Origin of the sequence: Pseudoalteromonas sp. APC 3355 (assembly GCF_030407615.1) — a bacterium.
GTDB classification, from domain to species: domain Bacteria; phylum Pseudomonadota; class Gammaproteobacteria; order Enterobacterales; family Alteromonadaceae; genus Pseudoalteromonas; species Pseudoalteromonas distincta.
In genome coordinates this window covers 386,900-444,570 of the sequence record NZ_JASDDB010000001.1, presented here as the reverse complement: position 1 = coordinate 444,570, position 57,671 = coordinate 386,900, and the positions used below count along the sequence as shown (strand labels likewise).

Here is a 57,671-nt window from a genome sequence, read left to right as displayed (position 1 = left end):
GTAAGGCATTAACAAACAGCCATTTACACGCTTATATTATTGATATTCTTGGAGGAACGTACTATTAGAGGCGGCAAGAAAGGGCAACAAACAGCTCAAAAAAATCGTATTAACGAAGAAATTACAGCGCAAGAAGTTCGTTTAATTGACATTGAAGGCGAACAAGCTGGAATTCAGTCATTACAAGACGCGCAAACTATGGCCGATGCAGCGGGTGTTGATCTTGTTGAGATCAGTCCAAACGCTGAGCCGCCTGTTTGTAGAATCATGGACTACGGTAAGTTCATCTTTGAAAAAAGCAAAGAACTAAAAGAGCAGAAGAAGAAGCAAAAGCAAATCCAGATAAAAGAAATCAAATTCCGTCCTGGTACGGATGAAGGTGATTATCAGGTTAAGCTTCGCAACTTACGTAAGTTCTTAGAAGCTGGTGATAAAGCTAAGATTACTATCCGCTTCCGTGGTCGTGAAATGGCTCACCAAGAAATTGGTATAGAATTATTAAACCGTATCAAAGCCGATTTAGAAGAGCTTGCAGTAGTTGAGTCTTTCCCAAATCGTGTTGAAGGCCGCCAAATGGTTATGATGATGGCGCCTGTTGCTAAAAAATAATTTTTAAGCGATAATACGCACCGAAATTAGCTCAGGTCTGCAAGCAATATGCGAATATTCACCTGAGTTAACCGGTCTTAAAGCAAGATTGCGGCATTTATGTTGGGTCTTCACCGGAACATGGCAGTAAGTTAGGCCTAAAAGTGGAGCTATAGAAATATATCTCACGCCTGCTTACTAATTTAAAAGCAATACAATTGGAGTTATTGCAATGGCTTATAAGCTAAAAAGTCACAGTGGCGCTGCTAAGCGTTTCAAAAAGACTGCTTCTGGCGGTTTCAAGCGTAAACAAGCGCATCTTCGTCATATTCTGACTAAGAAAACTTCTAAGCGTAAGTTACACCTACGTCCTAAGATGATGGTTCATAAAAATGACCATGGTCTAGTTTCACGTATGTTACCGTTCGCTTAATAGGGGTTTTTAGAAATGGCAAGAGTTAAACGCGGCGTTGTCGCACGTGCACGTCACAAAAAAGTTTTAAAACAAGCAAAAGGTTACTACGGAGCACGTTCACGTGTTTACCGCGTAGCTTTCCAGGCTGTTACTAAAGCGGGTCAATACGCTTACCGTGACCGTCGTGCGAAGAAACGTACTTTCCGTCAATTATGGATTGCACGTATCAATGCTGCTTCACGTCAAAATGGTCTGTCTTACAGCCGTTTTATCAATGGTCTTAAAAAGACTTCTGTAGAAATCGATCGTAAGATCCTTGCAGATATCGCTGTTTATGACCAAGTTGCATTCGCAGCGCTTGTAGAAAAAGCAAAAGAAGGCCTAGCCGCTTAAGCTTTTTTATATAAGTATTAAAAAGGAGCCTATGGCTCCTTTTTTTGTGCCTGTAATTTAGTAACTTAAACCAATGAGTAATACCAATTCGCTTAATTAAATGATCTATTTTGAGGGCGGAAAAACGTGTTGATAGCTAGGCAAAAATTCGCTATTTAGTTGTTCTCGGCAATTGCTCCTGCATCCATGCAGTCGTAAATGAGAGTTTTTTAACGCAGGTAGCGACATGGTTAGCCCCGCAAAATGATTAAGTATTATTGCGCATTGGTATAATACTTAATAAGGTTATAAAGCCTAAAAACACAGGTGTGAATGAGTGAAATGTATTTGGCTGCATTTTTTTGTTGAATCACCGCAGTTTCCTCATTATAAAAAATTTAGTTGATATAATTTATATAATTAAGGCGTTTGTTAGAGAATTTTATGTTTGCAAGTTTACTAATTTTATCTGCAAGTGTGGCGTATGACGCACACTTACCTCCACTCATTGAGTGGCAGGGGAAAAGCGTAGAGCTTTTACAAAAACAAGGGCCGTTAACTACTGACTTTGAGTTATCTGCAGGTGAAGCGTCGCCCGATTATGCAAATACAATGGCATTTGTAGATAGGTTAGTTGCTGCAAACCCTACTCAGTTTCAATCTCAAACCATTGGCTATAGTAATAGTAAACGCGCAATAAAAATGTTGATTGCCAGTGAGCAAGGTTTTTTTGAAGCAAGGCAAATGGCTAATAGCACTAAGCCAACTATTTTTATCCAGGCAGGAATACATTCTGGTGAGATAGACGGTAAAGATGCCATGTTCATGTTACTCAGAGATATAGCGACGGGTAAGCGCCGTGACATTTTAAAAAAGGTAAACATATTATTTATTCCTATTTTAAATGTAGATGGTCACGAACGTAGCAGTGCATTCAATCGCATTAATCAACGGGGCCCTGCAAAAATGGGCTTTAGAACAAATGCTAATAACCTTAATTTAAATCGTGATTTTACTAAATTAGATACCCCAGAAGTTAGAAGTGTTTTAAAGGTTATTAACGACTACAACCCAAATTTATACATTGATGTACACGTTACCGACGGCGCAGATTACCAATACGATGTGACTTATGGTTACAATCCGGTATTTTCGAGCGAATCGCCTGCGGTATCGGATACATTAAACCAGTTTTTTAAACCTCTCATTGACGATACGCTAGCGAAGCAAGGACACATCCCAGGACCACTTGTTTTTGTTATGGATAAACGCGACTTTAAAAAAGGGTTAGCGGGCTGGGTTGCTACGCCACGCTTTTCAAATGGTTGGGGGGATTTAAAGTCATTGCCGACTATTTTAGTCGAAAATCATTCATTGAAGCCCTACAAGCAACGTGTATTGGGAACTTATGTATTTTTAGATGGTGCTATTACTGCGCTATCAAAGCACAGTCATGAATTAGCTAATGCAGTAAAAAAAGAACAAGAATTTGTTCCTAAACAGTTAATAGTAAAGCGTGGCTATGCCAAACAAGCTGATACTATTGCACAGTTTAAAGGCATTGAATATTCATCAAGCATGAATTCACTTTCGGGTCAAAATGAAGTGAAGTATTTGGGTAAAGCACATACATATACTGACTTACCTATTTATTGGCAAAAAGATGTACAACATACAGTTGAAGTACCTAAAGCTTTTTTTATTCCGCCTGTATATAGCAACATTATTGAGAAACTAAAGTTACATGGTGTATCTATTAATAAACTTGAAGGGGCAAACACACAGCCTTTGAAAGTTGCAAAGGTGGCAGACTACACGTTTGATAAAGCACCATTTGAAGGGCGTTTTAGAGTATCAGCAACTTTTGATTACGTCCCTGCTATAAATGTAGATTTAGATGGTTGGTACCAAGTAAATACCCAACAAAAAGCAGGCGAATTAGCGGTTCATTTATTGCACCCGGAAGCCCCTGATTCATTTTTTGCGTGGGGTGAGTTTAATACTATTTTTCAGCGTACTGAATATATGGAAAACTATGCGCTAATTCCGTATGCACGCCAAATGCTAAAAGATAACCCAAAACTTGCGCTTAAGTTTGATAAAAAACTTAAAGATAAATCGTTCGCAAGCGACGCTGATGCGAGATTAAACTGGTTATATGAGCAAAGTCCATTTTATGATCAAGCGTACTTAAAGTACCCAATACTTATGTCATTCGAAGAAGAAGTTGTTATTCCAGATCAAAAAAGTAAAGAAATCTAATATGCAAATTATAACCATACCCGTCACTGCATTTGCACAAAATAGTCGTATTATTTGGTGTAGTGAAACTAAACAAGCCGTAGTCATAGACCCAGGTGGCGCCCCTGATAAAATAGTAGCAGCCCTTAATGAGCATAAACTAGAATTAAGTGCTATTTGGTTAACGCACGGGCATTTAGATCATGTGGGTGGGGCTGATATTTTACGTAATCAATTTAACGTACAAATTATTGGCCCACAAAAAGATGAGTACTTCTGGTTTGAAAACTTACCTATGCAAGCACAAATGTTCGGGTTTAAATCCATTGAGCCTTTTTATCCGGATATTTGGCTAAACCATAACGATACCGTGAGCGTAGGTAAACTTAGCTTTTTAGTGAAGCATTGCCCAGGGCATACACCCGGTCATATTGTGTTTTATCAACAAGAGAATGAATGCGTTATTGTAGGTGATGTTATTTTTAAAGGCTCAGTAGGGCGCACTGACTTCCCTAAGGGGAACAGTGAACAACTTATAGAGTCGATTAAGACGCATATTTTAACCTTACCTGATAATACTAAAATACTGGCAGGACATGGTAGCGACACTACGGTGGGATTTGAAAAGAAAACAAATCCTTTTGTGAGTGGTAAGTTTGGTTAAGTTACTTATTTTAAGTTTACAAACTGCATAAACATTAAAAATAAGCAGACTGAGTTTTAAAATGGTTGTATAATTTAACCAGTTTATTTGATAAATAAGAAATAAAATGTCTCTAAATCACGTAGATCGCCAAATATTGGCACTTTTACAACAAGATGCTAGTTTATCAACCGCAGAAATTGCAGATAAAGTAGGCTTGTCTCAATCTCCATGCTGGCGTCGAATCGCTAAGCTAGAGCAAGATGGTTATATAAAAAGCAAAGTGGCTCTTTTAGATGAGAAAAAACTTGGCTTTGATATGCTTGTATATGCACATGTGCGTTTATCAAATCACGGTAAAAAGAATCTTGCTGAGTTTGAAAAGCTGATCATGAGCTACGACGAGGTAACAGAGTGTTACACTATGGCTGGTACCATGGACTTTATGCTACGCATAATTTCACAAGGCATAGAAGGGTATGAGCATTTTGTGCGCGATAATTTACTAAGCTTAGAATACGTCCAAGAAGTACATTCTAATGTAACAATGACATGTGTAAAACGCAGTACTTCCCTTCCTTTGTAAAAGCACTTCTTTTAAAAGCTAAACCATTTTTAGTTTAGCTTAACCACATAATGACAATTGTTAACTGAGCGCTAATTTGGTAGAATTTAGCGCTTTTTTTGATACCCATTACACCATTTGAGGACCTCAATGTTTAACTTACTCAGTAGGGCGCCTAGCTCTGCTAAAAACGATATTCTATCTGGATTAACTGTGGCGTTAGCCTTAGTGCCAGAAGCAGTTGCGTTTGCCTTTGTTGCAAATGTAGAACCTTTGGTTGGTCTATATGCCGCGTTTATCGTTGGTTTAATTACGGCTATTTTTGGCGGTCGCCCTGGTATGATTTCAGGTGCAACCGGTGCACTAGCAGTTGTTATGGTAAGTTTAGTGCTTGATCACGGTGTTGAGTATCTATTTGCAACTGTGTTGCTGATGGGAATACTGCAAATTCTCGCGGGTGTATTTAAACTCGGTAAGTTTATCCGTATGGTTCCTCATCCGGTAATGCTTGGTTTTGTAAACGGGTTAGCAATTGTTATATTTTTAGCTCAGCTAGGGCAGTTTAAAGTGCCAGACGGTATGGGCGGACAAGAATGGATGACAGGTAATCCATTATTTATCATGCTTGGCTTAGTTGCATTAACCATGGCAATAATCCACTTTTTGCCAAAATTGACTACAGCAGTGCCTTCATCTCTAGTTGCTATTGTAACTGTAACTGGATTAGTGATTGGGTTTGATTTAGAGGCGCATACAGTATTAGATTTCTTAAAAGGAATGACAGGCGACGAAGCTGCAACAATCGCTGGCGGCTTACCTGAATTTCATATTCCTATGGTGCCTTTTAATGTAGAAACACTGAAAATTATTTTCCCATATGCACTTATTTTAGCGGCTATTGGTTTAATTGAATCATTATTAACGCTTAGCTTAATTGATGAGATCACAGAAACTCGTGGTCATAGTAATAAAGAATGTATTGGTCAAGGCGCTGCAAATATTACCTGCGGTATGTTTGGTGCAATGGGTGGTTGTGCAATGATTGGTCAATCAATGATCAATATAAATTCAGGTGGCCGCTCTCGTTTATCAGGTATAAGCGCTGCACTTATGCTACTTGGTTTTATTATTTTTGCCTCTAGCTTAATTGAAATGATCCCATTAGCTGCACTTGTTGGTGTTATGTTTATGGTAGTACTTGGTACATTTGAATGGGCAAGCTTTAAAATGATGAAGCGCGTACCATTATCTGATGCATTTGTAATTGTTCTTGTGTCGGGCGTGACGGTTATTACTGATTTAGCGATTGCTGTATGTGTGGGCGTTATTGTATCGGCTCTAGTATTTGCTTGGCAGCATGCGAAGCAGATATATACAACTAACTACATTGATCAGGAAGGCGCTAAGGTGTACGAACTACATGGTCCGTTATTCTTTGGCTCTGTTAAAAACTTTTCTGAGTTATTCGATGTGAAAAATGATCCTAAAAATGTGATTGTTGAATTTAAACACAGCCGCGTATCTGACCACAGTGCAATAGAAGCAATTGATACACTTGCTGACAAATACACAAAAGCAGGTAAACAACTTCATTTACGTCACTTAAGTAAAGACTGTACGCAGTTGCTTCATAAAGCACGTGATTTAGTTGAAGTGAATGTGATTGAAGATCCAACCTACAAGGTAGCATCAGATAAACTAGCTTAATTTACACAAAGCTATTGATATTTAAAAAGCGGAAGGTGGATAACCTTTCGCTTTTTTAGTGTCTCGACTATTTGTTTGCGGTAAGACTCTTAAAAAGCAAGGCAAGCTGTAGTGCTATGCAAACTCATAAATCTATATAATAAGACTACCTAATTTTGTGAAAATTAGCCCTACATAGGTAAAAATAATAAAAATAACAAACGCCTATTTTATGGAATTAGTTTTAACCATACGGAGTAAACATCTATTTTGAACTGGCAATCTTTAGTCGATAACAGGCAACGTTTTTTTTGGCTTTTGCAAATCGCGGGCTGGATTGGTTACGCGTTAGTAAATTATATCGGCTCTAAAGTATTTGAAATGCGTGATATATACGTATTTGTTATTTTATTGAATGCTTACGCTGGTTGTTTGATGACAGTGCCGCTTAGGTATATTTACCGTAAAATTTGGAATGCCTCGCCTTGGGTATTAATGATTGTAGTATTTGGTGCCTCTTATATAACGGGGACTCTATGGGCTGTCGTTCAAAAATTCAATCTATGGGAAATATACCGCCATGGTTATAGACCAGAGGAGTGGTTTTATTACCTGCAGCAAGGTTTAGATTCGGTTTATATTATTTTATGTTGGAGTGGTTTGTACTTTGGCGTTAAATATTATCAGTTATTACAAAGTGAGCGACAAAAAGCGTTAAAGGCCACAACGATGGCACACGAAGCGCAACTAAAAATGCTCAGGTATCAGTTAAATCCCCATTTTTTATTCAATACACTTAACGCTATTTCTACTTTAATTTTGGTTAAAGAAAACAAAGATGCTAACTTAATGGTAGCAAGGTTAAGTGACTTTTTACGTTACACACTTAATACCGATCCAATTAAAAAAGTACCGCTTGAGCAAGAGCTTCATGCGCTCATGCTTTACTTAGAAATAGAGCGCGTCCGTTTTGATGAGCGATTGAAAGTAAATGTAGATATTAGCGAGCAAGCAAAAGAGGCTTTAGTACCGAGCTTAATTTTGCAACCAATTATAGAAAACGCGATTAAATATGCCATTGCCCATCTGACAGAAGGTGGTGTAATTGATATTAAAGCACAAGTATTTGCGAATGAATTATTACTAGAAGTGGGTGACAACGGCCCTGGCACTGAAATACTTGATGGCCAATTAGTTAACGCTCAAGGTGTAGGTGTTGCTAACACCAAAGATAGATTAAAAACGTTGTATGAAAATAATTATTCGTTTGTATTATCACATAATACGCCAAGTGGATTAAAAGTTAATCTGCGAGTACCTTTTGAGAAGGCTGTGAAAAATGACTAAAATAAAAACACTCATTGTTGATGATGAACCGTTAGCGCGAAAAGGTTTAGCGGTAAGACTTGAAGAATATTCTGATATTGAAGTAATTAAATTATGTAGTTCAGGCGCTGATGCAATTGAAATGTGCCAAAGAGAGAAAATCGATTTGGTTTTTTTAGATATTCAGATGCCAGGTATGAATGGCTTTGAGGTGGCAAGAGCGCTTAGCGAAAGTACAAAAGTATTACCTGCAATTGTATTTGTAACTGCTTTTGATCAGTTTGCTGTAAAAGCATTTGAAATTCATGCTCTCGATTACATTTTAAAACCCGTTGATGATAACAGATTAAAACAGGCGGTAGAAAAAGTGCATACTTATTTAAAAACGCAGCAAGACAACGCCCATAAGAAAAAACTAGCGAGTTTTGTAGCCGGTATTACTGGTAATAATTGCGAAGAAATATTAAAAAAATTAGCGACTGGCGATACCTTAACAGATAGACGTTACCCAGAATCGCTTGCAGTAAAAGAGCAGGGTGAAATTATACGGGTACCTGTAGCGACTATCCAATGGGTTGATGCTGCAGGTGACTATATGTGTTTACACTGTGAAGATGGACAAACGCATATACTTCGTAAAACAATGAAAGAGCTTGAGCAAGAGCTAGACCCTCAGTTATTTGTGCGTGTACACCGCAGTGCAATAGTAAATACAAAACAAATTAGTAAGCTGGTTACACAAGTAAGTGGCGAGTATTTATTAGTACTTGAAAACGGACAAGAATTAAAAGTGAGCCGTAGCTACCGAGATAAGGTTAAAGCGGCATTAGCAAGTTAAAGCCAACGCTTTTATTACAGGCAAAAAAAATGCGAGCTAAGCTCGCATTTTTTATATTTAGTAATTATGCAACAGTTACAATTTTCATAGTGTTAGTTGCGCCCACAGTTTCCATTGAGTCACCGTGAGTAATAATTACTGTATCACCAGACTGTAAAGAACCTTGAGAAACCAAAGTATCAAGTGCCGCTTTTACCATACCGTCTTTTTCAGTTTTTGTAGAATCAAAAAATACTGGGTAAACACCACGATAAAGTGCTGTTTGACCTAATGTACTCGCATGGCGTGAAAGCGAGTAGATTGGTAAGCCAGAGCTGATACGTGACATTAATTTAGCCGTGCTACCAGATTCAGTAAGCGTGATGATAGCTTTAACAGAATCTAAGTGATTAGCTGCATACATAGCAGAAAGTGCGATAGATTCTGCATTGTTAGAAAAACGACTATCTAAACGATGCTTAGAAACATGCGTTTCTTTTTGAGATTCAGCACCTAAACAAACACGTGCCATAGTTGCAACAGTTTCTTCAGGGTAATCACCTGCAGCTGTTTCAGCTGAAAGCATTACAGCATCTGTTCCATCAAGAACAGCATTTGCAACATCCATAACTTCTGCACGTGTAGGCATAGGGTTATCGATCATCGATTCCATCATTTGCGTTGCTGTAACTACAGTACGGTTTAATGAACGAGCACGACGAATAATTAGTTTTTGCTTGCCCATAAGAGCTGCATCACCAATTTCAACACCTAAATCACCACGAGCAACCATTACAGCGTCAGACGCTAGAATGATGTCATCAACAGCTTCTTGTGTTTCAACGGCTTCAGCACGTTCAATTTTTGCAAGTAGTTGTGCTTTTGAACCAGCAGCTTCAGCAAGTGAGCGTACGTAGCGCATATCGTCGCCACTACGTGGGAATGATACGGCAATGTAATCTACGTCAATTTCAGCGGCAGTTATTAAATCTTCTTTATCTTTTTCAGTAAATGCTGGAGCAGTTAAGCCACCACCTAAACGGTTAATACCTTTATTGTTAGATAAAACACCGCCAACAGTTACAGTACAATGTACTAAGTGCCCAGCTACTTCATCAACAGTTAGTTGAATAAGGCCGTCGTTTAGGAGTAGTAAGTCGTTAGGGCTAACATCGTTAGGTAGTTCTTTATAATCAATACCTACAGAGTTAACATCGCCTTCGCCTTTTTCCATTTTTGCATCAAGAGTGAACTTTGCACCCACAGCAAGCGTTACTTTACCTTCTTTAAAAGTAGAAACGCGGATTTTAGGGCCTTGAAGGTCAGCAAGGATAGCAATATGCTTGCCTAATTTTTTTACAATATCGCGTACAGCTTGCGCACGGTCTTTATGATCTTGGGCAACACCATGTGAGAAGTTTAAACGTACTACATTAGCCCCAGCGATAATAATTTTTTCTAAGTTGTTATCTCTATCGGTAGCAGGTCCAAGGGTAGCGACTATTTTCGTGCGTCTTAGCATCAATTTCTCCTGTTTGCTTGGTGAAAGCATGTTGACGTTATTTTGTTGAATTAAAATATCTATATTAGATTAAAATATTTTAATTATGTGCAAACTTCAAAGGTTTGCCACTATTTTATACAAAACTATTGTGTCATCATTATGACACCGGTGTCAGAATGCGTCAATGATCTTAATTTCAATTAGCGTTGCTTTTAGTCACCCCGAGAGCATTGATGTTTGATATAATTACGTAGCTTATTTATCTGTAATAAAAAAGCATGTTGTATGGGCTCATAGTTAGTATTTTATGACTGTATGAGTATAATGCACGCGGTATTATTTAATTTATACACTGAATTTTCTAACCAAATAGTTGTTACCGAGGAGGACACTAGATGCAAGTTGCATTAGTAGGGTTAGGCGTTATGGGAAAAAATCTTGCCCTAAACTTGATTGAAAAAGGGATAACGCTAGTCGCTTATGATAAAAACCCACATGCGGGTGAAGAGTTACTAAGTTGTGCCAAATCACAAGGCATGGCTGATAGGCTTCACATTGTCTCTGATTTAAGTGACATGGTAAGGCGTTTAGAGGCACCTCGTTCTATTTTATTACTTGTACCTGCTGGTGAGTTAGTTGATACAGTTTGTAATGAACTTGTAGAGGCCGGCGTTAATTGTGACGATATGATAGTCGATTGCGGTAATAGTAATTATAAAGACGGTATAACGCGTAAACTCAAATACCAAAATAAATTTGAATTTGCCACTATGGGAATTTCTGGCGGTGCAGAAGGCGCTCGTCATGGTCCTGCAATGATGGCAAGTGGTTCTGAAGGTGGTTGGGAACGTATTGAGCCATGGTTTGAAAAAGTAGCTGCTAGCTATAATGGCGACTCATGTTTTGCACGTGTTGGCCAATCAGCAAGTGGTCATTTTGTAAAAATGGTTCACAACGGTATTGAATACGCACTGATGCAACTTATTGCAGAAGTGTACCAATTACTTCGTTTAGGTACTGATCGTTCTCCAAAAGAAGTAGCTGAGATATTTAATGACTGGTCAGAAGGTCAATTAAATAGTTACTTACTGTCTATTTCTAGCCATATATTGTCACTTGAAAATCATAATAATGTACCGCTTGCGGACTTAATTGATAATAAAGTTGGCGCTAAAGGTACTGGTCTTTGGACTGCGCAAAATGCACTCGAACTTGGTATTGCTGTCCCTTCACTTGTTGCTGCTGTTCAAGCTCGTCATTTAACTAATGCATGTAATACAACGGCTGCACAAGAGATGACATATGCATCTAAATCAACGAACAATGTTGAAATTGATTTAGAAGAGCTAAAAGACGCGTTCTTACTTGCAAGCTTACTTGCGTATCGTCAAGGTCTAGCGCTAATCAAAGGTGCATCACGTACTCATCAGTGGAAAGTAGATTTATCTAAAACGCTTCAAACGTGGCGCGCTGGTTGTATAATTCGTGCTGACTACCTTGATAGCGTTGCACAAGGCGTTGAATTTATTGACACTCTTGAAAAAGAGTCTAACTCTTTGCGAAAAATTACCGGTCAAGCAATAATGACTGGTTTAGCATTCCCTGTATTGGGAGCTACACAAACGTATTTAGCAACATTAACTACACCGAGTAATGGGCATTTAGTTCAAGCCCAGCGTGATTACTTTGGTGAGCACGGCATAAAAACCCACAGTGGTGAAATGTGTCATTTAACTGATTTAGTAGATATAGACGCTAAAGTTAGATAAAAAACAGTTGTTTAAAACGATAAAGGCACGCTATTTAGCGTGCCTTTTGTATTTTTAGCCCGTAAAAATTAACGGCTTAACTCACCACGTAAGTTATCTTGCATTAAATGACGAATCGTTTCGACTTCAAGATTTTGGCTAAATAAATAATGTAACTTAGTTAAACATGCTTCAAGGGTCATATCATACCCACTTATTACACCAATATTTAATAGCGCATTACCTGTTGCATAGCCACCCATGTTTACATGACCTTTTAAACACTGAGTTAAGTTAACAATTACGACGCCACGTTTACTTGCTTCTTCGAGTATTGACAAAAAGCTCGGATCTTGTGGTGCATTACCTACACCAAAGCTCAGTAGCACCAGTGATTTAATATTGCCATTGACCAAGCTTTTAACTACCTCTTGGCTAATGCCAGGATACAAATAAAGCACCCCGATAGGTTGAGGTGTAATTGGTGTAACTTGCAGCTCATTTTCAACATATGGGCTAAGCTGACCCTTAATAAGTTGAATATTAATACCTGATAACGCTAAGGGGTCTAGATTAGGCGAGGCAAAAGCATTAAACCCATCCGCGTGTGCTTTAGTTGCTCTATTACCTCTAAACAGTTGGTTATTAAAGAAGAGACTTACTTCAGCAATAGGATAATTTGCAGCTAAATACATGGCATTAAGTAAGTTTACTTGGCCATCAGAACGTAATTGTGAGAGCGGAATTTGTGAGCCGGTTACAATCACAGGTTTAGTCAAATTTTCGAACATAAATGACAGCGCTGAGGCTGTATACGCCATAGTATCAGTGCCATGGAGCACCACAAAACCATCATAATCTTGGTATTTATCTTTGATATCATTAGCAATAAGTTGCCAATGCTCTGGAGACATGTCTGAAGAATCTATAAGAGGGCAGTATTCGTGAATATCAAACAAAGGCATTTCATCACGATTAAATTCTGCGTTATTCACTACGGTTTCTGTTAAAAAACCTTCAGCCGGAATATAGCCTCGACTCGATTTTTTCATACCTATAGTACCGCCAGTATAAGCGATATAAATGCGTTTACGTTTCATAAAAAAAGCCCAGTAAAAAAACTGGGCTTAGTATAACGTTAAGTAACTTTAAATACAGCTGATTAGGTAAAGCTATGCACTTTTATTGTGCAACGTTACACACTAAACAGCGTGCATATACACCTTGTGGATCGTTGTAATCTTTAAGGTTTTCAACTTCAGTACTTAATTGGTTAATAACGCTTTGCAAGTTAGCTTGCGTTGCTAACACAGATGATTTTTGTGTTTGTAAACCAAGCATCGATTTAATAGACGCATTACCAAAAATGTTTTGAATCATTTTTTCTTGCGAGCTTAAATCTTGTTTAATAGTTTTAACTTCATAATGATTAAGCTTGGCAAGTGCAGCCGCGGCTTCAATCGCACCTTGTTTGTCGCCTAGCTTATCAACCAAACCTAGTTCAAGTGCTTGAGATGCAATCCATACACGGCCTTGGGCAATTTTGTCAACCTGCTCAGGCGTCATATTACGCGCATCAGCAACAACATTTAAAAAGCGACCGTATGCTTCTTCAACGTTCATTTGAATTACTTGACCCATCTTTTCATTTAGTGGACGAGTGATAGAAAAGCCAGCCATTTCGGTTGTTGCAACGCCATCAGAATAAACACCAATTTTCGATAAGGTTTTCTCAAATGTCATAAACGTACCAAATACACCAATTGAGCCTGTAATTGTACTTGGTGCAGCCCAAATTTCGTTTGCAGCAGAGGCAATCCAATAACCACCTGATGCAGCCACAGAACTCATTGAAGCAATAACAGGTTTACCAGCAGCCTTAAGGGCTAATACTTCAGCACGAATAACTTCAGAGGCAAACATACTACCGCCACCAGAGTCGATACGTAGTACAACCGCTTTAACTTTATCATCAAGGCGTGCTTTACGAAGTAGGGCAGCTGTAGAGTCACCCCCAATTTCGCCAGCTTTACGCTCACCATCAACAATTGTACCTTTAGCAACTACGACGGCGACTTTTTCGGTAATAGGGTTATCAAATTCAATAGGTGGTTTAACCAAGCTTAAGTATTCACGAAATGAAACTTGCTTAAATGTCTTACCATCTTCTTGTGTGCCTACTAAATCAATTAATTGTTTGCGAACTTGCTGATTTGTTTTTAAAGAGTCAACCCACTGGTGATCAAGTGCATATTTACCTGCATCGCCATCGGCAGCTTTCATTTTTTCTAGATATACGTCCATTGTTTCGTCAAAATTTGACTCATCAAACGGGCGAACAGCGGCAACATCTTGTTTGTACTCGCTCCAAAGAGCGCCTAACCAAACGCGGTTTGCTTCTTTGGCTGCATCGGACATGTCGTTACGAATAAAAGGTTCTACTGCTGACTTAAATGTACCAACACGGAAAATATGCTGCGTTACTTCAAGCTTTTCAAGTGCATCTTTAAAGTAAAGCGGGTACATGCCATAACCTTCAATACCTACGCTGCCGTATGGGTGCATAGCTATTTCGTCAGCATGCGATGCAATATAGTATTGTGCTTGAGTATAGTAATAACCCGATGCAATTACTTTTTTGCCAGCTTGCTTGAAGGCATCAATAGCCTTTGTAATTTGCTTAAGTTTATTTAAATGTGCTTTAGGCATCTCTTGTAAATCAAGCAATATCACCGTGATACGATCGTCTTTAGTCGCTTCGTTTATTACTTCAACAATATCGTCGAGTAATATTTCGCTTGGTGCTTCAGAACCAGAAGTTGCATCACTAATTGCGGCTTCAACTGGGTCTATATATGTTTTCTCTTCAACAATAGGGCCATTTAAGTTAAGCCTGAGTACAGAGCCATTTTCAACTATTATTTGATCATCGTCACTTGAGAGTGACACAAAGAAAACAATTACCAGTAATAAAAACAAAATGTTTAGTATTAAGCGACGGGAAAAATTAATTCCAGCCCAAATACCTTTAAATACCTTTGCTATCAAAATAGCTCCTTAATTTGGTACAGTTAATACATTAGTTCCATCTTAGCCTAGAATAAAAATAAATTTAACTGCTAAATCGTAACGAAGTGTTTATGAGCCTATATAAACGTAAGTTTTTACTGCTATTTTTAATTAAATGCATGCACATATTGCTTATTACTTGCCATTAAAGCAGAATTAGCTAATGTATACAGGTTAGACCAGTTAACGGGGCACAAGATGTTAGAACAACAATTACAACTAAAACACACACAATTACGTAACCGCTTAGTTATGGGCTCAATGCATACAGGTCTTGAAGAGGGCTGGCATAACCGCAAACGCTTACGCGCATTTTATGAAGCACGTGCAAAAGGTGGCACCGCAATGTTAATTACAGGCGGATACAGCCCTAATTTACGTGGCAAGCTAACACCTATTTCTTCCTCATTTAATAGTTATTACGATGTGTTTAAGCATCGCGCCTACACAGATGCTGTGCATAAACACGGTGGAAAAATTTGTTTGCAATTATTACATGCTGGACGTTACGCATACCATCCTTTCAATCAAGCACCAAGTGCAATAAAAGCACCTATTAATCCTTATAAACCTAAAGCGATGTCGCTTGGCTCGATTAAAAAAACAATTAAAGACTTTGCGCATTCTGCCTATATGGCTGAAAAAGCCGGCTACGATGGCGTAGAAGTCATGGGTTCTGAAGGGTATTTGATTAATGAGTTTATGGCGCCGCACACCAATAAACGCGATGATGAGTTTGGTGGCAGCTTAGAAAATAGAATGCGACTTGCACTTGAAATAGTTAAAGCTGTAAGAGCAAAAGTATCTGAAAAATTCTTAATTATTTTTAGATTGTCGGTCATTGATTTAATTCCAAACGGTTCAACACCAGAGGAAGTTGTTATTCAGGCTACTGAACTTGAAAAAGCGGGTGTTGATATATTTAACACTGGCATTGGTTGGCACGAAGCGCGCGTACCGACTATTGCGAGTATGGTGCCACCGGGTGCATTTAAAGAAGCATCAAAGCGTTTAAAAGACGTAGTTAATGTCCCTGTGATTGCTGTTAACCGAATTAATACTCCAGAAATTGCTAACGATATTTTAAATGCAGGCGAGGCTGATTTAATTTCGATGGCACGTCCGTTATTGGCTGATCCTGAGTTTTTTAATAAGTATGTAAACAATCAATCTAAACAAATTAATATTTGTATTGGCTGTAACCAAGGTTGTCTAGATCACGTATTTAAAAATAAACGTGCTACGTGTTTAGTTAATCCACAAGCTGCATTTGAGCTAGATTACCCGCTAGAGCAAGCAGCTAAAGCTAAAAATGTATTAGTTGTCGGTGCAGGTCCTGCTGGTTTATCAGCAAGTTGTTACTTGGCTCAAAAAGGGCATAACGTCACGTTAATTGATCAAAAATCGCAAATGGGCGGTCAATTTAATTTAGCCATGCAGATACCGGGTAAAGAAGACTTTAACCATACACTTACTTACTTCACTAATGAGCTCGAGCGATTAAAAGTAACTGTGGAGCTTAGTAAAGCTTACGACGATTCAATGCTTAAAGATTATGATGATATTGTTTTTGCAACAGGCGTTAGGCCGCGTGAAGCCTCTATTAAATGTAGTGATGATAAGCGTGTGTTTGCCTATGACGAAGTCATACGCGGCGAAGTCGAACTGGGCAAATCAATCGCTATTTTAGGTGCTGGCGGTATTGGTTTTGATATGGTTGCGTTTTTAAGCGAACATAAATCACAATCTATTAGCGAGTTTAAAACGCAATGGGGGATTGAGTGTGATGCACAGCCTCATAAAGACGAGCGCCAATTGTATATGTTAAAACGCAGTTCGGGTCGTTTTGGAAGTGAGCTTGGTAAAACCACTGGTTGGATACATCGCCAAGTTGCTAAACAGCATGGCGTTAAACAAATTGCTGATTGCCAATATCAAAGTTTTGATAAAAATGGGTTAACAATTAATGTTGCTGGAGAAGTACAAGTGCTGCCGGTAGATACTGTTATTGCCTGTATTGGTCAGGTTTCTAATAGCGAAGTGCTAGAAGGTTACACAGATAACGCAAAAGTGCATGTGATAGGCGGAGCTAAACTGGCTGCTGCAATTGATGCTAAACGCGCTATTTTTGAAGCCCTACAAGTTGCGAGAAGTATTTAACCTTTGTAAATAAATTGAAATAGTTTATCAATTTATACGGTCTTTGTTGTTTATAGTCTATAACTTAATAAACATTGAACACACAGGATACGCATGAATAAACTAATCAGTTTTTATAACACAATATTGGGTAAGCTATCGTTTTTAGATGGTTTACCTGCTTTACTATTTCGCTTAATCTTAGCTCCCGTTATGATCATCGCAGGTTATAACAAACTTGCTATAAGCACTGAAACAGAAGGCTTTCTAAATAACTTTTTAGCGTCGCCTGATGTCGTTCAATGGTTTGGTAATAGTGAATGGGGTTTAGGCTTACCGTTTCCTGACTTACTAGCTTTTTTAGCTGGATGGAGTGAATTTTTAGGTGGTTGGTTGTTATTATTTGGCCTTTTAACTCGCTTAGTCAGTATCCCGCTTATGTTCACAATGGTTGTAGCGGCTACTTCAGTACATTGGCATAACGGGTGGTTTGCAATAGCGCCGACTAATCCAGAAACAAGTGCTGCGCAAGTACTTGATTGGTTATCTATCCCTGGTGCAAAAGAAAGCCTCGAAAACTCACTAGAAGTACAAGGCAGGATAGGAAAAATTCGAGGCTTAGTTGAAGAGCATGGCTTTCCTGATTACCTATACGAAAAAGGTAAACCATCTATTTTAAATAATGGCATAGAATTTTCGGCAATTTATTTTGCTATGCTCTTAAGTTTATTTTTTATGGGCGGTGGGCGTTTTGTTAGTTTTGATTACTGGTTAAAGCGAAACGTTATAAAAAAATAACGCATTAAATGTATTTTATTAACGGCTGCATAGTTGACCCTTTGCGGCCGTTTTGCATTTTAATTTCTCGGCATTTATTATTTAAGGTTTTAAATGTTACTCTATCGTTTTGAATTTTGAGGAATCGTTATGAACGCTATCGAGCTTTTACTTACCCGCCAATCAGACTCTAAACTAACAGAGCCGGGCCCTACGCCTGAGCAGCTCGACATAATTAAGCAAGCAGCATTACGTGTTCCTGATCATGGCTGTATAGCACCGTGGCAGTTCATCATTGCTCAAGGTGATGCACGCAATAAACTGGGTGAAATTTACCATCAAAGTGCAGTGGCAGAGCAACAGACAGAAAAAGTAATTAACCGTGCTAAAGAGCTTCCCCTTCGTTCGCCGATGATTGTAATAGCAATTGCTAAATATCAAGAACACCCAAAAGTTCCTCGTATCGAGCAAGTACAAAGTGCAGGCTGTAGTGTATTAGCAATGCAACAAGCTGCATTTGCTCAAGGTTTAGGTGGTGTTTGGCGCACAGGTTACTTTGCACAAAGTAGAGCAGTCAAAAAAGCGCTTAACTTACATGAGCAAGATGAAATTGTAGGGTACTTATACATAGGTACTCCTCAAGTCGAGTGTAAAAAGTCGCCTCGCCATAAACCAGAACATTATTTTAGTAATTTGTGAAATAGTATGAACTTTATGCAATTTGCATAGTCATAATTCATTAAGGTTACCAAGAGTAGTATAAAAGAGTTAGTGGTTTGGCTGTGAGAAGCGCTTGGAAGCACAAAAGTTAATAATTCTTCTTCAGTTTGTTTTTTAATCGGTTGTTTTTTGATACATTATGGAAAGTCTTAATAAAAATAACGATAAAGAAGACGAAAACAATGGGAAATTTATTTTTACAGGAAAAAGAAAACTGGCTTGCGTGGTCAATTTGGGGAATTGTTGGTGCTTTTGTAACCTTGTATGTTGCAATGAGTACAAATGCAGCGCATTTTATAGCAGGCTCTGCAATAGGTATGCTAATACTGTTAACTTTGTGGATGCAACAGTCTAAACGTTTTGACTTTGGACGGGCATTTAAAGTGTGTTGTTATGTTTTAGCGCTAAGTGTACTCCCCGCTTTTATGTTTGTAATAGTGCCAAGTGATGATTTAAATCGGTTTGACTTAATTTTTCAAAGTGTAACATTCGCGGCATTGAGTTTATTGGCTTGTTTGATTTGTTCTTGGATTGCTCGCAGGCCCAAACAATATTACTGAGTATTGAATTAATAAGCGTGTTGAAGTAAATAGCGTAACAAAAGAGCAATGTGACTTGTTTTTAATCGTTTAATTATTATTTACGATTAATTTATATTTAGCTCTTTACAAGTAACACGTTTAACCATATTATTCGCGCCGTACGGAGAGATGGCAGAGTGGTCGAATGCACCGGTCTTGAAAACCGGCATGGGTTTATAGCCCATCTAGGGTTCAAATCCCTATCTCTCCACCATTATTTAAAAAAAACCGCCTTATAGGCGGTTTTTTGCTTTGTGGAGTTTAATTAATGACTAAAGCAACGAACCTATCAACCTCACAGCAATTAATAAAACATCTTTTATTATGGGTGGTATTTGGTTATTGCTATCAAAGTGCTATTAGCTTGTTGGCAAAAATGGCGGTCGACGCACAACCAGAATATCCATTAATTACCGCTTTTGCTTATGGTCTTGGTTTTAATATTTTGGCTGCCCATCTTATTACTAAATATGATAAACATTGGCCAGTAATTGGCTCTGCTTTTATTGGTTTAGTAGGCTTAGTTGCAGTGCCATTTTTATTGTCTGGTGAATCTGGATTATTAGCTATTCCTTTACTTGTTGGAATTTTATTCACTTTACCGCTTTGTAGTTATATTGTTGGCCTAATTAAGCTAAAACTCAGCAAAAACTAGCCCCAAACGGGGTTTATTTTGTGATAGCATATACGTGTCTTTTAACTAACAAAACGTGAAAAACACATTATGTCAGATAATTTTACTACAGATGCTGAAAAAGCAAGTTACGGTATTGGCTTACAAATGGGTGAGCAACTTAAGTCTAATCCTTTTGAAGGCTTAAACCTAAATTCAGTATTTGAAGGCATGAAAGATGCGTACGCTGGTAGCGCATTTCAAGTTGAGATCCCTGAGATTCAAGCTGCATTCGAAAAGATTAACGAAGAGATCCAAGCTCGTCGTGAAGAAGAATCTAAAGTACTTTCTGCAGAAGGTATTGCATTCTTAGAAGAAAACGCAAAACGTCCTGAAATCACAGTAACTGAGTCTGGTCTTCAATACGAAGTACTAGCGACTGGCGAAGGCGAAAAGCCAACAGCTGAGTCTACAGTACGTGTTGATTACCACGGTACACTAATTAACGGTACTGTGTTTGATAGCTCATACGAGCGCGGTCAACCAGCTGAATTTCCAGTTGGTGGCGTGATCAAAGGTTGGACTGAAGCATTACAAATGATGCCTGTAGGTACTAAATGGCGTATCTACGTTCCTCATGAGCTTGCTTATGGTGAACGTGGCGCAGGTGCTGCAATCGCACCTTTCTCAACGCTTGTATTTGACGTTGAACTACACGAAATCATTTCTTAATTTAAATAAATTTTAAAATTAAGAGTTTAAAAAGCCGTATTCAATCTGAATACGGCTTTTTTGTGTCTGTAATCTAAGTGTTTTATACCAATTCGATTAGGGTCTGTTGATCTTTCAAGGTTAAATTTGCAGCAGTCTGTTTGGTATTTAGGCAAGGCAGAGCCTATGTAGTGTGGTTATTCCCCATAAATGGGCGATAACGTAGCATTAATGCCAAACAGGCGCTGCCCAAAGGGTTCTTTCTAGGGGCTATTTACTCTTTGTTGCTCGGTTTTTACTTAGCCCACTAGGTTACAAACCTCGCGCCGCGATTAAATAGCCCCTAGTTTGAACAAATTTTAATCCGCAAAGATCAACAGACCCTAATTAAGTGATCTATTTTGCGCTAAGAAAATAGTGTTGATAACAAGGCAAAAGCTTTTTTAACTAATTGTTATCATTAATTGCTCCTGCATTGCTCTACCTTTTGCATCCATGCAGTCGTATTTCATAATTTTTTACGCAGTTAGCGCAAAGTTTAATCCCTTGAATTGATCAAGTATTATTGCCGAACAATATTATATATTCTAAAAATAAAACCGCATTAATAAAATGCGGTTTATAAACTAAAACTACTTTTAATTATTAAAAATAGCCACGAACACCAAAGCGGAAGTTTCTGCCAGGTAGTGGGGCTTTATCTTTAATAAATGAGCTATGTACAAAACCTAACTCATCAGTAATGTTATCAACGTTTATATACAGCTGTGCATCGACACTGCCTAAACCTAATTGGTAATTAGCTTGTGCATCAAATAACGTATAGCCATCAGTTTGAGTTTCAAAGGTAGTTACATCGTTTTGATCAAAGTAATGAGTACCCGTTAATGTTAGTTGTAAGTCACCTAAATCGTACTGTAACTCAGAGCCTAATTTATTGGCAGGGATACGTGGTAAATTACCTTCGTCGTCTTTTAGTTTTGCACGAGTTGAGTCACCAAATACTTTAACCATAGCGCTTGGTGTTACTTGGTAATGCGCGTCAAACTCAATTCCATAAAGCTCTGCGTCTTTACTTGTAAACTGATAAACCGCAACAGCATCGTCATGTGCACCAATAGCTGATTCTAAACCATCTTCTTCATCGTAAACTAACCCCGTATTTTCTTGAAAATAAAAGTTTTTAATATCGTTATAGAAAAAGTTAACGGTGTAACCAAAATCACCGCTAAAACGTCTAAAGCTTAAATCTAAGTTTGTTGAAGTTTCCTGTTTGATATTTTCTGGCTCAAAATGCGCTTCATTATCTTCAATATTGTAACCAAGGCCTAGCTCGTAAGTGCCAGTTGCAATGTGTAAACCGTTAGATAAAAGCTCTGCCGAAAGTGGTGCTCGTTCTGAATGAGAAATACTTGTAGCGATACTATGACCTGGCTTGTATTTCCAAATAGCACCAGCAGAGGCACTTAAATTGGTAAAACTTTCATTATACCCAATGGTTTCTTCGTCGCTGTGATCTATTTCTACTTCATCGTGGTTATGCTCGTGTGCCGTGATTTGGCTTTCAATTTTGTAATCTTCAACACGTGCGCCAAGTTCAACTGTAACGTCGCCAAATTCACGCTCTTCTAGTAAATATAATGCGTTAGTTGTAGTTACACTTGCAGGTGTAAATGCTTCTTCACCAATTGCATCGTAGTCAGAATCGCTGTAGTGATAGCCCATCATTCCGTGCCAATCAGCAAACTTATGCTCTACATTTAAACGTGCTTCAGTCGTTTTATTTTTAAAAGTAGTACCAATTTCGCCATCTTCAATTTCGCTGTGCGAGTAATCTGTATAGCCAACACGTAGGTTGATGGTTTCAATCCAGTTATTATGAAGGGCGTAACTTACAAGCCCTTGCCAGCGATCTTGCTCTAAATGTGCGTAAACCGGCTCTTCAGCTGCTTCATCTTCATGTTCTGCATGCTCTTCTTCAGTTTCACCTTCGTGATCGTGATGATGCTCATGCCCAGGAATACCGTAATCGGTATCAATACTACCGTACGAAAAACCAATCGTTAAATGATCGCCAACATAGCTGGTACCAAAGTTAAGTGTTTCGCTATCAATAAATGTGTTTTCTACAGAATTCTCTGTTTCTACATCGCCATCATCGTCGGCAATAGTAAAGGTAGGTGTTTGGTAATCATCGCCACTGCGCTTAGTGCCATCAAAATGAAAGTTAAAGCCTTCATTACCTGTTTCAAGTTTTGCAGCTACTGTGTTTGAGTTTGACACTGTATCGTGGCTGTATTCAGCAGCACCCGTAAGCTCGTCGATATTGTCTGTAGGGATGCGGTTATCAACCACGTTAACAACACCGCCAATTGCACCAGAGCCATAAAGTAGGGTACTTGGGCCACGTAATACTTCAATTTGTTCTGCTGCTAGGCTGTCGCTTGATGTTGCGTGGTCTGGGCCAATGCGTGATGCATCGCTGGCATCTAATCCGTTTTGTGTGATTTTAACGCGAGGGCCATCTAAACCACGAATAATTGGGCTTGATGATACAGGGCCAAAGTAACTTGCATTTACGCCTGGTAAACCTTTTAGCGTTTCACCAAGAGTTGGTTTTGATTTATTTCTTAATTCATCACCTGAGAGCACGCTTACTGGCGATATCATCTCGAGGCTATTTTTATGAAGTGCAGAGGCATAAACAACCACTGTCTCAACCGATGTTGGTTTAAGTGACACAGACAGATTATTTGAAGATTCGCTAACAGCAATACGAGAGTCTACGTAGTTGTCTTTACTAATATGTAATTGGCTATTTGCATCGATGTCTATAGCAAATTCGCCTAAATCATTACTTTTTACGCTTTGGTTTTTGCCATGCACATGAATTGAGGCATTTTTAATTGGCTGATTTTTATCATCCATTACTTTACCAGTAACAGTGGCAGCCAAAGCTGATTGAGAACATAAAACAGAAAAAATAGCAGAGGAGATTAATGTTAACTTTGTCATGGATATATTGGTTCACGGTTATTATGTTGTGATATAATATAACACCGCAAAATCAGTGAATCAACAATGTTATAGTATAACTTTGTATTTTGCGATGAATGATCTAAAAATGACGATTAAACCAATTTTATAAAAATTATAATAATAGGTATGTTAATAGAAATACCTATTTATTTAAGTGCGAGACTCATAGCGCTGCAGGTTTATCTAGGTATCTAAGAGCGGCTATCTATCATTATCAAATCTAGTTTATGCTGCGCTCTTGTCTGGTTTGTAATATCTATAGATTCAATCATTTCGCATTCGTCGCGGATCATCTCTGAAATAAGGCTAGGGTAGTGGCGGCAGTCTTCTGGACGGTCAAGGTAAATACTGCAGGTATACATATTTTTAGCGAGAGGCTCCTTTTTAGGCGCAATTTCTAAAAATGGGCACACTTGAAGTCTTGAGCCTGTTTTTGGGTCAAACCAAATTTCGTTGTTTTTAACGTACTCATAAATTTCGGGGTTAAAGAGCTCCCATAAATCTATTTCTTCTTTCGTTGCGCTTAAGTCGCCGCCACCATATTTAATACAGCATTTACCACACTGGTTACACTCTTTCATAATTTGCTAATTTAATTGGCTGTTAACACATTTAAGTTAGCTATTAGTGTAGCACCAAATTTATTATTAACGCTCTACTGAATTGCACCATTGTTTGCTTTTTGGGTGTGTAAAAAAGTTAGATACAATAACTTAAGTTAAAACCCCTTGTTACATTTTATATAGTACAGGCTTTATTTAATGCTTTACTCTAAGGTGGCGAAAAATATTATGAAACCTGCTTGGGCAGCTGTGTAGTTATTAAATGTTGCTGAGCGGGATACCTAAGTAGGATGTAATTATGAAAGAAGCTGTTACTAAGTTAAAAACAGAATTTAATGCAAAGTTATTATATTGGAACAACCTCAAAAGTAGTAAAGCCAAAGCGGCAATCATCTTATTATTTATAGTTGTCATTGCACTTAAAGTGTTTACGACTATCTTTACGTTGGATTGGGTTGCAAGTTTATTCAGTGTGTGAGGTTACTAAGAGTAATTGCGATAAAGTTTAATTACAGTGTGTTTAACGTCTACGCGATGTTCATTATTAATGTATTATTACGATATACACCAAATTAAATAAATCAGTTGTTTAAATACATTTTATAATGACTGTAATGATACATTTTAGCTAAATTGAGTCAGTAAATTAGTTTAGCTGCACTAAAGGATAACCAGTGATGATGAATACAAAAATATATAAAGCGGTACATGACCTAGCAGAAGATTTAATGGCGGCGGCTAACAAAAATAACCGAGAAAAATTTGAATCTTTATTTGCTCAATTAAAAGCGATTTGTATTGAAAACGAAAACACTTCAAAAGATCACCCAGTACAATGGGAAACTTTAGCTGATTTTACCGAAGAGCTAGAAGAGGCAATCACGACTTATGAAAAAGCATTAGAAAAGTCTGTTGCGATTAATAACAAAGATCACATGTCATCAGTTTCTTTTTCAATGGCTACACTGCAGCTAGAACTTGGTCAAAAAGACGAGGCTATTAAAAATCTTCAAAATGCTAAGGTTAGTGCTAATAAAATAGAAGACAAAGAGCTTAAAGCTGAAATACACGATCTACTAGAATCACTTATTGAAGAAGAAGGTTAAATATTTAAAATTTACTAGCTCAGACTTGATCTGACAGTTACCCATATTAAATACTATTTCTTTGGATTTAGCTTAAGTTAATACAATTTAATGAAACGCTGATGGTTTATACCCTCAGCGTTTTTTTATTTCCGCTATTTATAGCTTATCCATAAAGTTCACAATGTACTTTGCAATCTCAACTGGTTTTTCTTCAACACTAAAGTGTCCTGAATCGAGTAAATGTATTTCAGCGTTCGGTACATCTTTCAAATATGCTTTAGCGCCTGCGGCTATAAACGCAGGGTCGTTTTTGCCCCATACAATTAATGTTGCTGGTTGGTACTTGCGTAAATAAGCTTGCCATTTAGGGTAGTCGAGAAGGTTATTGTAGTAATCTTGTAGCAATTGTACTTGAATTACTCTATCGGATTTAGTTTGTAAAAAGTGAAGATCGTGCGTCCAGCTATCAGGGCTCATTACTTCTGGGTTACTTTGTACGTCTCGTAAATATTGCTTATTAATAATGGCTTTATTAGACGTGAACGAATAAATTTTATCACTCTGCGCTTGTGATTTGTCCTCATTCGCGGCTTTAAAAAACGCTTGCCTCGGTAGGGTTAACCCCTCTAAATACGCATTACCATTTTGTACAATAAGTGCATCAAGTTTATTTGGGTTATTTAACAACATTCTAAAGCCCACAGGAGCTCCAAAGTCTTGTATATAAAGGCTGTAGCGCTTTACTTTAAGTGTTGTTAGTAACACTTCAACGTATTGAGCTAGTAATTCAAAAGTATATTTTTGAGTTTCTGGGTTTGGGCGTGCGCTATAACCAGAGCCTAAATAATCAGGTGCAATCACATGATAACGACCTGATAAGAGTGGGATCAATTCTCGGTAGCTGTGTGAAGACGACGGATACCCATGTAAAAGTACAATGGTTTGCTTATGCTGCGCGCCAGCTTCTCGGTAAAATATCTTTTTACCGTTTACATTTGCATATTTGTAAGTGGTTTTTGAAGGCCATACAGCATCAGCGGCATATACTTGAGCGGTAAACGTAGATATTGAAACTAATAAAAACACAATAAATGAGACGATGTGAGCAGGTTTTACTTTAAGGCTTTTTTGTATATCTAGGGGCATAGGTAAACTCGTTATTTTTGGTAATGACGCTTTATTAATTTACTAGACCTGTTATTTACACATTTATATTCAGATAATAACGTTGTAGTTTCACAGCAAAGAAGTGTACAGCAGGACTTACAAGATACTGATGAGCCAACAGTGGGCTAGGGCGTTAGCTCTTTATTGGCCGCTTTTTTGTATTTGAAATAGCTTATTAAATAAACGGCTATTGGAATCGTTGGGCTTAAAAAGATGTGAGGATGAAAATAGATACCACGTTCGTCATATGAAAACACATATAACACGACCGCAAATGTTGAAGGTAAAGGGAAGATGATTGCACCGTGCCCAACAGCAGCAAATAGTGTCCACGAGAAAACACTAGACCAAAGCACAGCTCTGATGTAAGCACCTTTATTAGTTGCTTTAGCCTTTTTAGCATAATTACGTGAAACAAAATAAGATATTACCGTTGGAAACAAAGTTAAAATGATACTTAGCAGTATAAGCATAGTGATTCAATTCCTTTTGATATTATTTGCACAACCCAGTTTTTCACAATGTGTTAATTGGTTTGAGTTGATACCGTTTTTAAAGCAGCAATTTGCTTAATTTCATCAGCTGTTAATGCTTGATATAACCTAGGATAGGGCCAACCATAGCCCCATCTGAAAGTCGATGGTATATAAGGACTGCCACCAAATCGAACTCCAACAAGCATAAGGTTCGCTATACTCGTTTCGCCGGCTTCAATAACACACTGTTGCAAGGCTTTATCTGCTTCTAAACGTTGCCAATAAGTGCCACCTTGCCAGTAGGCGTAGTCGTGCGCTTTACAACATGCAAGCCACAACTTTTTATCCTTTGTGGTGCCATCCGGAAAAGCACTACAGCCATCTGATGTGAACGGTTTTATATTTTCAGCATTTACTGTATTACTTAATATGACCAGTAAGACAATGGGACTGAAACGCATTATTTTCATACGAAAGAGTATATTAGTAAAATTATACATGATTTTAAGTGTTACTATTTTAGTTACAAATAATAACACTTTAAAAAGTATAAAAAAGGTTTTTACTGTTTATAGACCGGTTATGCTTATATGATAATTTTGATTAAGCGCTTTTTGTTTAGTTTTTAATGCGTTCTATTTTCTTAGCTAGTTGCGAGGTGTTAATAGTAAAAGTGCTGGTTAAAAAATTTACTACAATATTAGATTAAGGTTTACACATGGTGTGTTGCATTTGTACTTTAGGAGATAAGCTTTGCTAGAACAAATAGAAAGTTGGATTGACGCTACAAATTTAAAATACAATAGTCAAAAAGTGTGTTGTGATAAATTCAGCAATGAATTTGATGGGTTTTATCCTACCGAGTTTTTAAAAAACGCGTATTACGTTGTTGTAGACCAAATACCAAAGCCAGACTTTGCGGGTCTGCGAGAAATGGGCCTAGGTGATTTTGTCGATATGGACGCGGCGGGTATAACGTATAAAAATACCTATTATCTACTTCCTGAGGTTGCAAAAGATTTGAGGGTTCATTTTCATGAGCTTGTGCATGTAGCGCAGTGGCTTAAACTTGGTCCAGACGCGTTTATGATGCGTTACATTAGCGAAATCCAACATGTAGGATACAACGACGCTCCGCTTGAAAAAATGGCATATGCGCTGGATACGCAATTTGCAAGTAAAGGCAATAAAATAGACGTTCTTAGGCACGTAGCCCAAACGCTGTAACTCAATTTTAGGTTTAAAGGAGTTTATATGTACAGAATTATTGGGTGTCTACTTACTTTAGCGTGTATAAATAGTAATGCAGCATCGTTTGAAGAAGATATTGTTTCAGCTCTGCTTGAGCGTACAACTCATGATGTGACTTACGACGGCGCTTATCGCTCTATTGGCTACCCTGGTGGGGATGTACCTAAAAATATAGGTGTGTGCACCGATGTAATAATTAGAAGTTATAGAAAGTTAGGTGTTGATTTACAGAAACTCGTGCATGAAGACATGCAAAAAAACTTTGCGCTGTATCCATCTAAACGTATTTGGGGCTTAACTAAGCCTGATAAAAATATAGATCATCGACGTGTTCCAAATTTACAAGCTTACTTTGAGCGCCATGCAAACGTATTGAGTAAATCCAACAAAGTGAGTGATTATAAAACCGGCGATATAGTAACGTGGATGTTACCAGGTAATTTACCTCATATAGGTATGGTGATTAATGAGTTATCTCAAGATACGGGTAACCCACTTATTGTGCATAATATAGGGCGTGGTCCGCACAAAAGCGATATGCTTTTTGATTATAAAATTACCGGACATTACCGGTTCGTTCCACACTATTGATAAGTTTAATAAACGATAGATGTAAGTATTGATTTTTATTTCAGATCAATACTTACATTGCCATTGGGTTTACAGCAGCACAACAGTATTTCGCCTTCGCGTACAAACGCAAGTGGCTCTTCGTTATACTCAACACTGCCTGACACTAAAGTTGCTCTACAAGCGCCGCAATAACCTTCACGGCATTGGAATGCGACGTCTATTTTCATGGATTCTAAGCAGTGTAGAAGAGAAGGGCAGCCAGCGATAAATTCTATACACTGGCTGTTTTCTGCAAGCGTTATGCTTGCAGTAGACTTGTCACTCATTATAAATCAAAATCACCAAATTCTGATGCATCAACTTGAGAGTCAATTTGACCAACAAGGTATGAGCTTATTTCTGCTTCTTGTGGTGCTACTTGCACGTTATCAGACACTAACCACGAGTTTATCCACGGGATAGGGTTACTGTTGTTTTCAAACTGTGCTGGCAAACCAATCGCAGTCATACGTGCATTGGTAATGTATTCAACGTACTGACATAAAATATGTTTATTTAAGCCAATCATCGAACCATCTTTAAATAAGTATTCGGCCCACTCTTTTTCTTGCTCTGCAGCATCAACAAACATTTTAATTGCTTCGTCGCGGCACTGGGCAGCAACAATCGCCATTTCTGGGTCGTCCTTACCGTCTTGCATGATGTTTAAAATATGCTGAGTACCAGAAAGGTGAAGTGCTTCATCGCGTGCAATTAGCTTGATGATTTTAGCGTTACCTTCCATTAGCTCACGCTCAGCAAATGCAAACGAACATGCAAAGCTTACGTAAAAGCGAATCGCTTCAAGAATATTTACCGACATCATAGCCAGGTAAAGTTTCTTTTTAAGCTCAAATAAATTAATGATAACTGTTTTACCGTTAATCTCGTGTTTGCCTTCACCGTATAAGTTGTAAAGCGATACAGAGTTAATTAAGTCATCGTAGTATTTAGTTACGGCATCAGCACGTTCGCTAATTTTATCGTTGCTAACAATGTCATCAAAAATAAGCTCAGGTGCTTGTGTTACGTTACGGATAATATGCGTGTATGAGCGGCTGTGAATTGTTTCACTGAACGCCCACGTTTCTATCCATGTTTCAAGCTCTGGTAGCGATACAATTGGAAGTAGAGCCACGTTTGGCGAACGACCTTGTACACTATCAAGCAGTGTTTGGTATTTTAAGTTGCTTAAAAATATATGCTTTTCGTGATCTGGTAATGCTTGAAAGTCTAAACGGTCTTTACTTACATCTACTTCCTCAGGACGCCAAAAGAAAGACAGTTGCTTTTCAATTAACTTTTCAAAAATTGGGTATTTTTGTTGGTCGTAACGAGATACGTTTACAGTTTGGCCAAAAAACATTGGCTCTTGCATTTGGTTATTATGGTTTCGGCTAAAAGTAGTATAAGACATGTTTATCACTCAAAAAACTATCAGAAAAAGCGGGCTAAATGCCCGCTTAAAATAAAAATCAGCAGTTAAATTTTACACGCGCCGCCTTCACAATCGTCATCTTCCACTTCTGGAGCATCTTCTTGTGAATCTGAGGCGCCATCGCGAGTATTGTGGTAATACAAGGTTTTAACACCTAGTTTGTACGCGCTTAGTAAGTCTTTTAACAAGACTTGCATAGGTACTTTACCGCCTTCGAACTTGTTTGGATCATAATTTGTATTTGCAGAAATTGTTTGGTCAACAAATTTTTGCATTATGCCAACAAGCTGTAAATAACCATCGTTTGATGGAATGTCCCATAGTAGCTCGTACTGATCTTTTAAACGCTCATACTCAGGAACAACTTGTTTTAAAATACCGTCTTTACTTGCTTTAACGCTAATATGCCCACGTGGTGGCTCAATACCGTTAGTTGCGTTAGAGATTTGCGACGATGTTTCTGATGGCATTAACGCACTTAGTGTTGAGTTACGCATACCGTGCTCTTTAATACTTGCACGTAGTGTATCCCAATCAAGATGAAGTGGCTCATCACAAATTTTATCTAAATCACGTTTATACGTATCTGTTGGCATAATACCTTGTGAATACGTTGTCTCGTTAAACTTAGGACATGCGCCACGCTCTTTAGCAAGCTCGTTTGATGCTTTCATTAAGTAATATTGAATAGCTTCAAAGGTTTTATGTGTTAATGCATTAGCACTGCCATCAGAATAACGCTTACCGTTTTTAGCTAGGTAGTATGCGTAGTTAATTACGCCTATTCCTAGTGTACGACGACCCATAGTTGCATTTTTAGCAGCCGGTACAGGGTAGTCTTGGAAATCAAGTAAGTTATCAAGTGCGCGTACTGCAAGTTCAGCTAGCTCTTCAAGCTCATCAAGTGACTCTATTGCACCTAGGTTAAACGCAGAAAGTGTACAAAGGGCAATTTCGCCTTCTTCGTCATTCACGTTATTAAGTGGCTTAGTTGGCAATGCAATTTCTAAACATAAGTTAGATTGGCGAATTGGCGCAACTTTAGAAATAAATGGGCTGTGTGTATTACAGTGATCCACATTTTGTAAATAAATACGACCAGTACTTGCACGCTCTTGCGCAAACATAGAGAAAAGCTCAATGGCTTTAATGCGTTTTTTACGAATAGATTCGTCTTGTTCATATTTAACGTAAAGTGCGTCAAACTCAGCTTGGTCTTCAAAAAATGCATCATAAAGGCCAGGTACATCTGATGGGCTAAATAATGTAATGTAATCATCTTTAATTAAACGAGAGTACATTAATTTATTAAACTGTACGCCGTAATCTAGGTGACGAACGCGGTTGTCATCTACACCACGGTTATTTTTAAGTACAAGTAGGTTCTCTACTTCTAAATGCCAAAGCGGGTAGAATAATGTTGCTGCGCCGCCACGTACACCACCTTGTGAACAACTTTTAACCGCTGTTTGAAAGTGCTTATAAAAAGGGATACAACCTGTGTGATACGCTTCGCCGTTACGAATATGGCTACCTAGCGCACGTATTCTACCTGCATTAATACCAATTCCCGCACGTTGTGAAACGTATTTAACAATAGCTGACGACGTTGCATTGATTGAATCAAGGCTGTCGCCACATTCAATCAATACACACGAGCTAAACTGGCGAGTAGGCGTACGTACACCCGACATAATTGGCGTTGGTAGAGATATTTTAAATAAAGATACTGCATCGTAAAAACGTTTAATGTAATCAGTACGTGTTTCACGTGGGTAATCTGAAAATAAGCTTGCCGCAACTAAAATATATAAAAACTGTGCACTTTCGTATATTTCACCCGATACACGGTTTTGAACGAGATACTTACCTTCAAGTTGCTTTACAGCAGCGTAGCTAAAGTTAAGATCGCGAGAATGATCAAGGTATGCATCAAGCTCATCTAACTCTTGCTCTGTGTAATCTACTAGTAAATGAGCATCGTAGCGTTTATCGCCAACCATTTTTGTTACGTGGTCAAATAAACGTGGTGGCTCAAATTGACCGTACGCTTTTTTACGTAAATGGAATACAGCTAAACGTGCAGCTAAGTATTGGTAATCAGGCGATTCTTTTGAAATCTGATCCGCTGCTGCTTTAATGATGGTTTCGTGAATGTCTTTAGTACGAATACCGTCGTAAAACTGAATGTGCGACTTTAATTCAACTTGCGAAACCGAAACGTTGTTTAAACCTTCGGCGGCCCACTCAATAACGCGATGGATCTTATCCAGATCAAGAGGCTCTTTACGCCCGTCACGTTTGCTTACAGATAACTGTTGGTTCATTTGCCTGTATTCCTTGGGAATTATGTATTTTGACCAATGCTTTATACCTCGCCGGGGCAAGGTATATACTCATTTATTATAAGTTTCGCCATATTTGCGAATTTAATTGAATAACATTTGGCCACAATATCTGGTGTTGTTCAATTTAGAGATCACAAGATAGTGTGGTCTGAGTTGTTTTGCAAGGGACATAATTGCCCCTATTTGTGGATAACTTCGGGATAACGTATTTGTGTTAGTAGACACTCACCTTCGAACAATCATTTAAGTTGAAATATGCAAAAATCAACTAATGATCTGCTAAATTTACGCATTTTAAAAATAAATTTTGACTGCTTTTTTTATCAGCAAGCTTTGCGTAAAAACTAACACAATCACAATATATAGTGTTTATTAATTAACATGGCACTATATATGGTTAAAACCATCAATTGGGCTTTGCCAGTTAAAATCAGCATTCCAGCTGTTGGCTTCATCAATACTTGGTATGTAGCCCCAAAGTGCCGTTGCTGTGCGCATACCTGCGGCTTTGCCTGCTTGTATGTCTCGCTGTGCATCACCAATGTACAAACAGCGTTTTGGTTGCACTCCCATAAGCTTTGCACAGTATAGCAGCGGTAAAGGGGATGGCTTAGCTTCAGCTAAGGTGTCGCCACTTATTACTACACTAGCATTTTTCAATGCGGGAATTGCTGCCACTAAAGGATCAGTTAAAAACCCCGGTTTGTTAGTCATGATCCCCCATTTGATCTTTTTCTGATCAAGGGCAATAAGCAACGATTCAACACCGCTGAAGCAATGCGTGTGATTTGCTATGTTTGCAGCGTATTCGTCAACTAATTGCTTAATAAGTTCGCTTTGAGGTTGTGTGTCCCATAACTCTTTAAAACCAGTCTCTAATAATGCGCCTGCGCCGTTAGATGCCGCAGGGCGGTATACATCACTACTAACAGGCTCTATTTTATTATTAATGAGAACTGCATTTAAAGCCGCACCTAAATCATCAGCGGTGTCGAGTAGAGTGCCGTCTAGATCAAATAAAAATGCATCGTACTCAATAAGGGAGAGGGGGGCTTGAGAGTTAGCCATTAAGCTAACTTCTCAAAGTACAGTATGTAATTTACGCTAACGTCACTATTGAGCGTATATTGCTTTGATAGTGGATTATAAGAAAGGCCTGTACTTGCACGAACTTTTAAACCCGCTTGCTCTGCCCATGCAATAAGCTGCGCAGGTTTTATAAACTTTTTATGGTCGTGTGTACCTTCAGGGACCATTTTTAAAAGCTTTTCAGCGCCAACAATGGCGTATAAATATGCCTTAGGTGTTTTGTTTAGGGTTGAAAAAAACACGTCTGCGCCTGGTTTGGCAAGTGCAGCTACGGCATGAATGATAGATGCTGGGTCGGGAACGTGCTCAAGCATTTCCATACAGGTTATTACATCAAAGCGCTCTGGGTGTTGCGATGCAAACTCTTCTGCTGGCACTTTTATGTAATCTACATTTACGCCAGTTTCTAAACTGTGCAACTTAGCAACAGTTAAAGGCTCTTGCCCCATGTCGATGCCAGTTACTTTTGCGCCCATGCGCGCCATGCTTTGGCTTAAAATACCGCCACCACAGCCAACATCGAGTGTTTCTTTATCGAATAAGCCTTGCGTTTTGTTTGCTATAAAGTCTAAACGTAACGGGTTAATTTCGTGAAGAGGTTTGAATTCTCCGTCTAGGTCCCACCAACGCTCGGCGATGGCTTCAAATTTTGCTATTTCTGCGTGATCTACATTTTGATGTTCGGTCATAAAATACTTCCTCGTCAATCTGAGGCCATTATATAGGGCTAAATTGATAAATCGCAAAGTTTTGCGCCTGTAAATTAAAATTAATTGTGATAGCATGGCTGTTAGAAATAATAACAATACTCTTAATACCCAATACCGGGTTGTTGAGAGCTGATACTGAAGGAATGTGATATCAAATGACTGATCTCGCCAATGAAATTCTGCCAGTCAATATTGAAGACGAGTTAAAAAACTCCTACTTAGATTACGCAATGAGCGTAATTGTAGGACGTGCATTACCAGACGTACGTGACGGCTTAAAACCTGTTCATCGCCGCGTTTTGTTTGCAATGAACGAGCTTAGTAATGACTGGAACAAGCCTTACAAAAAATCGGCCCGTGTGGTCGGTGACGTAATCGGTAAATACCACCCACACGGCGACAGTGCAGTTTATGACACGATAGTTCGTATGGCTCAGCCATTCTCACTGCGTTATATGCTAGTAGATGGCCAAGGTAACTTCGGTTCGGTTGATGGTGATTCAGCAGCGGCAATGCGTTATACAGAAGTACGTATGGCTAAAATGTCGCATGAGTTATTAGCCGATCTTGAAAAAGAAACGGTTGATTTCGTTCCTAACTACGATGGCACTGAGTTCATCCCTGATGTTTTACCAACGAAAGTTCCTAATTTATTAGTGAATGGTTCGTCAGGTATTGCAGTAGGTATGGCTACAAATATACCACCACATAACTTAACTGAAGTTGTAAATGGTTGTTTGGCACTTATTCAAAATCCAGATTTAACTATTTTAGAGTTAATGGATTATATCCCTGGTCCTGATTTCCCAACGGCTGCAATTATCAACGGTAAGAAGGGTATTGAACAAGCCTACTTAACTGGCCGTGGTAAAGTGTACATGCGTGCACGCGCCGACATCGAAACCGATGAAAAAACAGGCCGTGAAACAATTATCGTTCACGAAATTCCTTATCAAGTTAATAAAGCTCGTTTAATTGAAAAAATTGCTGAGCTGGTTAAAGATAAGAAAATTGAAGGTATTAGTGCTCTACGTGATGAATCAGATAAAGACGGTATGCGTATCGTTATTGAAATTAAACGTGGTGACGTAGGCGAAGTTATTTTAAACAACTTGTATTCACAAACTCAGTTACAAACTGTGTTTGGTATGAATATGGTTGCGCTAATTAATAACCAACCTAAATGTTTCAATTTAAAAGAAATGTTAGAAGAGTTTATTATTCACCGTCGTGAAGTAGTAACTCGTCGTACAGTATTTGATTTACGTAAAGCCCGTGACCGTGCACACACGCTTGAAGGCTTAGCGATTGCGCTTGCGAACATTGACCCAATTATCGAACTTATTCGTAAGTCGCCGACACCTGCTGAAGCTAAAATTGCTTTAACAGCGCGTCCGTGGGAATTAGGTAATGTACAAGGTATGCTTGAAAAAGCAGGTGAAGACAATGTTGCTCGTCCAGATTGGTTAGCAAGCGAACTTGGTATTCGCGATGGTCAATATTATATCTCTGAGCAACAAGCTCAAGCAATTCTTGATTTGCGTTTACATAAGCTAACAGGCCTTGAACACGAAAAAATCCTGACCGAATACCAAGCGTTATTAGAACTAATTGCTGAACTACTTTATATTTTGGCAACTCCTGAGCGTTTAATGGAAGTTATACGTGACGAGCTAGTTGAAATTAAAGAGCAATATGGTGATGAGCGTCGCACTGAAATTAATGCAGCTGCTCACGATATCAGCCTTGAAGACTTAATTACTGAAGAAAACGTAGTAGTAACGCTTTCTCACGAAGGTTATGTGAAGTATCAGGCATTGTCTGATTACGAAGCACAGCGTCGTGGTGGTAAAGGTAAGTCAGCAACGAAGATGAAAGATGAAGATTTCATTGAGCGTCTATTAGTTGCAAATACACACGATACTATATTGTGTTTCTCTACGGCCGGTCGTTTATATTGGCTTAAAGTGTATCAGTTACCACTAGCGAGTCGTGCAGCGCGCGGTAAGCCAATTGTTAACTTGTTACCACTTGAAGCTGATGAACGTATTACTGCTATATTGCCAGTACGCGAGTACGCAGAAGATAAATACATCTTTATGGCAACAGCATTTGGTACAGTTAAGAAAACACCATTAACGGCTTACAGTCGTCAACGTGCAAGCGGTATTATTGCTGTTAACTTAAATGATGGCGATAGCCTGATTGGGGTTGATATTACCGATGGTAGCAACGAAATTATGTTGTTCACTGATGCAGGTAAAGTTGTACGCTTTAAAGAAGCTGAAGAAACAACAGTTGTTGATGAAAACGGTAACCCAGTATTAGACGAAGAAGGTAACCCTGAGATTCGTTTCAAAGGTGTTCGCCCAATGGGTCGTACTGCTACAGGTGTTCGTGGTATTAAAATGGCCGATGATCAACGCGTAGTATCGTTAATTGTACCAAAAACTGACGGTGCTATTTTAACGGTAACTGAAAATGGTTACGGTAAGCGTACACAACTAGAAGATTACCCATCTAAGAGCCGTGCAACACAGGGTGTTGTATCTATTAAGGTGAGTGAGCGTAACGGTGCTGTTGTTGGTGCTGTACAAGTTGATGACAACGACGAAATCATGATTATTTCAAATCGTGGTACCTTAGTACGTACTCGCGTTAATGAAGTTTCTACGGTTGGACGTAACACCCAAGGTGTTATTTTGATCAGAACTATTGACGAAGAGCAAGTAGTTGGTTTACAACGTATAGAAGAGATTGAAGTTACAGAAAGTGACTTGATTGATATTGAAGACGTTGAAACTGTAGATACGGTTATTGATGAAGTAGCGGATGATAATCCTCCTTCAGAATAATTGATATTGAAAAAGCGGCCTTGGCCGCTTTTTTTAATGTTGTTGAAAAAAATTAATAGGGTGTGAAGTTATATTCATTCACTAAAACTCAAAGGTTTAGTGGGTGGGTATTGAGCATTCATGCTTAGTAGTTAAATTACTGGAATGAGGCAAAGGTAATGAGTAAATATAATTTTTGTGCGGGGCCAGCTATGCTTCCGCAAGCGGTTATGAAAAAAGCACAAAAAGAGTTTCTAGATTGGCAAGATTTAGGTGTGTCTGTGATGGAAATAAGCCATCGTAGCAAAGAATTTTTAGCCCTTACAGCTAAATGTGAAGCCAGCCTTCGTCGCCTAATAAATATAACTGATGAATTTGAAGTGCTGTTTATGCATGGTGGTGGTCGTGGGCAGTTTAGTGCTGTGCCATTAAATTTACACCAAGAAGGCAAAGTTGCGGTTTATTGCGAAAACGGCGTGTGGTCAAAAAGTGCAACAGATGAGGCCAACAAGTTTACTCAAGCAACCTCTATTGATGTGCGTAATGATGCCAATGGCGAGTTTTCTATTAAACAGGTTGCTGATTGGGTGTTACCAGAAGATGCATCTTACATTCACTATTGCCCTAACGAAACGGTTGACGGCTTAGAAATTTTTGATGTACCAAGCCACCCAACTGCACCGATCGTTGCTGATATGTCGTCAACTATTTTATCACGCGAAATAGACGTTAATAAATTTGATTTAATTTACGCTGGTGCGCAAAAAAATATCGGCCCGTCGGGCATATCAATCGTTATTGTTCGTAAAACATTACTTGAGCGTGAAGGCTTACCTAAGCCAGGCATTTTAGATTACGCATTAGAAGCAAAACAAGGCAGCATGTTTAACACGCCTCCTACATTTGCTTGGTATTTAGCTGCTGAAGTATTTCAATGGCTTGAAAGTAATGGTGGCGTAAAAGCGATGGAAGTTCAAAATATTGCTAAAGCGCAGCTACTTTATGACTTTATTGATGAATCGAGCTTTTATACCAATAAAGTAGCTAAACATTGCCGTTCACGTATGAATGTTCCGTTTTGGCTTAATGATGAAAGCTTAAATGATAAGTTTGTTGCTCAGTCTAAAGATGCAGGGTTACTTGCTCTTGAAGGCCACAGAATTGTGGGCGGTATGCGCGCAAGTATTTATAACGCAATGCCTATTGAAGGTGTTCAAGCACTTGTAGACTTTATGGCTGCTTTTGCAAAGGAGCACAGCTAATGGAGCAGCTTCGTTTAGAACCTATTTCTAGAGTAAATGGCACAGTAACCCTACCAGGTTCAAAGAGTCTATCGAACAGAATTTTATTATTAGCAGCACTTGCAAGCGGTACTACCGTTGTAGAAAACTTACTTGATAGTGACGATATACGCCATATGCTGGGCGCCTTAAAGTTATTAGGTGTAAATGTAACTTTAAATGATGAACGCACTGTAGCCACCGTAGAGGGTGTTAGTGGTGTGTTTAATACACCGACTGAGCCATTGTTTTTAGGTAATGCGGGTACTGCTTATAGACCTTTAACGGCAGTACTTGCTGCCGTTGCTGGTGAGTACGAGCTAATAGGCGAGCCACGTATGGAAGAGCGCCCAATAGGGCACTTGGTTGACGCGCTGCAAGCATTGGGTGGTGATGTTACTTATACAAAGCACAAAGACTACCCACCACTTAAAATTGTGGGTGGCCAAATAAAAGGCGGTGAAGTTGAAATTGACGGCAGTATTTCAAGTCAATTTTTAACCGCTCTATTAATGGCAGCGCCATTATTTAACGGTGATACAACAATAACTATTAAAGGTACTTTAGTCTCTAAACCTTATATTGATATTACACTTGATGTAATGGCACGTTTTGGGGTTAATGTTGAGCACAGTGATTATGCAACTTTTAAAGTTAAAGGTGGTCAACAATATCAATCATTAGATCGCATAATGGTTGAAGGCGATGCATCTTCTGCTTCTTACTTTGTTGCTGCGGCTGCAATTGCAGGCGGTGAGATTGAAATTAAGGGCGTTGGCGCTAAATCGGTTCAAGGTGATATAGGCTTTGCCAAAGTAATGGAGCAAGTAGGCGCAAAAATTGATTGGTATGATGAACGTTTAGTTGTTCGCAAAGGCGAATTAAAAGGCGTGGATATTGACGCCAATGCAATTCCTGATGCAGCCATGACTCTTGCAACTGTTGCTCTTTTTGCCAAAGGCCCAACAGCCATTCGTAACATTTATAACTGGCGAGTAAAAGAGACAGACCGTTTATATGCAATGGCAACTGAGCTTCGTAAAGTAGGCGCACAGGTTGTAGAAGGTGAAGATTTTATAGAGATCACCCCACCTGAAACATTTAATGATGTTGCTGTTGATACTTACGACGATCACCGTATAGCCATGTGTTTTTCAATGGTTGCCGTTGGTGGAAAGCCAATAACAATTAATGATCCAAAGTGTACCTATAAAACATTTCCTACATTTTTCAATGTTTTAGCGTCAGTCAGTGAATAAGCTAATTAGAAGTAATTACAAAAGTTACACACTAATAGCAGATATATTTTAATAACTGACGTATAATGTCGCGGTTTATTTAGGTGTGCATTGCAGGAGGTTTTAAATGCAGGCGTTATTAATGCCCGTGATCACCGTTGATGGCCCAAGTGGTTCAGGTAAAGGAACTGTTTGTCGCTTGTTAGCCGACAAGTTAGGGTGGGATGTATTAGATAGCGGTGCGATTTATCGTGTTTTATCTTTAGCTGCACTTCATCACCAAATTGCATTAGACAATGAAGAAGGGCTTGTCCCGCTTGCTGCAAATTTAGATGTGCAGTTTTTGGTAGATAGCCAAACTAATGCAGGAAAAGTTATTTTAGAAGGCGAAGATGTCACCACTACTATTCGTAATGAAGAAGTAGGCGCTGCGGCATCAAAAGTTGCAGCATTACCTCGCGTTCGTGAAGCGTTATTACGTCGCCAGCGTGCATTTCGCACTGAAAATGGCTTAATTGCCGACGGCCGTGATATGGGCACTGTGGTTTTTCAAGATGCGCCGTTAAAAATATATTTAACAGCAAGTGCACAAGAGCGTGCTCGTAGACGCTTTGTTGAGTTGAATACGCGCGGCCTTGATGTTACACTAAGTGGTCTATTACAGGACATTCAAGCTCGTGACGAGCGCGATATGAATCGTGCCGTTGCTCCGCTTGTACCTGCAGAGGATGCTATTGAGATCGATACTAGCGATCTTAATGCACAGCAAGTGTTTGATAAGGTAATAACTTTATTGGATATTGCTATCTCTGAAGGTAAGCTTCCTAAACGAAGCTAAACACATTTTATGCGCCAGCAGGATGCCAGTGCTATTTTAACAACCCCATGCAGCATGGTTGCTTATTGGTATTAATATATGAGACGTATATTCGTATGTCAGAAAATTTTGCGCAGTTATTTGAAGAAAGCTTAAAGGGTTTTGAAGCAGAGCAAGGCTCTATCGTTAAAGGTACAGTAATCTCTATCGAGAATAACATTGTACTTGTAGATGCTGGTCTTAAATCAGAAAGTGCTATCCCTGCAGAGCAGTTCAAAAATGCTGCTGGTGAACTAGAAGTTGCTGTAGGCGACGAAGTAGATGTTGCACTAGATGCAATTGAAGACGGTTTCGGTGAAACTATCCTTTCTCGTGAGAAAGCTAAGCGTCACGAAGCATGGATCCGTCTTGAGAAAGCATGTGAAGAGCAAGAGACTGTTACTGGTGTTATCAACGGTAAAGTTAAAGGCGGTTTCACAGTTGAAGTTGATTCAATCCGTGCTTTCCTACCTGGTTCACTTGTTGATGTTCGTCCAGTACGTGACACAACTCACCTTGAAGGCAAAGAGCTTGAATTTAAAGTAATCAAGCTTGACCAAAAACGTAACAACGTTGTTGTTTCACGTCGTGCAGTTATCGAATCTGAAAACTCACAAGAACGTGAAGAGCTTCTTGCTAACCTTGTTGAAGGCCAAGAAGTTAAAGGTATCGTTAAGAACCTTACTGACTACGGTGCATTCGTTGACCTTGGTGGTGTTGATGGTCTACTACACATTACTGATATGGCTTGGAAGCGTGTTAAGCACCCTTCAGAAATCGTTAATGTTGGCGACGAAATCGCAGTTAAAGTTCTAAAATTCGACAAAGATAAAACTCGTGTTTCTCTAGGCCTTAAACAGCTTGGTGAAGATCCATGGGCAGCTATCGCTGGTCGTTACCCAGAAGGTTCTAAACTTTCTGGTCGTGTTACTAACCTTACAGATTACGGCTGTTTCGTGGAAATCGAAGAAGGCGTTGAAGGTTTAGTACACGTTTCTGAAATGGATTGGACTAACAAGAACATCCATCCTTCAAAAGTTGTAAGCCTTGGCGACACTGTTGAAGTTATGGTTTTAGAAATCGACGAAGAACGTCGTCGTATTTCTCTTGGTCTTAAGCAATGTATTGCTAATCCTTGGCAGGAATTTGCTCGTCTACAAAACAAAGGCGATCAAGTTACTGGTAAGATCAAATCAATCACTGACTTCGGTATCTTTATCGGTCTTGACGGTGGTATTGACGGTCTTGTACACCTTTCAGACATTTCTTGGAATACACCTGGCGAAGAAGCTGTACGTGAATTCAAGAAAGGTGACGAAATCACTGCTATCGTATTGCAAGTTGACCCAGAGCGTGAACGTATCTCTCTAGGTGTTAAGCAAATCGAAGCTGACCCATTCAATAACTACCTTGATGCAAACAAAAAAGGTGCTATTGTTAAAGGTAAAGTGACTGAAGTTGATGCGAAAGGCGCAACTGTTGAACTTATCGAAGGCGTTGAAGGTTACATCCGTGTAGCTGATATCGCTCAAGAGCGCGTTGAAGATGCAACTACTGTTGTTTCTGTAGGCGACGAGATTGAAGTTAAATACGTTGGTGTTGATCGTAAGAACCGCACTTTAAGCTTATCTGTAAAAGCTCTTTTCGAAGCAGAAGAGAAAGAAGTACTAGAGAAGCTTAAGAAAGAAGAGCCAGTGTTTGAAAACGCAATGGCAGCTGCTTTCGCAAATGCACAAAAAGACTAATATATAATTAGTTTTTAGTTGGAAGGGCATTTTTTGCCCTTCCTATATCTCTTTTTAAGGAAACGCTATGACTAAGTCAGAATTGATAGAAATACTTGCGGAACAACACGCACACGTTCCAGTGAAAGATGTTGAGAATGCTGTAAAAGAAATTCTTGAACAAATGGCCGGCTCATTATCTACTTCAGATCGTATTGAGATCAGAGGTTTTGGTAGTTTCTCTTTGCATTTCCGCGCTCCTCGCACAGGTCGTAATCCTAAGACTGGCGATACAGTTGAGCTTGAAGGAAAGCATGTACCTCATTTTAAACCAGGCAAAGAATTGCGCGACCGCGTGAATGAAAGCATTGCCTAGTTAACTTAGTGGAGTAGTTACTTGTTCAAGGTATTAAAAATTATTCTGGTTGCACTATGCCTTATCAGTGCATTTGTATTAGGGTCACAAAACCCACAATTAGTACAAGTAAATTACATTATAGCCAGTAATACACTACCTTTAGCTGTAATAATAAGTATCTGCTTTTTATTAGGTGTTTTGATTGGTTGTTTTATTAGCTTTAAATTGTTTTCGCAATTAAAGTGGCAAAACTACCGCTTAAAAAAGCAATTAGCGCCTGAAAAAGATAAAAAAAAGCTTGCCGCGAATAAAGACACCTAACTATGATTGAGCTTTTGTTTTTACTATTACCTGTTGCCGCTGGTTACGGTTGGATTATGGGTAAAAACAGTGCTAAAAACCAAGCTCATCAACTTAATCGTCAGATCACTTCTGAATATAGCAAAGGCTTAAAATTTCTACTCGATAGAGAAGAAGATCAAGGCTTAGAGCATTTAATCAACTTACTTGAAGTTTCAGCCGACTCGGTTGAACACTATTCTACACTTGCCACCATGTTTCGCCGTAGAGGTGAATTAGACCGCGCAATAAAAATTCATGAACTTCTGTTAAAACACCCAAGCTTAAATGAACAACAAGCTGCAACTAGCCGTTTAGAACTAGCCGAAGATTATATAATGGCCGGACTATTAGATAGTGCGGAAGAGCACTTAGTTTGGTTAGTTAAAGCAGGGCATGTAGAAGCGCTGGACCCTATTATCACTTTATATTCGCAAACCCGTGAGTGGGAAAAAGGCATCAACATGTTTGAAGCTCATAGCGAACTATTTTCAAAAGAACAGCAATTTAAAGCAATTGCTAATTTTTATTGTGAGTCAGCTTTAAGTGACAATACACCCCAACTAATGAGAAAAGCGATTAGCTTAAATTATAAAGCCGTGCGTCCGCTTTACGAGTTAGGGTTAGTTGCTTACGCAAAAGAAGATTACGTTAAAGCTATTTATTACTGGCGTGAACTTGTCTCTCAATTTACCTTGTTTGCTCCGTTGTTTATTGATGAGCTTGCACACAGTTATAAACAATTGAATTTGACGCATCAATTTCACGAGTTAGTCAGTGACTTGTTAGAGAAGGGCGGTGTATTAATTAAAATAAAGCATTGCCAAGCATTACTTGAGCAAGGTCACACTAAGCAAGCCTTTGAATTTTTAACTGATAGCTTAAAACGTCAACCTACTATTCGTGGTTTTAGTTTTTTACTGCAATTAATGGGTGACCAAAATAAAAATACTAAAGAAGTACTTAACGAAATTGATAAGCTTGTAACCTCTTATATTGCTACAAAACCAGATTTTCAATGCCAGCATTGTGGTTTTACAAGCTACACCATATATTGGAACTGCCCTTCTTGTAAGCATTGGGAAACCATTGTTCCAAGTCGAGGCTTAGACGGATTTTAATAACCCCATAATTAATAACTTTACTGCCATTCACTAGGATAGTTATGTCTTTCGAACACTCAAAAAAAATTCTTATTGCATTAGATTACGATGATCAAGAAGTTGCTTTAAACTTTGTTAAACAACTTTCTCCTGATACTTGCCGTCTCAAGGTCGGCAAAGAAATGTTTACCTATTTTGGACCTGCATTTGTTAAAGAGTTAATTGATTTAGGTTTTGATGTTTTCTTAGATTTAAAGTTTCATGATATTCCTAATACAGTAGCTAAAGCGGTTACTGCAGCTGCTAAAATGGGTGTGTGGATGGTAAACGTTCATGCTTCTGGTGGCTTTGAAATGATGAGCAAAGCTAAATCGGCTCTAGAGAAATTTGGTGACAAAGCGCCATTACTTATCGCTGTTACTGTATTAACAAGTATGGATGAAACAGAGCTTAAGCGTTTAGGTGTTGATAAATCAGCTCAAGAGCAAGTTATCTATTTAGCTAAGCTTGCAAAGGAAGCTGGGCTTGATGGTGTTGTGTGTTCTGCACAAGAAGCAAAAGCTTTAAAAACAGAGTTAGGTGATAGCTTTAAGCTTGTTACGCCTGGTATACGCCCTGAAGGGAGTGATGCGGGTGATCAAAAGCGTATAATGACTCCTAAGCAAGCTATAGATTCAGGAAGTGACTATTTAGTTATAGGCAGACCGATTACTCAAGCAGATAATCCTGTAAAAGTGCTTAGTGATGTTAATAACTCTATAGCTTAATTTAACAATAAGCAGTCATATAGTGCTAAAACCCCTTACCTTATGTGAGTTTTATGTTACATTAATAAAATCAAAATGTAGTAGGGGTTTGTTTTGAAGTTATTTTTTGGTTCTATAATAATTGTTATTGCGGGTTTTTCAGTAAATAAGTACGTTTTTTCTAATAAAGCATACGATGGTGTAACAACCGTTACAGATATAATTCCAACGTACCCAGTCGATATGTTTGATTTTAAAAAAACAATGCAAGATTATGCTCATCATCTGTGTTACAAAAATGAAGATACACTTATATCTCAGCATGTAAGCGTTAGTGAATGTATATCAAAGCTTGATGATAAAAAAACAGAATGTGAAAAAAAGGTTTTTCGTTTGGCACCGCTCAATCTTGAGTCGGAAGTTGAAGTGCTTGATTATTCAAGGCAATATACGCAATGTACATTGCCTTATAAATATATTTTAGGTTAATTACTAACAGGTATTATTAGTAATTACAGCCAATTATAATTAAGATCTTAAGCGAATGGATTTCGCTTCAATATCTATTAACTCTTGTTTAAATAAGCCACCAATTGCTTTTTTATAATTAGCCTTACTTGTAGAAAACATCTTTTTTATTGCTTCAGGATCAGACTTATCACCAAGTGGAATAACACCGCCTTCGTTTTTAAGCTTTTGCATAATAGTTTCACCAAGGTCACTTACTTTTCCCATACCTGGCTTTTCTAGTACAACATCAATTTTTCCGTCGTCACGTACTTTTTGAATATAGCCTTTAAGCTTTTGACCCACAAATAAGCTTTTAAATACCATATTGTAAAAAACAACACCGAAGTGCGACTCTTCAATTAATACCTTGTAGCCAATATCTGTTTTGCCAGCAACAATTAAATCCACTTCTTGTAAGTGAGTATATTGCGGCTCATCTTTTGATAGGAAACGATTAAAGTTGTTTGAGGCACAAATACGTTGGCTTGCATTATCAAGGTACAGACGTACTAAATAAGAATGGCCTTCTTGCATGCGTGGCTTTTGTTCATTAAAAGGTGCAAGCACATCTTTCTCAAGGCCCCAATCTAAAAATGCCCCAATACTATTTATTTCTTTAACGCGTAGTAGGGCATACTCGCCAACTTGAGCATGTGGTTTCTTTATTGTTGCTGTGGCTAAATTAGCATTGTCTAAAAAGATAAATACACTAATACTATCGCCCGCTTCAAGCTCATGTTTTATTTCTTGTTTTGGTAAAAATACTTCACCTAAATCATGGCCGTCTAAGTAAGCACCTTCGTTACTCACTTCTTTTACAAATAATGTTTGTGTGGTTCCTAGGTAACTCATAATTATTCCTGCTCAGGCTTTTTTTTACGGCGCATTGGTGTATCGCCATCAATGTTCATCGGTGCTTTAATTGGTGCTGTAGGCTTTTTAGGTTTAGCTTTGCGTTTAAATGCAGGCTTTTTAACAGCGGCGGCTTTTTCTTTAGATTTGTCCCACGCTGCCTCAGGTTTTTTCTCTTTTAAACCTTTAAACTTAGCTTTTAAGCTCTCTACGCTCGCAAATTTTAATTCGTCATTTAAAAATGCTTTAATAGCTAAATAACTTGCCCAATCTTTTGGGCCAACTAATGAAATTGCATTTCCTTTAAAGCCAGCACGTCCTGTACGACCTATGCGGTGTACATACTCTTCGGCGTGTTTTGGTAAATCAAAGTTAATAACGTGCGTTACGCTTAATAAATCTAAACCACGAGAAGCAACGTCGGTGGTGATCAATATTTTAAAGTTTTCGCGACTAAACGAATCCATGATATCTAAACGTTTGTTTTGCGTTAAATCACCAGCAAGCGCTACAGATTTGAAGCCTTTAGCATTAAGCGCTTCACTCAAACGGCTCGTGTCAGAACGCGTTGCTGTGAAGATAATACATTGACCAACATCATCTTGATTTAAAAAGTGCTCTAATAGCGCTTCTTTATGATCAAGGTGATCGGCAAGGTATAACGTTTGTTTAATATCGCTATGTTGCTCATTTGCTGCACTTAGCGTAATTTGCTTTGGTTTTTTTAATAGGTTACGTGATAGCGCATCTACTTGTGCATGGTCAAGTGTTGCAGAAAACAATAACGTTTGACGTAAACGGTGATTAGCTTGCTCGTTAATCATTTTTAACTGCTCGGTAAAGCCTAAATCTAAAATACGATCGGCTTCATCAAAAATAAGCAGCTCTAGTCCACTCAATTGCAATGAGCGTTTTGTAATGTGATCAGCTAAACGCCCAGGTGTAGCAACTACGAATTGTGGGTCGTTTCTAAGTGCTTTTATTTGGTCATTAAAGTTTTCGCCGCCAAGTATTTTAACTGCCTTAATAGCTGTGCCAGCAATTAATAAACGCAGCTGAGTAAATACTTGCGTAGCAAGCTCACGCGTAGGAGCAACAATAAGTACACGAGGATCGCGTTTGCTGAGTGCTTTTTGTTTCATAACCCTTTGTACAGCAGGTAATAAAAACGCCAAGGTTTTGCCCGACCCAGTTTTAGACTGAGCGAAAATGTCATGCCCTGCAAGTGCGGTAGGCACTGCATGCGCTTGAATATCGGTGGGCTGGGTGATCCCTTGATGTGCTAATTGTGTTTCAAGGCGTGTATCAATCCCAAGATCAGTAAACTGCAATGTGTGTTTCTCCAAAATGAGCAAATTAACTCTATAAATTTATTAGCGCATTATAGCTTACACAGCTAGGTCGCTAACAGTAAAAACCAATCTATAGCGCTATTTTTTGCAATTAAACTAAAAAAGCGTAAAATACGCGCCCCATATGCGCCGGATTTACGATTCGGTAAACGCCAATATTGGCTAACAAGGCAAAATAGGAAATATAATGACTGTTGTTCATAAAGATAATGTAACGGGCGATCACTTTGTAGTATGTGCGCTGTATAAGTTTGTAGGTTTACCTGAATTTGAAGCTATCCGTAAGCCATTATTAGAAGTGATGGAAGCAAATGAAGTACGCGGTACTTTATTGCTCGCTGCCGAAGGTATAAACGGCACTGTTTCTGCAAAACGTGAAGGGATAGACAACTTATTAGCATGGCTAGATGAGCAACCAAATTTAAAAAACATCGTTACAAAAGAATCTTACGACGATGAATGTCCGTTTTACCGAACTAAAGTAAAACTAAAAAAAGAAATTGTAACGATGGGCGTTGAAGGCGTAGATCCGTTAAAAGTTGTGGGTAGCTATGTTAAGCCAAATGAGTGGAACGCACTTATATCTGACCCTGAAGTAATTTTAATTGATACACGTAATGATTACGAAATTGAAATTGGTACATTTCAAAATGCGGTCGATCCAAATACTAAAACGTTCCGTGAATTTCCACAGTGGGCAAAAGAAAACTTAGACCCTGAAAAACACAAAAAAGTGGCGATGTTTTGTACTGGCGGTATCCGCTGCGAAAAATCGACAGCCTACATGAAAGAGCAAGGTTTTGATGAAGTTTATCACCTTGAAGGCGGTATTTTAAAATACCTAGAAGAAGTGCCAAAAGAAGAAACCATGTGGGAAGGCGAGTGTTTTGTATTTGATAATCGCGTTGCGGTTGATCACGACCTACAAAAAGGCTCTTATGATCAATGCCACGCGTGTCGTATGCCAATTACAGAAGACGAAAAGTTAAAGCCTGAATACATGGAAGGCGTCTCTTGTCATCATTGTATTGAAGAAGTAACGGACGAACAACGCGCACGTTTTGCAGAGCGCCAAAAGCAAATAGAATTAGCGCAAGCGCGTGGTGAGGGCCATATTGGTAATGAAGCACAAGCTGTTTTACAGCAACGTAAAGAAGCTAAAAAAGCCCAAAAAGACGCTCAGCGCGGTAAATAAATTTATACAATAAGTATTACATTTAAAGAGTCTATTTAGGCTCTTTTTTTGTGCCCAAAATTGTGCAGTAATTGTTTTCACACCCCGATGATAGTGTTAATCTGCAAAATAGATTTAGTCATTTTAATGCGCATACAGGAAGGGATTTATGCAAGCCGAACAAGTTGAAATCGCACAATTTTTAGCACAACATCCTCCTTTTGATGACTTACCTCAAAAAGCGCTTAATGAGCTAGCTCAACAAGTAGAAGTGGCTTATTTTAGAGCAAAAACAGATATCTTGAGTTTTGGACAAGACATTTCTGATTTGTATGTAATTAGAAGTGGTTCTGTAGAAATGTATCGCCGAAATGGCGAGCTGTACAATCGTTTGGCTACCGCAGGTATATTTGGTCAAATGGGTTTATTGATGAACCGTAAGGTGCGTTTTCCTGCAACTGCTCTGGAAGATACGTTAGTTTATTGCATAAATGTTGAGCTATTTAATCGTTACTGTGATGAGTTTGATGCGTTTGCTGATTACTTCGAAACAGACGGTAACGTGCGTTTGCATCAAGCTATTGTCGAGCAAGCCGATGGCAATGACCTGACAACCGCGAAGGTAAAATCATTAATACACAGAGATGTAGTTACCGTAGATGCAACCTCTACGATACAAGATATCGCTAAATTAATGACCGAAGAGGCGGTATCGTCAGTGTTGGTAACCGATGTAAATAAACCCATAAATGATGACCCAGAAGAAGATGACGGACAAGTAGTTGGTATAATAACCGATAGGGATTTACGCACTAAAGTAGTGGCTAAAGGGCTTGCCTTTAACACGCAAGCAAAAGACATTATGTCCACTAATTTAGTGCTTTTAGATGCTAATGACTATATTTTCGAAGCCGTATTGGCCATGCTTAGAGATAACTTACATCATTTGCCAGTAGTACAAAAAAGACGCCCAATAGGCGTTATCTCCCTCTCTGATATTTTGCGTTATGAATCCCAAAGTAGCTTATTACTTGTACGTGGCATACTGGCTCAACAAACAATAGAGGATTTGGCGCATTATGCACGCCAATTGCCCAATGTGTTTGTTCGTATGGTGAATGAAGATGCAAACTCACACATGGTTGGTACAGCCATGGCTGTTATAGGGCGTACATTTAAACAAAGACTACTTGTATTAGCAGAAGAAAAGTTTGGGCCACCTCCTGTGCCTTACTGTTTTATTGCTCTGGGCTCAATGGCTCGAGACGAGCAACTAATTGTAACCGATCAAGACAACGCGCTTATTTTAGATGACAGTTACGACGACGAAAAACATAACGCGTATTTTCAAAATATTGCCGATTTTGTGTGTGATGGTTTAGCGCAGTGTGGTTACACCTACTGTGATGGAGAAATTATGGCGTCGTTTAAAAAATGGCGTAAAACTCGCTCACAGTGGTTCGATCAATTTGCAGATTGGATAGCGCAGCCAAAACCACAAGCACTGCTTAATAGTTCTATATTTTTTGACTTAGACGGTGTGTGGGGTAAAACCAAGTGGGCCGACGAGCTTAAAATATTTATAGCAAAACAAAGTAAAGTAAATCGCGTATTTTTAGCTAATATGGCAGCAAATGCTAGAAATAGAACACCTCCACTTGGTTTCTTTAAAGGCTTTGTTATGGAACATAATGGCCAACATAAGCGTTCAATGAACTTAAAGAGAAGAGGGACTGCACCTCTTTCTGATGTTATTCGCGTGCACGCATTGGCTATTGGTTCGCGTAAACAAAATTCGTTTGAGCGACTAGAAGACATTATTGAAGCGAAACTTTTACCACAGGGTAAAGCGCAAGATTTACGTGATGCACTTGAGTATATTGCCATGATGCGAATTCGCCATCAAGCGTGGCAAATAGAGAAGGGCGAAGAGCCCGATAACGACTTAGATCCACATTTACTTTCTCCGTTCGAGCAACGAAACTTAAAAGAGGCATTTGCCATTTTAGAAAAAGCACAAAGCTATTTAAAATTTAGCTACACAGCAAACTCTGGTGTGAAGTAGCCTATGAATCCGCGTAATCATAAAGCAATTGATTGGCAAGCTAGGTATAACGAGCTTGCCAATAGCACCAAAAATAAACTCTTAAAACACTTTTATGCGGGTGCTTATAATCAAGACAAAGCTGCAATAAAAGACGTGCCTTTTGTAGCAATGGATTTTGAAACAACAGGCTTAAATAGCCAAAACGACGATATAGTGAGTGTTGGTTTAGTCCCGTTCAATTTAGAGCGCATTTATTGTAAGCACAGTCGGCATTGGGTTGTGCAGCCTAGGCGAAACCTTCATGAAGAGTCTATTTTAATACATGGAATAACGCACTCTGAGGTGGACGACGCCCCCGACTTAAATCAAATTATAGAGCCTTTACTTGAAGCGCTCAGTGGTAAAGTTGTCGTGGTGCATTATGCCGCAATAGAACGTCACTTTTTAAATAATGCGTTATTGTTAAGGCTTAAAGAAGGTATTGAGTTTGCACTTGTTGATACAATGGAAATAGAAAAAAGAGCACTAAAAGCAAGGCAGGGGTTATTAGGGCGATTGTTTAACACAAAATTAGGTTCTCTTAGGCTAACAGATTGCCGTGCGCGTTATTCCCTACCAGCATATCAAAATCACAATGCGTTAACGGATGCACTTGCTACAGCAGAGCTTTTACAAGCGCAGCTGAGTTATCATTATCGTGTAGATACTCCAGTCTCAGAACTGTGGCTCTAGCTTTTAATGACCAAACAAAAAAACGCCGCAAAAATTGCGGCGTTTTCGTTACTAATTAAAAGTATTACTTACTAAAAGTATTATTTAACTGGGCGAGGCTCAGTTCGTAAACCTAAAACTAAACTTAAACACATAAATAATAATACAATAGTAAATGGCAAGCCTGTAGAGACAGCGCCTGCTTGTAGTGCTTCAATTGCTTGTGTGCCACCAATCCAAAGTAAAGCAGCTGCAATTGCGCCCTCAACCGATGCCCAAAATATACGTTGTGGTACCGGTGCATCAATTTTACCGCCAGCTGTAATTGAATCAATTACTAATGAACCAGAGTCAGATGACGTAATGAAAAATACCAACACTAATAAAATTGCAATAAACGATAAAATATTAGATAAAGGTAATTCATCAAGCATTTGGAACATAGCTAAAGGTACTTCAGTTAAACCATTAGTGCCTAACGCACCAATACCATTAACTACTTGATCAATCGCAATACCGCCGTAAATAGACATCCATAAAACAGTAACTAGAGTAGGGATAAGTAAAACCGCAATTAAGAATTCACGAATTGTACGACCACGTGATACACGCGCGATAAACATACCTACAAACGGTGACCAGGAAATCCACCAAGCCCAGTAAAACACAGTCCAACCATGCATCCATGTTTCGTCTTCACGACCGTGAGGATTACTCAATGGAATAATATTTTCTACATAGCCCATCACGGTAGTTGGTACATTACCCATTGCTACAGCAAAGCCTACTAAACATACAAACAATAATAATGAAAACGCAATTAGCATATTTACATTACTTAGCAGTTTCACACCACCGTCAATACCACGAACCACAGAGACAATGGCTAAAAGTGTTACACCCGCAATAACTAGAATTTGAGAGCCAATGCCACCTTCTGTACCAAATACATGGTTAATACCTGCAGAAGCTTGCTGCGCACCTAAACCTAAAGATGTTGCAAGGCCAAATAACGTAGCAAGTACAGCTAAGATATCAATGATATGACCAGGCCAACCCCAAGCTCTATCACCTAATATAGGGTAAAAAATAGAACGAATTGAAAGCGGTAAACCTTTGTTATAGGTAAAAAATGCAAGAGATAAACCAACAACAGCGTAAATAGCCCAAGGGTGAAGACCCCAATGAAACATAGTTGCGCCCATTGCTAATTTTGCAGCTTCTGGTGTATTAGCGGCTACATTAAGCGGTGTTTCGTACCAACCAGTAAAGTAAGCAACTGGTTCAGCAACGCCCCAAAACATAAGGCCGATACCCATACCCGCAGCAAATAACATAGCAAGCCATGAAACGCGAGAGTGAGAAGGTTTAGCGTCATCACCACCAAGGCGAATATTACCGTAAGGAGAAACAATAAGTGCTAAACAAAAGAGTACAAAGAAGTTAGCAGCCCACATAAATAGGGCATCAAAATTATTAATAATATCGGTCTTAATACTATCAAGCGCTGTTTTTGCAGTTTGTGGGTCGGTAACAAGTATGGCGATTAAAAAGATGACAATCAGGCCCGCACTAGTTCCAAAAACAGGGTTGTGAATATCAAACCCCCACTTTTGTACGTTGTCCTGACCTACGGTGTAATCCGTGTTGTCAATACTATATTTGTCATGATTTTCCTTCATGCAATACCTCTTTAGTTGTCCTAACAAGCCAAAATAAATTCGGCGTCATATCGAATTACATTAGTCTTTAAATATTAAGTAAAAAGTAATACCGTAATTATTTGAAGACTAACTAATTTGAAGCGTGATCATACAGCTAGTAGTGTATGAGTTAAATATTAAATGTAAATGAATTTGTATTTAAAACGCTGTTTATATGGCCAAATTCATGATTCTTTCATTTAAAAGCCCTAAATTTAAAAATTCAGTGAACGTTAAAATTTAGTTTGCTATTAAAAGTATTAATTTACTTGGTTAAGTAAAAAAAGATCATTTTTAAGTAGCTTAATTAATGCTTAAATATTAGGGCTTGTTAGTCTTTTAGGATTGAAATTTATTAAATCTAGGCGCAATTTAATCGCTCCTAGATTTATAGCTTAGCGGTTCGGTAACAGCTTATGCGTTATTTTTCATGCTTGCATGCAAATAAAAATAATCAAAAGCCGGCTAGCAAAGAGCAAATTTCTCTTCAAAGCTATTATAAATTTATAAGCCGATAAGCATCTTTAATCAAGTTGTAATATGAATATGATTTAACACAACATTAGGGTATGTTGAATTTTGGCGATTGAATTTGCAGTAGTGTGTTTGGTTTTTAGGCAAGGCAGAGGCTATGTAGTGTGGTCATTCCCCATAAATAGGCGATAACGCAGCATAAATACCAAACATACACTGCCCTTTGGGTTCTTTCTAGGGACGATTAACTCTTTGTTACTCGGTTTTTACTTAGCCCACTAGGTTACAAACCTCGTGCCGCGATTTAATCGCCCCTAGATTGAACAAATTTCAATCCAAAAAGCTCAGCATGCCCTAAGCTATATTTTATAAATAGATAGGCAAAGGATTAATACTATTATGCGTGAAAGCGTTACATACGATACCAATCAAAAAGAACTTGTTAAACGCTTTTGCATCGTTAGAGACGAAAGCCTAGCTATTATTGAACCACTCACTGTAGAAGATTGCCAATTACAAGCTATGGCTGATGCCAGTCCTACTAAATGGCATTTAGCGCATACCACGTGGTTTTTTGAAACGTTTTTACTTAGTGTTCATTGTAAACAGTACGCAGTGTTTAACCCTCACTATAAAATGCTTTTTAATTCTTACTACAATGGGATTGGAGAGCAATTTAAACGGGCAAACAGAGGAAGCTTATCTAGGCCAGGTTTAGACGAAGTGCTAGCTTACAGAGAACATGTAGATAGCCGCGTGATTGAATTACTTAAGACTGACGTTGACCCGCACATTAAAGATATTATTGAACTTGGGTTACACCACGAGCAACAGCATCAAGAACTAATGCTTATGGACATCAAATATAACTTTTCAGTAAATCCAATATTTCCTCAATATAAAACATCGCTTTTAAATAGCCAAAAAAAATCAGCTGATATTAAACCCCTTAATTTTATCAATTTTGAACAAGCCATTATTAATATTGGCACAAATGCCGACGATGAATTTGCATATGATAATGAGTGCCCCAAACACCAAGTACTAATTCATCCATTCAGTTTTGCTAATAGATTGGTCACTAATGGTGAATATTTAGACTTTATAAATGCCGGTGGATATAGCAATCCACAATATTGGTTAAGCGACGGTTGGGCGCATATTCAAAACACTCGTTTAACGCATCCATTATATTGGCATTGCATAAATAACGAATGGTTTGAGTTTACACACTATGGATTGCAGCCTTTAAATTTAAGTGCCCCCATCAGCCATGTTAGTTATTTTGAGGCCAGCGCCTATGCTAATTTTGTAAGGGCTCGCTTGCCTACAGAGTTCGAATGGGAATATGCAGCTAAAAATACACCATTAACAGACACTAATAATAACTACCTAACACCACAACAAGCAAAAGATGATACTGAAATAAACCAGTTAACGGATTCATGTTGGCAATGGACAAACAGTGCATATTTGCCATACCCCGGTTTTAAGCCTATTGAAGGAGTAGCAGGGGAATACAATGGTAAATTTATGAATAACCAAATGGTGTTACGGGGCGGGTGTGTGTTTACCCCTCAAAACCATTTACGACAAACATACCGAAATTTTTATTACCCACATCAAGCGTGGATGTGCAGCGGGATAAGACTAGCTAAGGATATAGTATGAGCCAAGTAACAGCGATTAAACAAAGTAACATAACCGACACTGAATTTTTAAACGACGTGATAAGCGGATTAACTCAACAACAAAAAACGCTTCCGTGTAAGTATTTTTACGATGATAAAGGTGCTGCATTATTCGAGCAAATAACATCCTTACAAGAGTATTATGTTACACGTACGGAGTTGTCTATTTTAGAGCAATACTCGCAGTCAATTGCTCAAATGCTACCTGAAAACCTTTCTATTATTGAGCCTGGGTGTGGTTCGGGTAAAAAGGTCGCGTATTTATTAGCGCACATGGCAAACGTAAAAACCTTCGTACCGTTTGAAATTTCTGAGGAGATGCTCAGTTATTCACTTGCACATTTGTCGCCATTATTTCCAGATTTGGCAATTTCGCCATTACTAGGAGACTTTACACATAGCCAAATGGTTAAACAGCTAACCAAAGACACCGCTTTAGACAGTCAAACTAATTTGGTGTACTTTCCGGGCTCTACTCTTGGTAATTTTGCCCCAGTTAAAGCCATAGAAATTATGAATAATTTCCATCGCTTATGTGGTGTAAACGGTTATGTATTAATTGGGGTTGATTTAGTAAAAGAGCGCCAAGTGTTACTTGATGCATATAACGATAAAGCGGGGATCACCGCTGCATTTAATAAAAATTTACTACAACGTATTAATAACGAGCTAAGTGGCACATTTAATTTAGATAACTTTAGCCACGAGTCACGCTTTAACGAGCAACATAGCCGCATTGAAATGCATTTAGTAAGTAACTGTAATCAAAGCGTGATTATAAATGATCAGCAAATAGACTTTATTGAAGGCGAAAGTATCCATACAGAAAACTCTCACAAGTACACGCTCGAATCGTTTAAGCAGCTTGCAGCGCAAGCTAATTTAAAGTTAGAGCAAACATGGCAAGACGATAGTAATTATTTTGCATTGTGCTTATTAAGGCCGCTATAAACGTTACTTAATATGTTTAGGGCGTGTTGATCTTTGATAGGCGATAACGCAGCATAAATGCCAAACATGTGCTGCCTTTCGGGTTCTGCCTAAGGGCGATAAACTCTTGGTTGCTCGATTTTTACTTAGCCCACTAGGTTACAAACCTCGCGCCGCGATTTAATCGCCCCTAGATTGAACAAATTTCAATTCGCAAAGATCAACACGCCCTAGTAAATGACAACTTTAGCATTGTTAAACTCATAGTTTAGCAATGCGCCACTATTTGATTGCTGTACAAGCATAGCTTTATTTAAACCGTACAGTCTAAATAGCAGGGGGGCAATAACAGATACCGCAGAGCCCGTTGCACTGTCCTCATTTACTCCAAACTGGGGTGCAAAATATCTAAAATGCGCTATGGCATTTTTCTTGTCTTTATTTTTTATACTAAGCGCTATAACTGCATTTTTGTGGAGTTTACTCAAAGCCTTAAAATCAACATGTAAGCTTTTTAAATAGTCTTTTTCAACGTCTTTACTAAATTCTTCATTAAATTCTTTATTAAATAATACAACCGTATAACCGTTTTTATCACCGGTACTGTAGGCTACTTTTATTGCGGTTGAAAACACACTTTTTAACTCACCTTTAGCTAATTCGCTTTTTTTTGGCTCTATACTTTTTAGTAACAACTGGGCGCGTTGTTTTTTTACTCTTATAGTAAAGCGCTCATGACTCATTGCTGTAAATACTTCAGGGCAATAACCAAAATACTTTATTAAAAAATTAGCGGCCGCTAAAGTACCATGCCCACAGCGTTTAATTTCACTTGTTTGGTTAAACCAGCGAATATTACAATGGCGTTTAGTTATCTCATTTTGATTTAAAAATACGGTAGCAGGGTGGTTTGATTGTGATGCAATATATTGCATTGTTTTTGATGTTAACCCAATTTTATAAATAACAATTAAAGCACTAGAGCCTTTTAAGTTATTTGCAGGGCTATAAAAAACAGATTCGGTGGAAGTGAGTTTTATAAAGCGAAGCGTAAGCCATTTGGGCTTACGCTTCGTTAAACAAAGAGTGTTATCCTTTGCTTGCATAAGCGTCGTTATGAACGCCCGAAGCACGACCTGATGGATCTGCATTGTTTTGGAACGATGCGTCCCATGCAAGTGCTTCAGGAGTCGAACACGCTACCGATTTACCATGCGGTACACATTTAGCTGATGCATCACCAGGAAAGTGCGATTCAAAAATAGTACGGTAGTAGTAAGCTTCTTTTGAATCTGGCGTATTAATAGGGTATTTAAATTTAGCATTTGCAAGCTCTTGATCGCTCACTTGCTCATTTACAAACTCTTTTAACGTATCAATCCAACTGTAACCAACACCGTCTGAAAATTGCTCTTTTTGGCGCCATAAAACTTCATCAGGCAAGTAGCCATCA

The 57,671-nt window shown here is 38.6% G+C and carries 53 protein-coding genes and 1 tRNA gene (1 of these 54 cut by a window edge); 36 read left to right on the top strand and 18 right to left on the bottom strand.

Going from position 1 to position 57,671, the window contains the following annotated elements:
• Nucleotides 1-48 precede the first annotated feature (48 nt).
• The 9 genes from infC to QMA08_RS01930 all read left to right on the top strand — a co-directional run bounded on the left by infC (nucleotide 49) and on the right by QMA08_RS01930 (nucleotide 8,674).
• Entirely contained in the window at nucleotides 49-609 is a 561-nt protein-coding gene (infC, locus tag QMA08_RS01970; RefSeq protein WP_002960714.1) for a translation initiation factor IF-3, read from the top strand.
• Nucleotides 610-820: 211 nt separating this feature from the next.
• Nucleotides 821-1,021 (top strand): 50S ribosomal protein L35, encoded by a 201-nt coding sequence (gene rpmI, locus QMA08_RS01965; protein WP_002960713.1) that lies wholly within the window; start codon nucleotides 821-823, stop codon nucleotides 1,019-1,021.
• Between the two features lie 15 nt (nucleotides 1,022-1,036).
• A complete protein-coding gene (gene rplT / locus QMA08_RS01960) occupies nucleotides 1,037-1,396 on the top strand; it encodes a 50S ribosomal protein L20 (RefSeq protein ID WP_002960711.1) in 360 nt (119 codons plus the stop codon).
• 423 nt (nucleotides 1,397-1,819) lie between these two features.
• Complete coding sequence (locus QMA08_RS01955; RefSeq protein WP_290173451.1) at nucleotides 1,820-3,637, top strand: M14 family metallopeptidase; 1,818 nt, start codon at nucleotides 1,820-1,822, stop codon at nucleotides 3,635-3,637.
• A gap of 1 nt (nucleotide 3,638) precedes the next feature.
• Nucleotides 3,639-4,280, top strand: coding sequence for an MBL fold metallo-hydrolase (locus QMA08_RS01950; RefSeq protein WP_290173449.1), 642 nt, complete (start codon nucleotides 3,639-3,641; stop codon nucleotides 4,278-4,280).
• 106 nt (nucleotides 4,281-4,386) lie between these two features.
• Nucleotides 4,387-4,845, top strand: coding sequence for an Lrp/AsnC family transcriptional regulator (locus QMA08_RS01945; protein WP_002960703.1), 459 nt, complete (start codon nucleotides 4,387-4,389; stop codon nucleotides 4,843-4,845).
• Nucleotides 4,846-4,974: 129 nt separating this feature from the next.
• On the top strand, nucleotides 4,975-6,531 hold the full coding sequence (locus QMA08_RS01940) for a SulP family inorganic anion transporter (RefSeq protein ID WP_182672657.1): 1,557 nt from the start codon (nucleotides 4,975-4,977) through the stop codon (nucleotides 6,529-6,531).
• 249 nt (nucleotides 6,532-6,780) lie between these two features.
• A complete protein-coding gene (locus QMA08_RS01935) occupies nucleotides 6,781-7,857 on the top strand; it encodes a histidine kinase (protein ID WP_024596641.1) in 1,077 nt (358 codons plus the stop codon).
• Nucleotides 7,850-8,674 (top strand): LytTR family DNA-binding domain-containing protein, encoded by an 825-nt coding sequence (locus QMA08_RS01930; protein ID WP_039489820.1) that lies wholly within the window; start codon nucleotides 7,850-7,852, stop codon nucleotides 8,672-8,674. Before QMA08_RS01935 ends, QMA08_RS01930 begins: the two co-directional genes overlap by 8 nt.
• A 64-nt stretch (nucleotides 8,675-8,738) precedes the next feature.
• Here the strand turns inward: QMA08_RS01930 and pyk are convergent, their stop codons facing one another.
• Nucleotides 8,739-10,175, bottom strand: coding sequence for a pyruvate kinase (pyk, locus tag QMA08_RS01925; RefSeq protein WP_290173446.1), 1,437 nt, complete (start codon nucleotides 10,173-10,175; stop codon nucleotides 8,739-8,741).
• Nucleotides 10,176-10,552: 377 nt separating this feature from the next.
• On the opposite strand from pyk, the gene gndA reads away from it, so the two are divergent.
• On the top strand, nucleotides 10,553-11,926 hold the full coding sequence (gene gndA, locus QMA08_RS01920) for an NADP-dependent phosphogluconate dehydrogenase (protein WP_290173445.1): 1,374 nt from the start codon (nucleotides 10,553-10,555) through the stop codon (nucleotides 11,924-11,926).
• A gap of 68 nt (nucleotides 11,927-11,994) precedes the next feature.
• Here gndA and ansA read toward each other — a convergent pair whose 3' ends face one another.
• Together ansA and sppA are read right to left on the bottom strand one after the other, a co-directional pair.
• Nucleotides 11,995-13,005 carry an asparaginase gene (gene ansA, locus QMA08_RS01915; protein ID WP_039489815.1) on the bottom strand — a complete coding sequence of 337 codons (1,011 nt, stop codon included), beginning with the start codon at nucleotides 13,003-13,005 and terminating at the stop codon, nucleotides 11,995-11,997.
• Between the two features lie 82 nt (nucleotides 13,006-13,087).
• On the bottom strand, nucleotides 13,088-14,953 hold the full coding sequence (gene sppA / locus QMA08_RS01910) for a signal peptide peptidase SppA (RefSeq protein WP_290173443.1): 1,866 nt from the start codon (nucleotides 14,951-14,953) through the stop codon (nucleotides 13,088-13,090).
• Between the two features lie 219 nt (nucleotides 14,954-15,172).
• Between sppA and QMA08_RS01905 the strand changes: the two genes are divergently transcribed.
• From QMA08_RS01905 to QMA08_RS01875, 7 genes are all read left to right on the top strand, one after another.
• Nucleotides 15,173-17,134 carry an NADPH-dependent 2,4-dienoyl-CoA reductase gene (locus QMA08_RS01905; protein ID WP_182751943.1) on the top strand — a complete coding sequence of 654 codons (1,962 nt, stop codon included), beginning with the start codon at nucleotides 15,173-15,175 and terminating at the stop codon, nucleotides 17,132-17,134.
• A gap of 93 nt (nucleotides 17,135-17,227) precedes the next feature.
• Complete coding sequence (locus QMA08_RS01900; protein WP_290173441.1) at nucleotides 17,228-17,911, top strand: DoxX family protein; 684 nt, start codon at nucleotides 17,228-17,230, stop codon at nucleotides 17,909-17,911.
• A gap of 129 nt (nucleotides 17,912-18,040) precedes the next feature.
• Nucleotides 18,041-18,589: an NAD(P)H nitroreductase gene (locus QMA08_RS01895; protein WP_039489807.1), complete on the top strand. Its 549-nt coding sequence runs from the start codon at nucleotides 18,041-18,043 to the stop codon at nucleotides 18,587-18,589.
• Between the two features lie 203 nt (nucleotides 18,590-18,792).
• The gene (locus tag QMA08_RS01890; RefSeq protein ID WP_024596649.1) at nucleotides 18,793-19,170 is read left to right on the top strand and encodes a hypothetical protein; all 378 of its coding nucleotides are present in this window, start codon (nucleotides 18,793-18,795) and stop codon (nucleotides 19,168-19,170) included.
• Between the two features lie 144 nt (nucleotides 19,171-19,314).
• Nucleotides 19,315-19,405: transfer RNA gene (locus QMA08_RS01885), tRNA-Ser, on the top strand.
• A gap of 54 nt (nucleotides 19,406-19,459) precedes the next feature.
• Nucleotides 19,460-19,846, top strand: a complete 387-nt coding sequence (locus QMA08_RS01880) for a hypothetical protein (protein ID WP_002962891.1) — start codon at nucleotides 19,460-19,462, stop codon at nucleotides 19,844-19,846.
• A 69-nt stretch (nucleotides 19,847-19,915) separates the two neighbouring features.
• Entirely contained in the window at nucleotides 19,916-20,536 is a 621-nt protein-coding gene (locus QMA08_RS01875) for an FKBP-type peptidyl-prolyl cis-trans isomerase (RefSeq protein WP_002962890.1), read from the top strand.
• A 624-nt stretch (nucleotides 20,537-21,160) separates the two neighbouring features.
• Here the strand turns inward: QMA08_RS01875 and QMA08_RS01870 are convergent.
• Together QMA08_RS01870 and QMA08_RS01865 are read right to left on the bottom strand one after the other, a co-directional pair.
• Nucleotides 21,161-23,530, bottom strand: coding sequence for a TonB-dependent receptor (locus QMA08_RS01870; protein ID WP_290173439.1), 2,370 nt, complete (start codon nucleotides 23,528-23,530; stop codon nucleotides 21,161-21,163).
• A 215-nt stretch (nucleotides 23,531-23,745) separates the two neighbouring features.
• Complete coding sequence (locus QMA08_RS01865) at nucleotides 23,746-24,135, bottom strand: YkgJ family cysteine cluster protein (RefSeq protein WP_039489801.1); 390 nt, start codon at nucleotides 24,133-24,135, stop codon at nucleotides 23,746-23,748.
• Between the two features lie 280 nt (nucleotides 24,136-24,415).
• Here QMA08_RS01865 and QMA08_RS01860 point away from each other — a divergent pair, with 280 nt between their 5' ends.
• Both QMA08_RS01860 and QMA08_RS01855 read left to right on the top strand, forming a co-directional pair.
• Nucleotides 24,416-24,595, top strand: coding sequence for a hypothetical protein (locus QMA08_RS01860; protein ID WP_002961145.1), 180 nt, complete (start codon nucleotides 24,416-24,418; stop codon nucleotides 24,593-24,595).
• 199 nt (nucleotides 24,596-24,794) lie between these two features.
• A complete protein-coding gene (locus tag QMA08_RS01855; protein ID WP_002961147.1) occupies nucleotides 24,795-25,223 on the top strand; it encodes a hypothetical protein in 429 nt (142 codons plus the stop codon).
• 138 nt (nucleotides 25,224-25,361) lie between these two features.
• Here the strand turns inward: QMA08_RS01855 and QMA08_RS01850 are convergent, their stop codons facing one another.
• From QMA08_RS01850 to QMA08_RS01840, 3 genes are all read right to left on the bottom strand, one after another.
• A complete protein-coding gene (locus QMA08_RS01850) occupies nucleotides 25,362-26,351 on the bottom strand; it encodes an alpha/beta hydrolase (protein WP_200220241.1) in 990 nt (329 codons plus the stop codon).
• 146 nt (nucleotides 26,352-26,497) lie between these two features.
• Complete coding sequence (locus tag QMA08_RS01845; protein WP_149602761.1) at nucleotides 26,498-26,845, bottom strand: hypothetical protein; 348 nt, start codon at nucleotides 26,843-26,845, stop codon at nucleotides 26,498-26,500.
• A gap of 53 nt (nucleotides 26,846-26,898) precedes the next feature.
• The gene (locus QMA08_RS01840; protein ID WP_193226363.1) at nucleotides 26,899-27,309 is read right to left on the bottom strand and encodes a hypothetical protein; all 411 of its coding nucleotides are present in this window, start codon (nucleotides 27,307-27,309) and stop codon (nucleotides 26,899-26,901) included.
• A gap of 292 nt (nucleotides 27,310-27,601) precedes the next feature.
• On the opposite strand from QMA08_RS01840, the gene QMA08_RS01835 reads away from it, so the two are divergent.
• Together QMA08_RS01835 and QMA08_RS01830 are read left to right on the top strand one after the other, a co-directional pair.
• The gene (locus QMA08_RS01835) at nucleotides 27,602-28,075 is read left to right on the top strand and encodes a hypothetical protein (protein ID WP_200220242.1); all 474 of its coding nucleotides are present in this window, start codon (nucleotides 27,602-27,604) and stop codon (nucleotides 28,073-28,075) included.
• Nucleotides 28,076-28,102: 27 nt separating this feature from the next.
• Complete coding sequence (locus QMA08_RS01830; RefSeq protein WP_200220243.1) at nucleotides 28,103-28,690, top strand: DUF1287 domain-containing protein; 588 nt, start codon at nucleotides 28,103-28,105, stop codon at nucleotides 28,688-28,690.
• A gap of 35 nt (nucleotides 28,691-28,725) precedes the next feature.
• Here the strand turns inward: QMA08_RS01830 and yfaE are convergent, their stop codons facing one another.
• From yfaE to ubiG, 5 genes are all read right to left on the bottom strand, one after another.
• Nucleotides 28,726-28,998 carry a class I ribonucleotide reductase maintenance protein YfaE gene (gene yfaE, locus QMA08_RS01825; RefSeq protein WP_039489790.1) on the bottom strand — a complete coding sequence of 91 codons (273 nt, stop codon included), beginning with the start codon at nucleotides 28,996-28,998 and terminating at the stop codon, nucleotides 28,726-28,728.
• The gene (gene nrdB, locus QMA08_RS01820) at nucleotides 28,998-30,128 is read right to left on the bottom strand and encodes a class Ia ribonucleoside-diphosphate reductase subunit beta (RefSeq protein WP_002961159.1); all 1,131 of its coding nucleotides are present in this window, start codon (nucleotides 30,126-30,128) and stop codon (nucleotides 28,998-29,000) included. Before nrdB ends, yfaE begins: the two co-directional genes overlap by 1 nt.
• 65 nt (nucleotides 30,129-30,193) lie before the next feature.
• The gene (nrdA, locus tag QMA08_RS01815) at nucleotides 30,194-32,476 is read right to left on the bottom strand and encodes a class 1a ribonucleoside-diphosphate reductase subunit alpha (protein WP_002961160.1); all 2,283 of its coding nucleotides are present in this window, start codon (nucleotides 32,474-32,476) and stop codon (nucleotides 30,194-30,196) included.
• Between the two features lie 408 nt (nucleotides 32,477-32,884).
• The gene (locus tag QMA08_RS01810) at nucleotides 32,885-33,565 is read right to left on the bottom strand and encodes an HAD-IA family hydrolase (protein ID WP_002961161.1); all 681 of its coding nucleotides are present in this window, start codon (nucleotides 33,563-33,565) and stop codon (nucleotides 32,885-32,887) included.
• Entirely contained in the window at nucleotides 33,565-34,275 is a 711-nt protein-coding gene (gene ubiG, locus QMA08_RS01805; protein WP_002961162.1) for a bifunctional 2-polyprenyl-6-hydroxyphenol methylase/3-demethylubiquinol 3-O-methyltransferase UbiG, read from the bottom strand. The genes QMA08_RS01810 and ubiG overlap by 1 nt, the downstream gene beginning before the upstream one ends.
• Before the next feature lie 176 nt (nucleotides 34,276-34,451).
• Between ubiG and gyrA the strand changes: the two genes are divergently transcribed.
• The 10 genes from gyrA to QMA08_RS01755 all read left to right on the top strand — a co-directional run bounded on the left by gyrA (nucleotide 34,452) and on the right by QMA08_RS01755 (nucleotide 45,263).
• Nucleotides 34,452-37,151: a DNA topoisomerase (ATP-hydrolyzing) subunit A gene (gyrA, locus tag QMA08_RS01800; protein WP_002961163.1), complete on the top strand. Its 2,700-nt coding sequence runs from the start codon at nucleotides 34,452-34,454 to the stop codon at nucleotides 37,149-37,151.
• A gap of 158 nt (nucleotides 37,152-37,309) precedes the next feature.
• On the top strand, nucleotides 37,310-38,392 hold the full coding sequence (gene serC, locus QMA08_RS01795) for a 3-phosphoserine/phosphohydroxythreonine transaminase (RefSeq protein ID WP_290173435.1): 1,083 nt from the start codon (nucleotides 37,310-37,312) through the stop codon (nucleotides 38,390-38,392).
• Nucleotides 38,392-39,669 carry a 3-phosphoshikimate 1-carboxyvinyltransferase gene (gene aroA, locus QMA08_RS01790; protein WP_290173433.1) on the top strand — a complete coding sequence of 426 codons (1,278 nt, stop codon included), beginning with the start codon at nucleotides 38,392-38,394 and terminating at the stop codon, nucleotides 39,667-39,669. Before serC ends, aroA begins: the two co-directional genes overlap by 1 nt.
• A 106-nt stretch (nucleotides 39,670-39,775) precedes the next feature.
• A complete protein-coding gene (gene cmk / locus QMA08_RS01785; RefSeq protein ID WP_039489782.1) occupies nucleotides 39,776-40,486 on the top strand; it encodes a (d)CMP kinase in 711 nt (236 codons plus the stop codon).
• A 95-nt stretch (nucleotides 40,487-40,581) separates the two neighbouring features.
• On the top strand, nucleotides 40,582-42,249 hold the full coding sequence (gene rpsA / locus QMA08_RS01780) for a 30S ribosomal protein S1 (RefSeq protein ID WP_002961176.1): 1,668 nt from the start codon (nucleotides 40,582-40,584) through the stop codon (nucleotides 42,247-42,249).
• Nucleotides 42,250-42,316: 67 nt separating this feature from the next.
• Entirely contained in the window at nucleotides 42,317-42,604 is a 288-nt protein-coding gene (ihfB, locus tag QMA08_RS01775; RefSeq protein ID WP_002961178.1) for an integration host factor subunit beta, read from the top strand.
• 21 nt (nucleotides 42,605-42,625) lie between these two features.
• Entirely contained in the window at nucleotides 42,626-42,907 is a 282-nt protein-coding gene (locus tag QMA08_RS01770; protein ID WP_039489780.1) for a LapA family protein, read from the top strand.
• Nucleotides 42,908-42,909: 2 nt separating this feature from the next.
• Nucleotides 42,910-44,046 carry a lipopolysaccharide assembly protein LapB gene (gene lapB, locus QMA08_RS01765; protein ID WP_002961182.1) on the top strand — a complete coding sequence of 379 codons (1,137 nt, stop codon included), beginning with the start codon at nucleotides 42,910-42,912 and terminating at the stop codon, nucleotides 44,044-44,046.
• Between the two features lie 44 nt (nucleotides 44,047-44,090).
• Nucleotides 44,091-44,795, top strand: coding sequence for an orotidine-5'-phosphate decarboxylase (gene pyrF / locus QMA08_RS01760; RefSeq protein ID WP_149602755.1), 705 nt, complete (start codon nucleotides 44,091-44,093; stop codon nucleotides 44,793-44,795).
• A 93-nt stretch (nucleotides 44,796-44,888) separates the two neighbouring features.
• Entirely contained in the window at nucleotides 44,889-45,263 is a 375-nt protein-coding gene (locus tag QMA08_RS01755) for a hypothetical protein (protein ID WP_039489775.1), read from the top strand.
• A gap of 39 nt (nucleotides 45,264-45,302) precedes the next feature.
• On the opposite strand, the gene QMA08_RS01750 is transcribed toward QMA08_RS01755, so the two are convergent.
• Together QMA08_RS01750 and QMA08_RS01745 are read right to left on the bottom strand one after the other, a co-directional pair.
• The gene (locus QMA08_RS01750; RefSeq protein ID WP_002961188.1) at nucleotides 45,303-46,136 is read right to left on the bottom strand and encodes a S1-like domain-containing RNA-binding protein; all 834 of its coding nucleotides are present in this window, start codon (nucleotides 46,134-46,136) and stop codon (nucleotides 45,303-45,305) included.
• A 2-nt stretch (nucleotides 46,137-46,138) separates the two neighbouring features.
• Nucleotides 46,139-47,467, bottom strand: coding sequence for a DEAD/DEAH box helicase (locus QMA08_RS01745; protein ID WP_002961190.1), 1,329 nt, complete (start codon nucleotides 47,465-47,467; stop codon nucleotides 46,139-46,141).
• A 208-nt stretch (nucleotides 47,468-47,675) separates the two neighbouring features.
• Between QMA08_RS01745 and QMA08_RS01740 the strand changes: the two genes are divergently transcribed.
• The 3 genes from QMA08_RS01740 to QMA08_RS01730 all read left to right on the top strand — a co-directional run bounded on the left by QMA08_RS01740 (nucleotide 47,676) and on the right by QMA08_RS01730 (nucleotide 51,441).
• Nucleotides 47,676-48,683, top strand: a complete 1,008-nt coding sequence (locus QMA08_RS01740; RefSeq protein ID WP_002961191.1) for a rhodanese-related sulfurtransferase — start codon at nucleotides 47,676-47,678, stop codon at nucleotides 48,681-48,683.
• 148 nt (nucleotides 48,684-48,831) lie between these two features.
• The gene (locus QMA08_RS01735) at nucleotides 48,832-50,727 is read left to right on the top strand and encodes a DUF294 nucleotidyltransferase-like domain-containing protein (protein ID WP_039489770.1); all 1,896 of its coding nucleotides are present in this window, start codon (nucleotides 48,832-48,834) and stop codon (nucleotides 50,725-50,727) included.
• 3 nt (nucleotides 50,728-50,730) lie between these two features.
• A complete protein-coding gene (locus QMA08_RS01730; RefSeq protein WP_002961194.1) occupies nucleotides 50,731-51,441 on the top strand; it encodes a 3'-5' exonuclease in 711 nt (236 codons plus the stop codon).
• 80 nt (nucleotides 51,442-51,521) lie between these two features.
• Here the strand turns inward: QMA08_RS01730 and QMA08_RS01725 are convergent, their stop codons facing one another.
• Complete coding sequence (locus QMA08_RS01725) at nucleotides 51,522-53,102, bottom strand: BCCT family transporter (RefSeq protein WP_149605572.1); 1,581 nt, start codon at nucleotides 53,100-53,102, stop codon at nucleotides 51,522-51,524.
• Between the two features lie 894 nt (nucleotides 53,103-53,996).
• On the opposite strand from QMA08_RS01725, the gene egtB reads away from it, so the two are divergent.
• Nucleotides 53,997-55,268 carry an ergothioneine biosynthesis protein EgtB gene (egtB, locus tag QMA08_RS01720; RefSeq protein WP_290173429.1) on the top strand — a complete coding sequence of 424 codons (1,272 nt, stop codon included), beginning with the start codon at nucleotides 53,997-53,999 and terminating at the stop codon, nucleotides 55,266-55,268.
• The gene (gene egtD, locus QMA08_RS01715; RefSeq protein WP_033041141.1) at nucleotides 55,265-56,239 is read left to right on the top strand and encodes an L-histidine N(alpha)-methyltransferase; all 975 of its coding nucleotides are present in this window, start codon (nucleotides 55,265-55,267) and stop codon (nucleotides 56,237-56,239) included. Before egtB ends, egtD begins: the two co-directional genes overlap by 4 nt.
• 209 nt (nucleotides 56,240-56,448) lie before the next feature.
• Here egtD and QMA08_RS01710 read toward each other — a convergent pair whose 3' ends face one another.
• Both QMA08_RS01710 and asnB read right to left on the bottom strand, forming a co-directional pair.
• A complete protein-coding gene (locus QMA08_RS01710) occupies nucleotides 56,449-57,324 on the bottom strand; it encodes a PhzF family phenazine biosynthesis protein (protein WP_290173428.1) in 876 nt (291 codons plus the stop codon).
• Nucleotides 57,308-57,671: the final stretch of an asparagine synthase B gene (gene asnB / locus QMA08_RS01705; RefSeq protein ID WP_290173427.1), read on the bottom strand. The gene runs 1,310 nt beyond the window's last position; the window shows 364 of its 1,674 coding nt (coding positions 1,311-1,674); its start codon lies off the right edge, out of view — the gene reads right to left on this strand; it ends in the stop codon at nucleotides 57,308-57,310. Before asnB ends, QMA08_RS01710 begins: the two co-directional genes overlap by 17 nt.

Bases quoted from the DNA above. Each gene is read 5' to 3' on its own strand.
- rpmI (WP_002960713.1), top strand. From the start codon at position 821: ATGGCTTATAAGCTAAAAAGTCACAGTGGCGCTGCTAAGCGTTTCAAA.
- rplT (WP_002960711.1), top strand. From the start codon at position 1,037: ATGGCAAGAGTTAAACGCGGCGTTGTCGCACGTGCACGTCACAAAAAA.
- QMA08_RS01955 (WP_290173451.1), top strand. From the start codon at position 1,820: ATGTTTGCAAGTTTACTAATTTTATCTGCAAGTGTGGCGTATGACGCA.
- QMA08_RS01950 (WP_290173449.1), top strand. From the start codon at position 3,639: ATGCAAATTATAACCATACCCGTCACTGCATTTGCACAAAATAGTCGT.
- QMA08_RS01945 (WP_002960703.1), top strand. From the start codon at position 4,387: ATGTCTCTAAATCACGTAGATCGCCAAATATTGGCACTTTTACAACAA.
- QMA08_RS01940 (WP_182672657.1), top strand. From the start codon at position 4,975: ATGTTTAACTTACTCAGTAGGGCGCCTAGCTCTGCTAAAAACGATATT.
- QMA08_RS01930 (WP_039489820.1), top strand. From the start codon at position 7,850: ATGACTAAAATAAAAACACTCATTGTTGATGATGAACCGTTAGCGCGA.
- pyk (WP_290173446.1), bottom strand. From the start codon at position 10,175: ATGCTAAGACGCACGAAAATAGTCGCTACCCTTGGACCTGCTACCGAT.
- gndA (WP_290173445.1), top strand. From the start codon at position 10,553: ATGCAAGTTGCATTAGTAGGGTTAGGCGTTATGGGAAAAAATCTTGCC.
- ansA (WP_039489815.1), bottom strand. From the start codon at position 13,005: ATGAAACGTAAACGCATTTATATCGCTTATACTGGCGGTACTATAGGT.
- QMA08_RS01905 (WP_182751943.1), top strand. From the start codon at position 15,173: ATGTTAGAACAACAATTACAACTAAAACACACACAATTACGTAACCGC.
- QMA08_RS01900 (WP_290173441.1), top strand. From the start codon at position 17,228: ATGAATAAACTAATCAGTTTTTATAACACAATATTGGGTAAGCTATCG.
- QMA08_RS01895 (WP_039489807.1), top strand. From the start codon at position 18,041: ATGAACGCTATCGAGCTTTTACTTACCCGCCAATCAGACTCTAAACTA.
- QMA08_RS01890 (WP_024596649.1), top strand. From the start codon at position 18,793: ATGGGAAATTTATTTTTACAGGAAAAAGAAAACTGGCTTGCGTGGTCA.
- QMA08_RS01880 (WP_002962891.1), top strand. From the start codon at position 19,460: ATGACTAAAGCAACGAACCTATCAACCTCACAGCAATTAATAAAACAT.
- QMA08_RS01875 (WP_002962890.1), top strand. From the start codon at position 19,916: ATGTCAGATAATTTTACTACAGATGCTGAAAAAGCAAGTTACGGTATT.
- QMA08_RS01870 (WP_290173439.1), bottom strand. From the start codon at position 23,530: ATGACAAAGTTAACATTAATCTCCTCTGCTATTTTTTCTGTTTTATGT.
- QMA08_RS01865 (WP_039489801.1), bottom strand. From the start codon at position 24,135: ATGAAAGAGTGTAACCAGTGTGGTAAATGCTGTATTAAATATGGTGGC.
- QMA08_RS01860 (WP_002961145.1), top strand. From the start codon at position 24,416: ATGAAAGAAGCTGTTACTAAGTTAAAAACAGAATTTAATGCAAAGTTA.
- QMA08_RS01855 (WP_002961147.1), top strand. From the start codon at position 24,795: ATGATGAATACAAAAATATATAAAGCGGTACATGACCTAGCAGAAGAT.
- QMA08_RS01850 (WP_200220241.1), bottom strand. From the start codon at position 26,351: ATGCCCCTAGATATACAAAAAAGCCTTAAAGTAAAACCTGCTCACATC.
- QMA08_RS01845 (WP_149602761.1), bottom strand. From the start codon at position 26,845: ATGCTTATACTGCTAAGTATCATTTTAACTTTGTTTCCAACGGTAATA.
- QMA08_RS01840 (WP_193226363.1), bottom strand. From the start codon at position 27,309: ATGCGTTTCAGTCCCATTGTCTTACTGGTCATATTAAGTAATACAGTA.
- QMA08_RS01830 (WP_200220243.1), top strand. From the start codon at position 28,103: ATGTACAGAATTATTGGGTGTCTACTTACTTTAGCGTGTATAAATAGT.
- yfaE (WP_039489790.1), bottom strand. From the start codon at position 28,998: ATGAGTGACAAGTCTACTGCAAGCATAACGCTTGCAGAAAACAGCCAG.
- nrdB (WP_002961159.1), bottom strand. From the start codon at position 30,128: ATGTCTTATACTACTTTTAGCCGAAACCATAATAACCAAATGCAAGAG.
- nrdA (WP_002961160.1), bottom strand. From the start codon at position 32,476: ATGAACCAACAGTTATCTGTAAGCAAACGTGACGGGCGTAAAGAGCCT.
- QMA08_RS01810 (WP_002961161.1), bottom strand. From the start codon at position 33,565: ATGGCTAACTCTCAAGCCCCCCTCTCCCTTATTGAGTACGATGCATTT.
- ubiG (WP_002961162.1), bottom strand. From the start codon at position 34,275: ATGACCGAACATCAAAATGTAGATCACGCAGAAATAGCAAAATTTGAA.
- gyrA (WP_002961163.1), top strand. From the start codon at position 34,452: ATGACTGATCTCGCCAATGAAATTCTGCCAGTCAATATTGAAGACGAG.
- serC (WP_290173435.1), top strand. From the start codon at position 37,310: ATGAGTAAATATAATTTTTGTGCGGGGCCAGCTATGCTTCCGCAAGCG.
- aroA (WP_290173433.1), top strand. From the start codon at position 38,392: ATGGAGCAGCTTCGTTTAGAACCTATTTCTAGAGTAAATGGCACAGTA.
- cmk (WP_039489782.1), top strand. From the start codon at position 39,776: ATGCAGGCGTTATTAATGCCCGTGATCACCGTTGATGGCCCAAGTGGT.
- rpsA (WP_002961176.1), top strand. From the start codon at position 40,582: ATGTCAGAAAATTTTGCGCAGTTATTTGAAGAAAGCTTAAAGGGTTTT.
- ihfB (WP_002961178.1), top strand. From the start codon at position 42,317: ATGACTAAGTCAGAATTGATAGAAATACTTGCGGAACAACACGCACAC.
- lapB (WP_002961182.1), top strand. From the start codon at position 42,910: ATGATTGAGCTTTTGTTTTTACTATTACCTGTTGCCGCTGGTTACGGT.
- pyrF (WP_149602755.1), top strand. From the start codon at position 44,091: ATGTCTTTCGAACACTCAAAAAAAATTCTTATTGCATTAGATTACGAT.
- QMA08_RS01750 (WP_002961188.1), bottom strand. From the start codon at position 46,136: ATGAGTTACCTAGGAACCACACAAACATTATTTGTAAAAGAAGTGAGT.
- QMA08_RS01740 (WP_002961191.1), top strand. From the start codon at position 47,676: ATGACTGTTGTTCATAAAGATAATGTAACGGGCGATCACTTTGTAGTA.
- QMA08_RS01735 (WP_039489770.1), top strand. From the start codon at position 48,832: ATGCAAGCCGAACAAGTTGAAATCGCACAATTTTTAGCACAACATCCT.
- QMA08_RS01730 (WP_002961194.1), top strand. From the start codon at position 50,731: ATGAATCCGCGTAATCATAAAGCAATTGATTGGCAAGCTAGGTATAAC.
- QMA08_RS01725 (WP_149605572.1), bottom strand. From the start codon at position 53,102: ATGAAGGAAAATCATGACAAATATAGTATTGACAACACGGATTACACC.
- egtB (WP_290173429.1), top strand. From the start codon at position 53,997: ATGCGTGAAAGCGTTACATACGATACCAATCAAAAAGAACTTGTTAAA.
- egtD (WP_033041141.1), top strand. From the start codon at position 55,265: ATGAGCCAAGTAACAGCGATTAAACAAAGTAACATAACCGACACTGAA.
- QMA08_RS01710 (WP_290173428.1), bottom strand. From the start codon at position 57,324: ATGCAAGCAAAGGATAACACTCTTTGTTTAACGAAGCGTAAGCCCAAA.